The following is a 55,370-nucleotide window of genomic DNA, read 5'->3' as shown; positions in this document are numbered from 1 at the left end:
TTCGACGACGAGGGCGAGGTGATCGGCATGACCACGGCCGGGCAGTCATCCAGCAGCGGACGCAGCACCCAGTCGGTCACCGTCGCGAGCTTCGCGGTGCCGATCACCCGGGCGATGGAGATCGTCGACCAGATCGAGGCTGGCAACGAGTCGGGCACCGTGCGGATCGGCCCGAACGCCTACCTCGGCGTCTCGGTGCAGACCAGCCAGTCGGGCGAGCTCGTCGTGAGTTCGGTCGTCGAGGGCCAGGCGGCCGCGAACGCCGGACTCGCTGCCGGCGACGTGATCACCAGCCTCGGGGGCACCGACATCAGCTCGCATGCGGAACTGTCGGCGGCGCTGGCCACCCACGAGCCGGGCGACGAGGTCACCATCACCTGGGCCGACTCCCAGGGCAGCACCCACTCCGCCAAGGCGACGCTGGGCGAGAGCCCCGTCAACTGACGGCCTCAGGGGATCGCTCGGGCATGCGCTGGGGGATCTCTCAGCCGCAGGGACCACAATGTGGGGATGGACATTGCCTGGCTGCTGCAGAACGTACCGGGGTACGCCGTGTACCTGGTCATCGGACTGCTGGTCGGGGTCGAGAGCATCGGAGTCCCGGTGCCGGGCGAGACGGCGATCATCACTGCGACCATCGCCTCCCGTGTCTCCACCGCGGGCTTCGGACCTGTGGGCATCGGGTTGGCCGCCATCATTGGCGCCGTCATCGGTGATTCGATCGGCTACTGGGTCGGGCGCGAGAAGGGCGACGTACTGCTCACCTGGGTGATGCGCAGGTTCCCCAAGCACGTCACCCCGGCGCACCTCGCCTGGGCGAAGGCCCTGATGGGCCGCTACGGCATGGGCACCGTCTTCGGTGGACGCTTCGTCGCGCTCCTCCGGATGCTGGCGGGGCCCCTGGCCGGAGCGATGGGCATGCACTACCCGACCTTCCTGGCCGCCAATGTGCTGGGCGGGATCTGCTGGGCGGGCGGGACCGTCGCGGTGGTGTGGTACCTCGGCGCCGCGACCGAGCAGTGGCTCGCCCGCGCGGCGTGGGTGCTGCTGGCGGTGCTGGTCGGCGGCGGCCTGCTCGCCAGCCGCAAGATGAAGCAGGTGATGGAGGCGCAGGTCGCCGAATATGCCCGCACCCACCCGGAAAGAATCGACGCGATCGACCCCCACCAGGGGCACCGGGCCTGACATCGGGCCTAGTCTGGCGGGCATGAAGATCCTGCTGGTCGAGGACGACCGCTCGCTCGCCGAGGTGACCCGGCGAGGGCTGGCCGCCGAGGGACACGTCGTCGAACTTGCCCGTGACGGACGCGAGGGCGCGATCCGCGCGGTGCACGGCGACTACGACGTCGTCGTCTTGGACATCATGTTGCCGCTGCTCAACGGTTACGACGTGCTCAAGGCGATGCGCTCCGCGGAGGTCTGGACGCCGGTGCTGATGCTGACCGCCAAGGACGGCGAGTACGACCAGGCCGATGCCTTCGACCTGGGCGCGGACGACTACCTGACCAAGCCCTTCAGCTTCGTGGTCCTCAATGCCCGGCTGCGCGCCCTGGCACGACGCGGGTCGACACCGCGTCCGACCTTGCTCAGCGCGCAAGACCTGACCCTCGACCCGTCCAGCCATCGCGTCACTCGCTTCGGCGAGGAGGTGACGCTCACCCCGCGCGAGTTCAACCTGCTCACCTACCTGCTTGAGCAGAAGGGTGCCGTGGTGACCAAGGCGCAGATCCTGGACGCGGTGTGGGGTGCGCAGCACGAGGGTGACCAGAATGTGGTCGAGGTCTACGTCGGCTACCTGCGCAAGAAGATCGACGTGCCCTTCAAGGCCAACACCATCCAGACCGTGCGGGGCGTCGGGTACCGCGTCGCGGTCGACTGATCGGGGCTCGCGACAGTGTGGGAGAGGGGTAGGAGGCTGTGGGTCAGGCTGGGGATCCGACGCCAGCTGACGGTCTTCGCGGCCATCGCCGTCTCCCTGCCGTTGGCGTTGGGCGTCTTCGTCTTCGGCAACCTGCTGACGCGATCGCTGACGAATTCGCTGGTGGATTCCACGGGGCAGGTCGCCGAGCGCGTCTCCGACTACGTCGCCGACCACGGCATGATGATGATGCCCGGCGAACTTGACGTGGCGCAGGAGTACCGCGTCCAGGTCGTCGACGCGAATGGGGACGTGTTGTGGACCTCCGCGCCGCGCCACAACGAAGCCTTCTCCGACCTGCGCCCCGCATCGGGCCAGCAGATGCACGCCGGCGGGCTCATGTACTGGCTCCCTCGCGAGCCAGCCGAGCTCGACCTGGTGGTCGCCGAGGGCGTTGAGAACTCAGAGCTCGTGGTGCAGGTCGCGACCAGCCAGCGCGACCAGCAGTCGGCCGTCAACCTGACCGTCGCCCTGCTCGCCTCCGCGATCCCGCTGCTGACGCTGGCAACATCGGTGGTCGCGTGGTGGCTGGTCGGGCGCGCGCTTCGTCCGGTCGAGCGGATGACCGGACGGCTGGCCAGGATCAACTCCCCAATCGGCGAGGAGCGGGTGCCGGTGCCCTCAGCCGACGACTCACTGCGCACCCTCGGCGAGACGATGAACGACATGCTCGACCGGCTGCAGCTGGCGCAGCGCTCCCAGCGCTCCTTCGTCTCGGACGCCAGCCACGAACTCCGCTCCCCGGTCGCGACGCTGTCCGGCGCGATTGAGATCGCGTCCATGGCCGACGACCTGGAGACCTGGCGCGAGATGTCGGGGCTGATGGGGTCCGAGGTGAAGCGGCTGGACGAGTTGGTCCAAGGGCTGCTGGCGCTCTCCCGCGCGGACGACTCAGGTCTCACGCTCGACAAGCAGGACGTCGACCTGGACGACCTGGCCGAGACCGAGGTCGCCCGCCTGCGCAGTTCGGCGACCCGCGAGGTCAAGGCCGACGTGCACCCGGCGCGGCTGGTGGCCGACCCCTCGTTGCTTCGCCAGATCCTGGTGAACCTGGGTGACAACGCGATGCGGCACGCCGACTCGATGGTCCGGGTGTCGGTGCGTCAGGAGCCTGACGGTGGTGCCGTGCTGCGCGTGGACGACGACGGGGCTGGCATCGCCGAGGAGGACCGGTCGCGCGTCTTCGACCGCTTCGTCCGCTTGCAGGAGTCCCGCAACCGGGACGAGGGTGGATCGGGGCTGGGCCTGGCGATCGTGGCGCAGATCGTCCGGGCGCACCGGGGCCGGATCGAGGTCGTCGACTCCGACCTAGGTGGAGCTGGTTTCGTCGTCCGGTTGCCTGCTGGGGGCTAGGCCTGCGTCGGGATTGTCCCTCGGCCGATCAGTCGGGTGACGAGCTTGAACAGTTCGGTTGATCCGGCGCCGCGCACCGAGTGGGTGGCGGCGGCGCGTGCGTCCGAGGCTCCGGGGAGCACCGCGATGCTCGTCCCAGCGGCCATCAGCATCGGGACGTCGGTGTCGGAGTCACCGACGGCCAACACGTCCGAGAGCGGGATCTTCAACGCCTTGCCCAGCGCGACCAGGGCATTGCCCTTGCCGGAGTCGACGTGCCAGATGTCGTTGAGGCCCATGCCCGAATGGGTGAAGACCAGCCCCGGCACGGATTCCACGGCAGTGCGGACCTCCGGGATCGCCCGGTCGTCCCCCTCGGCCATGATCTTGCGCACCCGCAGGCCGAGCAGCTGGTCAGCGCGGATGTTGGCCAGGCGCTTGGTGGCCTTCGTCCAGGTGTCGTGCTCCTCGCGGTCCAACAGCTCCTTCTCACCGATGCCGAGCCAGCGTCCGTCCGAGCAGTAGACATTGATCGCGTTGCCGCCGGCGGCGACGAAGTTGGCCAGCGCGGCGGCCAGGCGTCCCTCGATTGCGAAGCCCACCTCGCGGACGGGCGTGTCGTCGGCGTGGAGCACCTCGGCGCCGTTGAAGCCGACCAGGTGCATCGGCACCCCGATCTGGTCACGGACCAGGCGCAGGGACTCGGTGGGGCGGGCGCTGGCTAGCGCCAACTGGGCACCGGTGCCGGCCAGGGCGGCGATGCGCTCGGCGGTCGCGTCAGCGAGGCGTTCGCCCGTGTGCAGGAGCGTGCCGTCGACGTCGAAGACGACCAGTTGGATACCCATGGCCGACACCATATCCAGCGCGGGCGGCGGTGCTGAGGTGTCCGGGATGGGGGAATCCGCGTCAGGCGTCCAGCGTGGTGACCAGCGACTTCAGCTCCTGGGTGCCGCAGGCCAGGGTGCCGCCCGCCAGCTTCTGGGCCTCGGCGCGGGTGATGCTGCCGGTGGGTTGCTGGAGGTGCGGGACCTTCCACGAGACCTTCTCGACATTGTCGATGCAGGCCATCGCCAGCACGGCGCGCTTGCGCAAGGCGGAGTGCGCGGTGGTGTCAGTGAGGCCCTGCGCGGAGGTGTTGAAGTTGATCTTGAGCTCATGGGGCTGCTTGTCGGTGACCAACTCGAAGGTCCGGGCGCCGACGACCTCGAGGTGCAGCGCGTCCAGGATCGATGCGTCGGCGGAGTTGTCGCCCAGGTAGCGGGTGTGGGCCCGCGCCAGCGCGTCGACGTCAATGGCCTCGGCCAGCGGGGTGCTGACGTCCCTGCTCAGGGCGCTGCTCTCTGCGACGCCGCAGCCCGTGGTGGCGAGGACGGCGGCGACGAGCAAGAGGCCGCAGGGGTGCAGGGTGCGCGTGGTCAGGGTGCGCGTGGTCATGGTTCCAGTGGTCATGACTCCATGCTCGCCAGCCGAGGTCTCATCGGGCATCCGTCGGCGGGTGCGAGCGCGCGGCGACAGCTACGACTTCGGTCTGAGACGGAGCATCCGGAGGTAGGGGCCTTCCGGGGTGCGGGCGTCCCGAAGGGGCCTGCCGCGGGGGTGCGCCAAACTGGTCCGGTGACCTTCGACCTGGATGCCATCGGACGCGGGCTGCCCGTCCTCGGCGCGGTGGACGAGTTGGTGGCGACACTGCGTGGGGATCGGGGGAATCCGGTTCCGCGAGCGGTACATTCCTTCACCCAATCTCTTGGCGTCGCCGTCGTCGAGGCTCCCCCCGGCACGGGCAAGACGACCCTGGTCCCGCCGTTGGTGGCCAATCTCACCCCCGGCAGGGTCCTGGTCTCCCAGCCGCGCCGGATCGCCGCCCGCGCCGCCGCCCGCAGGCTGGCCTCGCTGACCGGGACGCACGTCGGAGAACTGGCCGGGTACGTCGTCCGCGGGGACGTCGTGACCGGACCATCGACCAGGGTCGAGTTCTGCACTGCCGGGGTCTTGTTGCGACGGTTGCTGGCAGACCCGGAGCTGCCCGGGGTGGGCGCGGTGGTGCTGGACGAGGTGCACGAGCGCGCGCTGGAGACCGACCTCGCCTTCGGCATGCTGGCCGAGTTGCGGGAGCTGCGGCCCGATCTGGGCCTGGTGGTGATGTCGGCCACGCTGGACGCGGACCGTTGGGCAGGGCTGTTGGGTGGTGCGCCGGTGGTCCGGGTGTCGGCCGACCTGCACCCATTGGAGGTGCGGTGGGCTCCGGCACAGGGGGCCCGTCAGGACGCCCGCGGCGTCACCCCCGCCTTCCTGGACCACTTGGCCTCGGTCGCCGCTGGCTGTGTCGCCGAGGCCCCCGACGGTGGACGGGTACTGGCCTTTGCCCCAGGTGCCCGGGAGTGCGACCAGGTGGTGTCACGCCTTGTCAGCCGCGGCGTCGACGCGGCGGCGCTGCACGGCTCCCTGGCGCCGCGAGAGCAGGACGCGATCCTGTCCGGGGCGCATCGCGTGGTGGTGGCGACCTCGATCGCCGAGTCGTCACTGACGGTGCCGGGGGTGCGGGTGGTCGTCGATTCAGGCCTGTCGCGCGAGCCGCGGCGTGACCGGGCACGGGGGATGTCGGGGCTGGTGACGGTGGCGGAGCCGCGGTCGTCCGCGGAACAGCGCGCGGGACGTGCCGCGAGGTTGGGGCCGGGTGTCGTCGTCCGCTGTTTCCCGGAGGCCGACTGGCACCGGCTGCGCCCATTCACGATGCCGGAGGTGTTGACCGCCGACCTCACCCGCGCGGCATTGGACCTTGCCTGCTGGGGGTCTCCCGGTGGGATTGGTCTGCCGCTCCCGGACTCTTTGCCCACGGAGGCGTTGGGCGATGCGCTCGCGGTGCTGCATGGGCTGGGGGCCGTGGACGAGACGGGACGGGCGACCGCGCGTGGCCGGGCGTTGGCGCTGTTGCCGGTGGAACCGCGGTTGGGACGGGCGTTGGTGAAGTGCGCCCCGGTGGTGGGACGCCGGCGAGCGGCGGAGGTCGTCGCGCTGTTGTCCGGGGATGAGCGGATGGTGGGTGGCGACCTGCTCGCCGTCTGGCGTTCCACGAAGGGCTCGCCGGTGCTGCGGAGAGAGTCCGACCGGCTGGAGCGGATGATCCCCGGTGATCATGGTGATCCCCGGGCCGGTCGAGGGGTAGGCGACGAGGAGGCCGTCTCGCTGGTCGTCGGTTCTGCTTGGCCCGACCGGATCGCCCGACGTCGTCCCGGCACCGATGACTACCTGACCGTCTCCGGGACCGGCGTGACCCTGCCTTCGGACTCACGGCTGAAAGGCGCCGAGTGGCTGGCCGTGGCGGAGGTCGCCCGGGTCGGTGAGCGAGCTGTCGTCCGCTCCGGGGCGATCGCTTCGCAGGACCTGGCTCAGCGGTGCGCGTCCGAGCTATTGGTGCGTGAGACCATCGGACGCTTCACCGATGGACGCGTGACGGCCCGCGTGGTGACCCGGCTGGGGGCGCTTGAACTGACGTCGACCCCGGTCAGCGCAACCCCCGAGGTGGGTCGCGCGGCCCTGGCCGAAGCTCTGCGCACACAGGGATTGCGCGGGGTACTGGACTGGCGGGAGGGCGTCCAGACGCTGCGCTGCAGGCTGGCGGTGCTGCACCACGCCCTCGGGGACCCGTGGCCGGCGATGGACGACGAGTCCCTGCTGGACAGGGCCGACGAGTGGCTGGCGCCGGAGCTGGACCGGCTGGCGGAAGGGGGTTCGGCGTCCTCGCTGGACCTGACCTCCGCGCTGCGTCGGCTGTTGCCGTGGCCGGCAGCGGCACGGCTGGACGAGCTGGTGCCGGAGCGTATCGAGGTGCCCACGGGAGCGATGATCCGGTTGGACTACCCCGAAGACCCGGCCGACCGCGTCGTGCTCTCCGTCAAGCTGCAGGAGTGCTTCGGCATGGTCGACACCCCGCGGATCGTGGACGGACGGGTACCCGTCCTGATGCACCTGCTGTCGCCCGCCCAGCGTCCGTTGGCCGTGACCGACGACCTCGCATCCTTCTGGACGAATGCCTACCCGAGCGTCCGGGCCGAGAACCGTGGCCGCTACATCAAGCACCCTTGGCCCGAGGACCCGCTCACCGCGCCCCCGCGTCGGGGCACCACCAGATCAGGGCGATAGCGGTTGTGAGGGGTAGCCGCTCGGGCGAACCGCAGGCGCTGTTGCTGCAACACGGGCATGCGAGCGGCGGGACACGCGCTGGATCACGCGGACGCGCAACAGGCCTCGCCAAGGAAGGGGAGGCGAGGCCTGTTGGGGGGACTTGACGGGAATCGTTCGATCGGGCTCCTCTCCTAGGGTCGTTGCCGCTCGCGGGGTGACGCGATCAGGCGGCCTTGAGGAGCGTGAGCTTCACCCGGTCGGTGCCCACGTGGTGGATCGAGGCGGAAACGGGGCGGGTCTTGAGCGCCCAGGCGATCGTGGCGGACGAGAGGGTCGCGGCGGGGGTGTGCTGGGTGGTGTCCATGTCGTCTCCTTGGGTTTCCGGGCTGTTCGCCCTGACAAGGAAGACTTTGCTCGGACACCCTTGGCGTCACCTGTGAGCAGTTGAGGTGTTGCCCCAGAAGGTGCTCAGCGGTTCTCGACCACCCAGTCGACGCACTGGGTGAAGGCGGTCACGTCGTCCGGGTCGATGGCCGGGAACATCGCGACCCGCAGCTGGTTGCGGTGCAGCGCACGGTAGGCGAAGGCGTCCATGATCCCGTTCTCGCGCAGGGTGGCCAACACCTCGTCCGCGTTGATCAAGTCGTCCAGATCGATGGTTCCGACGACCTGGGAGCGGTACTTGGGGTCGGTGACGAAGGGGGTCGCCCACTCGCGCTGCTGCGCCCAGTCGTAGAGCCGCCGCGAGGAGTCCGCGGTGCGGGCGATCGCCCAGTCGAGGCCGCCGGACTGGTTGAGCCAGCGCACCTGCTCGTCGGCGAGGATCAGGCTCGCGACGGCCGGGGTGTTGTAGGTCTGCGCGTTGGCGGAGTTGTCGATCGCGGTGGTCAGGCTCAGGAAGTCGGGGATCCAGCGGTCGGTGGACGCGATCTTGCGCGCACGCTCGATCGCGGTTGGCGACAGGATGGCCACCCACAGCCCGCCCTCGGACGCGAAGCCCTTCTGCAGGCTGAAGTAGTAGACATCGCACTGGTTGAGGTCGACGGGCAGACCCGCTGCGCCGGAGGTGGCGTCGATGGCCATCAGCTGGGCCGATCCGGTGCCGGGGACGCGGTGGACGGGCAGCATCACGCCGGTGGACGTCTCGTTCTGCGGCCAGGCGTAGAGGTCGGCGCCGGCGGAGAACTGGGGATCCGCGCCCTGCCCGGGTTCGATCTGCTGGACCGTCGGCTCCTCCAGGAAGGGCGCCCGCGTGGTCTCCTTGGCGAACTTCTTGCTGAACTCACCGAGGACGAGGTGGTGGGCGCGGCGCTCCACGAGGCCGAAGGCGGCGACATCCCAGAAGGCCGTGGCGCCGCCGTTGCCGAGCACCACCTGGTAGCCCTCGGGCAGGTCGAAGAGTTGGGCAATGCCCTCCTGGAAGGATTTCACGAGGTTCTTCACCGGGGTCTGCCGGTGGGAAGAGCCGAGGAGTTCGGGGCCCTTCGCGGCCAGCGTGGCGAACTGCTCGGCGCGGATCTTCGACGGTCCGGAGCCGAAGTGCCCATCGCGGGGAAGCAGTTCAGCGGGGATCTTCACGGGTCAGGCCTCTCGTCGGGTGCCTGACCATTCTCCCAGCAAGTTGTTGACCACCGGTTCCCGTCCGCCCCGATGCCCGGCGTCAGCGCAAGAGCAAGGCCAGCGCCACCCAGAAAGTCGCCGCAGCCGCCTCGATCATGGACCCAAAGGTGTCGCCGGTGAGTCCGCCGAGCCGCTTCACCAGATGCCCGCGCCAGAACGCGGCCACTCCCCAGGCGAGGAGCGCGGCGACCGGCCAGGCGACGAGGTTCCACGTGAAACCGGTCACGAGCCCGCCGATCCCACCGGTCGCGGCGAGCACCAGGCCGGACCACAACAGGCCATCCGCGCGGGTGGTGACCCCGGTGAACAGGGCGCCGAAACCACTCGTCCGCGCTCCCGGCAATCCCGCCCGCGTGGCGTGGACCACCACCGTGCGCGCGACCATCGGGCCGAGAACCAACGCCGCCACCAGACGCCACCCGCCAAGATGGGTCGAGGTCAGCGCACCAAGATCAACCAGCAGCGTGAGGACGAGCGTCGCCACCCCCATCGGCCCGATGTCGGAGCGCCGCATCACCTCCAGCGCCTGCTGGGCTGGTTTGCGCGACCCGAGCCCGTCCGCAGTGTCGGCCAGACCGTCCAGGTGCAGTGCCCCCGTGGCTGCGGCGAGCACGGCGAGACCCATGATTCCGGCCAGCCAGTCACCGGCGCCGCACAGTTGCACGACAATCGCTGCGGCGCCCGCAAGCAGCCCCAGCACCAGCCCGACGATGGGCATGCCGGTCACATTCGAGCGGGAGGTGGTGCGGTCGACATCCATCGCCGGGGGGACGGGGAGCAGGGTGAACATCCCGAGGGTGGCGACGATGCGGGGGAGGACGAGCAGGGGTGGCGAGGCGGCGTGGGGATCGGAGAGGGCGGGCGGGGGGAGCGTCGGGTCAGGCTCCGGGATCGAGCCCATCACTTGACCGTCATCGGGATTCCTGCGACGCACAGCAGCACGCTCTCGCAGGCGGCGGCCACCCGCATGTTCAGGATGCCCAGCTGGTCGCGGAAGAAGCGCCCCGACCAGTGCTCGGGAACCACCGACATGCCCACCTCATTGCTGACCAGCACCACCTCTCGGGTGGTCGATTCGACGGCGGCCACCAACTCGTCAACGCGCGCCTGCAGGGCTTCTGGGCCACCGGGTTCGTCGGACCAGATGCCGACCTCGTCCATCGTCCGGGTCAACCACAGCGCCAGGCAGTCGACCAGCGCCAGCGCCGGTTCGTTGCGTCCCAGCACCCCCGCGATGTCCCCGGTCTCGAGCGTGCGCCAACTGGACGGACGACGTTGCTGGTGCAGCGCGATCCGCTCGGCCCACTCATCGTCCCCGGGACGAGCAGGCGCGGTGGCGACGTAGTCGACGCGCTCGGACGCGCCGGCGAGTGCTTCCGCGTGGGTCGACTTGCCGGAGCGTGCGCCGCCCAGGACGAGCGTCCTCATGCGGATGCCTCGATGGGTTCGGGGGTCGTGTCCGGGGGCCCGGGGTTCGTGGTCGGGGGCTCGGAGATCGTGGTCGGGGGCCCGGAGATCGTGGTCGGGGGCTCAGGGGAGTCGGTGACGCCAGCGTCGGCGAAGGTGGCCATCTCGTGCAGGATCCTGGCCGCCATCACCACCTGCGGGAGCGCAGCCGCGCCGCCGGAACCCTCCCCGAGCCTCAGCCCGAGGTCCACCAGCGGACGCAGCCCCAATTTCTGGTGCGCCGCCTGGATCGCCGGCTCGGCACCCGCGTGACCACCGACCAGGTAGCCCTGCACCGCCGGGCACAGCGCCACCGCCACCAGGGCTGCCGAACAAGCGATCACACCGTCCAGCACCAGCGGCAGCCGGAGCTCCGCCGCGCCCAGGATCAGCCCAACCATCGCCGCGTGCTCGAAGCCTCCGACTGCTGCCAGCGCTCCCAGTGGATCGTCCGCGGACGCCTGGTTGAGCGCGATCCCGGCGTCGATCACCGCTGCCTTGCGGGCCAGCATCACGTCGTCCGCGCCAGCCCCGCGCCCGGTCACCTCGACGGCGGGACGCCCGGTGAACACCGCCACCAGGGCAGCTGCGGGCGTGGTGTTGCCAATACCGACCTCACCGGGGACGAGCACTCGATAGCCCTCGTCAGCGGCCTGTCGGGCGAGCTCACGTCCGGTCTCGATGGCCGTCAGTGCCTGCTCGCGGGTCATCGCCGGCCCCACCGTGAAGTCGGCGGTGCCGGGGGCGATCCGACGGTCGTCGACACCCGGAACGGGCGTGAGCATCCCGAGGTCGACGATGCGCACCTGGGCACCGGCGGCCCGCGCCAGCACGTTCACGCCAGCCCCGCCGGCAGCGATGTTGGCGGCCATCTGGACGGTGATCTCCTGCGGCCACGGCGACACCTTCTGTGCCTGCACGCCATGGTCAGCAGCGAACACCACGACCAGCCCAGGCTCCGGAACCGGCGGTGGGCATTCACCGGAGATGGCAGACAACTGGTTGCCCAAGACCTCCAATTCGCCGAGCGCACCGGGGGGCTTGGTCAGCGTCAACTGTCGCTGCTCCGCCTGCTGGCGGGCGTCTTCGTCGACGGGCGCGATCGTGCCCAGATCGAGGGCATCCAGTTCGATGGTCATGCATTCGTCCTTCCTGATGGAGCAAGTGTCGCGAGGGCCTGGGACAGTTCCCGTGCCACCCGGGGGTCGCGGACGGCCAGCCGCAGGTGGTGCTCGCCGAGGCCGGGGAAGCTCTCCCCGCGTCGCACCGAGAATCCCAGCTGGGAGAGGGGTTCACGCTGCGACCCGAGCCCGATGGCCGAGGTGTCGATGAGCACGAAGGGTGCGGACGAGTCCGCACAGACCCGGACGCCAGCGGCGCTCAGCAGGGTGATCATCTGCTCCCGGTCGCGGACGACCTGCTCGGCGACCTCGTGGGCCCAGGCCACCGCCTGCGGGGATGAGCAGGCGACCATCGCGTCCGCTGCGGGCGCCGACACCGACCACGGCGTCTGTACGGCGGCCAACTGGGCCACCAGCGCAGGGTCGCCGACGACGTAGCCTGCCCGCAGACCGGCCAAGGAGAAGGTCTTGGTCAACGACCGGGTCACGAGAACCCCAGCCATGTCGCTCTTGATCATGGTCTCAGGTTCGCCCGGCACGGCGTCCAGGAAGGCCTCGTCGACCAGCAGCACCCGTTCCGGACGGACCAACTCCTGCAGCACCTCGGCGGGGTGGAGCACGCCGGTCGGGTTGGTGGGGTTGCCGACGACGACCAGGTCCGCGTCATCGGGGACGAGCGAGGGGTCCAGCTCGAAGGGCTCGGACAGCACCACCCGCTCGACCGGCACCCCCGCGACCCGCAGGGCCTGTTCCGGCTCGGTGAACTGGGGGTGCACGACGCACGCACGTCGAACCCCCAAACCGCGTGCCACCCCCAACCCGCGTGCCATCAGCGTGAACGCCTCCGCCGCCCCGGCGCAGGGCAACACGAGCGTCTCGTCCACGCCGTGCCGACGGGCGATCGCCGCCCGCGCCTGCGAGGGGTCCGGGTAGGCGGCCCACCGCTCGGGGCGCGACAGCACCTCCACCAGCCACTGCGGTGGGCGCACGTCACGGACATTCACCGCGAAGTCCACCAGCCCGGCCACCAGGTCTCGGTCGCCATGGTGTGTGAGGTCTGGTTCGGCGGGCTCTGTTTGTGGGCTCACCACTCGATTCCCGCCTGGCCCTTCTCGCCCTTGTCGAAGGGGTGCTTGAGCTTGGTCATCTCGGTGGCGACGTCCGCGGCGTCGATCATGGTCTGCGGCATCCGTCGTCCGGTCATCACGACGTGCTGGGTGCCGGGACGCTCGGCCAGCGTCGCCAACACCTCGTCGGCGTCGAGCCAGCCATTGGCCAGAACGTAGCTGAACTCGTCCAGGATGTAGAGGTCATGCGTCTGCGCAGCCATCTGCTCGCACACCTTCTCCCAGCCAGCGCGCGCCATTGCGGCGTGGTCGGTGGTGTCGGTGGACCGCAGCCAGGTCCACCCCGCGCCCATCGCATGCCACTCCACCGGGCCGCCGACGCCGGTCTCCCGGTGCACCTGGTCGAGCGCCTCATAGGCATTCTTCTCACCGGTACGCCAGCTCTTGGACTTCACGAACTGGTACACCCCGATCGACCAGCCCTGGTTCCAACCGCGCAGCGCCAGCCCGAAGGCCGCGGTCGACTTCCCCTTGCCATCACCGGTGTGGACGATGAGTCGCGGCTGCAACCTGGCCTGGCGGGTGGTCATCCCGGCGGGTTTTACCAGCGGTGTTCCCTGCATCAATTCTCCTTGGTCGCGGTGATTGGGGTCGCGGTGATTGGGGTCACGGTGATTGGGGTTGCGGTGGTTGGGGTTGCGGCGGTCGGGGGCTCGGACGAACGGGCGAGTTCCAGCAGGCCGTCGACGTCGACCTGCTCCTCCATCGCGTCCGCCAAGGTGTTGATCATGGTCTCGCGGAGGGACGCATACCCCGGCGCCCCCACGGTGGGCGTCCACGGGTGGCCTGCCTGCCGCGCCACCTCGGTGAGCCAGGCCCGGCGGAAGCCATCGTGCTCGAGTGTGCCGTGCCAGATCGTCCCCCAGGTCGCCCCCGACCGGACGCCATCCAGGAAGGCCTCGTCCGCATCGCCCTCGATCGTCACGATGCCGTGGTGGATCTCGTAGCCGGACGTGGTTTCTGCCCGCCACGTGCCACGTGGACGGGCCAGCACCTTCTCGACGCCGAAGTCAGTGCGAGTTGGGAGCAGGCCCAGGCCCTCGACCGTCCCCACCTCGCCCTCGACCTCGTCGGCGACCTCGCGCCCCAGCATCTGGTAGCCGCCGCAGATGCCCAGCACGGGGCGCCCGCAGCGGTGCCGCTCGGCCAGCACGTCCGCGATCCCGCGCTCCCGCAACCACGCCAGGTCTGCTGCCGTGGAACGGGTTCCGGGGACGACGACCAGGTCGGCCTGCGCGCAGACGGACGCGTCGGCGGTCACCTCGACCCGCACGCCCGGCTCGGCGGCCAGGGCGTCGACGTCGGTGGCATTGCTGACCCTTGGCAGCCGGACGACGGCCACTCGCAGCGGGTTGGCGGTGGCGCCGACCGCACTCCAGCCGCCAATCGCCAGCGCGTCCTCCGAGTCCAGCCACACCCCCTGCAACCAGTTCAGGACGCCGTAGCTGCGCAGCCCATTGCGGCGGCTCAGGTCGGCCAGTCCCGGCTCCAGTACCTCCGGGTCGCCGCGGAACTTGTTGATCACGTATCCCTTGAGCAGCGCGCGGTCGGCATCGTCCAGCAGCGCCCAGGTGCCGTGGATCGACGCGAGCACCCCGCCTCGGTCGATGTCGCCGACCAGCAACACCGGGAGCCCGAACTTCCTGGCCAGGCCCATGTTCACATAGTCGCCAGAGCGCAGGTTGATCTCGGCGGGCGATCCAGCGCCCTCGCAGACGATCACGTCGTGCGCAGCCGACAACTCTTCGTAGGCGGTGAAGGCGGCCTCCGCCAGGTGTGCCCTTCCGGTGGCGTACTGGCCTGCCTCCAGCACCCCACCCGGGCGGCCGCGGACCACCACGAATGCCCTCCGGTCGGTGCCTGGCTTGATCAACACCGGGTTCATCGCGGTGCTCGGTTCGAGCCCGGCGGCCGTCGCCTGCAGGAATTGGGCCCGCCCGATCTCACCGTCGGCAACGACCATGGAGTTGTTGCTCATGTTCTGCGCCTTGAACGGCGCGACGTCGATGCCGCGACGAGCCAGCACCCGGCACAGACCGGTCACCACCAGCGACTTTCCGGCGTCCGAGGACGTCCCGGCGATCAGGATCCCTGCCATTCAGCGCCTCCCATGAATCACTGGGGAGCCTTGGCCACCACCAGTCGAACCACTCTTGCCCACCACCGAGCCGACCCCGGCAAAAAGCACCGTGGCCGCCAGTTGCGCCGCCCGGTTGAGCCGTGCTGCGCGGCGCAGGTCGTCCGCGCCGGGACGGGGGCCGTCCCCCAACAGTCCCCGCACCTCCACGCGTCCGCCGGGGTAGACATTGCGCCCACCCAGCTGCACCCCCAGGGCGCCCGCCCAGGCGGCCTCGCACCAGCCGCCATTGGGGGACGGATGGTTGGACGCATCCCGCCGCACGACCCGCCAGGTCGTGCGCACCGATCCACCGACGACCGGTGCGAGCAGTGCGCCGAGCACGGCCGTGAGTCGTGCCGGCACCCAGCAGGCCAGGTCGTCCAGCCGGGCCGCAAGGCAGCCAAAGTTCTCGTAACGCTCGTTGTGGTGGCCGACCATCGCGTCGAGCGTGTTGATGCCGCGGTGCGCCAGCACGCCAGGAACTCCTGCCACCGCCCCCCAGAACAGGCTCGCGACCACGGCGTCCGCGGTGTTCTCGGCCAACGACTCGATGCCCGCGCGGCACAGCTCATCGGGGCCCAGGTCGTCCGCCAGCCGCCCGCACAGCCAACCCAGCCGACCGCGGGCGGCGGGCAGGTCGGTCTCGGTCAGGTCGGCCAGCAGCACGCCGGTGTCGGCGAGGTTGCGCCCCCCGACGCAGGCCCAGGTCGCCAGTGCCATCGTTCCCGCGGCGACCACCGGCCGTCCCCGCCCAGCGCGTTCGGCCGCGGCCCCCAGCGCCAGCACCGGCGCCAGGCAGGCCACGACGTGCACCACCCCGGCGACCCGGGAATCTCGGTAGGTGCGCGACTCCACGGCCGAGGCCCAGCTCCCGAACCACGCCACGGGGTGGTGCTGCTGGGGGTCGCCCAGCACCGCGTCCACCGCCGACCCGACTGCGAGGCCCCACCCCCGCGGCCCCCATAGGCTCAGGGCATGCACATGGTCATGGTCCGTCACGGACAGTCGGTCTGGAACCTCGAGGGGCGGCTTCAGGGCCAGACCATGGACATCCCGTTGACGTACCTGGGACGGGAGCAGGCCCAGCAGGCCGCCGAACAGGTTGCGGCGCTGGTCGCGCGTCCGCTGCTGGTCTCCAGCGACCAGGTCCGCGCCCTGCAGACGGCCCACATCATCGCCGAGCGGATCGGCGTCGAACCGGTCACCACCGAACTCGCCCGCGAGCACCACTTCGGTGAACTCGAGGGGCGCACCCGCGCCGAACTGCATGCCCAGCCGGTGCCCGAGGGGCAGCACATCAACGAGATCGCGTGGGGCGGTGGTGAGTCGGTGCAGGAGCTGTATGCCCGCTGCGCGCGCCTGCTGGACCACCTGCGCACGCTGGCCGATTCCTCCGGTTCGGAGGAACTCGTTCTCGTCAGCCACGGGGACGCCTTGCGCGTGCTGCTGGCCGTGATCGACGACGTCGGTCACCGCGAGGTCGAGTGGCGCCCCATCACCAACGGTGAGGTCATCACGCGCAACCTGTGAGCGCACTGGCTCCCTTTCGCGACGGTGGCGAAGGGACGGAGAGACCGTCCGCCCTTGCGCCGAGGGCGGGTCTGGCGCGCGGCAGCCAGGCGACCGGACTCGTCCACTCCCTGGTGGGAGGGGCTTCACCGTTGCGGGACAGCGCCGGGTTCTGACCGGCTTCGCTGGGTGCTGCGCACTGGCGTGGGTGCCAGCACAGGCCACCCTAGTGGGTGGCGCCCGCTGAGTCGTGCCTGAGAGCCGTTCGAGGGCTGAATCACCGCGAACCTAGTGTGTGCCTGTCCCCGAGGGGCGGGGACGGACGAAGGGACAGCAATGCTCAACTGGTGGGAATCGGTGCTGCTCGGCATCGTCGAAGGCGTCACGGAGTTCCTGCCGGTCTCGAGCACGGGTCACCTGACCATCGTCGAGAAGCTGATGAACAAGCCGATCGATGATCCGAGCCTGACGGCGTTCACGGCCATCATCCAGATGGGCGCCATCCTGGCAGCGGTCATGTACTTCTGGAAGGACATCGTCCGCATCGTCGTGGGGTGGTTCGCCGGAGTGCGGGACGCCAGCAAGCGCGGGGCCGACTACAACATGGGCTGGGCCGTCATCGTCGGCACCCTGATCACGGGCGTGATCGGCTTCCTCGGCAAGGACCTCATCACCGGTGCCTTCCGCAGCCTGTGGGTGGTCGTCGGTGGCCTGATCCTGTGGTCGATCGCGATGTACCTGGGCGACCGCCACTCCGCCAACACCCCCGACGCCGAGAAGGGCGGGCTGGAGCAGATCACCTGGAAGGACGGCGCGATCCTCGGCCTCGTGCAGTGCCTCGCGCTCGTCCCCGGCGTCTCCCGCTCCGGCGCCACGATCGTCGGCGGCCTGTTCAAGGGCCTCGACCGCCTGGCCGCCACCAAGCTGAGCTTCTACCTGGGCATCCCCGCGCTGCTGGCCGCCGGTGCCTTCGAGATGGTCACCGTCGCCCCCGAGATCTCCGCGGGTGTCGGCTGGAGCATGACCCTGCTCGCCACCGTCGTGAGCTTCATCGTCGCCTACGCCTCGATCGCGTGGCTGCTGAAGTTCGTGGCCAGCAACAACTTCACGTCCTTCGTGGTCTACCGTCTGGCCCTGGCCGCCGTGATCGTGATGCTGCTCGTCGGCAAGGTCATCACCGCCGTCTGATTCGCCCCCAACCAATCAGCACCGCCCCTCGCGTCATCGCGGTGGGCGGTGCCGTCGTCTGCCCAAGCGGACGGACGCTCAGCGCTTCTTCTCATGGGGGGCGATGGGCTTGCCGGCATCGCGCCAGGCCCCGAAGCCACCGTCCAAGTGGGCGACGTCCTCGCGCCCCATGTCGACGAGCGCAGCTGCTGACAAGGCCGAACGCCAGCCACCGCCGCAGAACAGCACCAGCCGACGGCCGTCGTCCAGACGCGGCTGGTAGTAGGGCGACTCGGGGTCGACCCAGAACTCGAGCATCCCGCGCGGGGCGTGGATGGCGCCGGGGATCGTCCCGTCGCGCTCCAGCTCCCGGACGTCACGGATGTCGACGATGCAGGTGTTCTCATCCTCGATGAGGGCCTCCACCTGGTCGGCGTCCAGCGAGGTGACCTTCTCGTTCGCGGTGGCGACCAGCGCGCTCACCGGACGGGCCAGTGGCTGCCCAGGCTGGCGACTCATGCGGGCAGCCCGAACCGGACGGCGTTGCGGGCGCGCGCCTTGTCTGCCTCGACGGCGCGGTCCTTGGGGGGCGCCGTGGTGACCAAGGAGGACAGCAGCTTCTCGGTGGCGCGGGTGACCTGTTCGACGGCCTCGTCGAAGGCGACCTGGTTGGCAATCGAGGGCTTGGTGAAGCCCGAGACCTTGCGGACGTACTGCAGCGCGGCAGCGCCCGCCTCGTCGGTGGTGGCCGGCGGTTCGAAGTTGAACAGCGGCCTGATGTTGCGGCACATGTGGTGCTCCTCTCGTGGGCTTGTTCCACTGGGGGTGCCAGCCTCGCACGCGGCCGGTCCAGCGCAACAGTGCCGGTGGGCCTGGCCAATCAGCCACCGCCGCGACGAGTTCGTGCTCTCCACCAAGTGCGGGCGCGGCATCGAGGGCCTCGCGGATTGGACCGGACGCGATCGAGGCCCGCTGGCAGGAGCGTGGCCAGGGCTTCGACGGCCTCGACGGCCAGGTGTGACGGTCAGTGACGGGCCCCTGCACCGGTTTCCGGGAGCAAGCGAGCGCCTCCCTCCCATCCGGAGTGAGGCGCTCGATTGGCTTCCGATGGCGTGAGGACTCTCCCCGTGCAGTTCCCCCGAACTTGGTCACCCAAGCCATCGACCGACTTCAAGCTAACCCTCTATCAAGTGTCGAGAAAATGCGCGGGCAAACATTACCGCCCGGAAAGTTGTTGCTGACGAATGGGGAGGGCCGTCTAGGGTGGGACTCCCAACCCGGAGCGATCATCGTGCAGAACACCCCGTCCACCCGGCCCGAGACCGACCCCCGTCCCGACCCCATGGACCGTCGCGCCTGGCACCGCACCGCCACCCGCCCAGTCGCTGTCTGGTTGGTCGGCCTGGTCGTCCTCGCCTTCGTGCACCGCTGGGTACCCCAGTCGCGCTGGCTGCTCGTCCACATGTTCACCCTCGGGATGGTGACCAACTCGATTCTCGTGTGGGGACAACACTTCACCGATGCCCTGTTGCGAAATGGCGCCGACGAGGCCGGACGACGGCTCCAGGTGCGGCGGATCATGGTGCTCAACCTCGGCATCGCGCTGACGGCCACGGGCATGGTCGGCGAGTGGCACTGGATCACGGTCGCGGGCGCCACGGTCGTTGGGTCGACACTGGCCTGGTATGCGGTCTCCCTGCTGTTCCAGGTGCGTTCGGCGCTCCCGGCCCGGTTCACGCCGACAGTCCGTTTCTACGCCGTGGCGGCGATGCTGCTCCCGCTGGGCGCCGTGTTTGGTGGCTTCATGTCGTTCAGCCAACCCGAGCCCTGGCAGGGACGTCTGCTGCTGGCCCACCTGTTCAGCAATGTCGGCGGTTTCGTCGGTCTGACGGCCGTGGGGACGCTGGTCACGCTGTGGCCCACCGTGCTGCGGACGAAGATGGAGCCCGAGCAGGACGTCGCGGGACGCCGGGCCCTGTGGACGATGCTGGTCTCGGTGCTGGTGGGCGTCGTCGCCGCCCTGGCCGGGTTGCGCTGGCTGGCCGGTCTGGCCGTGATCGGCTACCTCGCCGGGCTCGCGATCATCTACGTCCCGCTGGTGCGGTGCGCGGTGCGAAAGAGCCCGCGCGACTTCCCCGCCTACTCGATCGGCGCCGCGCTGGTCTGGCTGCCGGCCGGTCTGGTGTGGCTGGCGTGGAAGCTGTTCAGCACCCCCCGTGACCTGGTCGCCGCGGACGTGCAGGGCGGGACCATCGCCCTGGTCGCCGGCTTCGGCGCGCAATTGCTGTTCGGCGCGATGAGCTACCTGATGCCGACCGTGATGGGTGGTGGTCCCTCGGTCGTCCGAGCTGCCTGCGCGGAGATGAACCGCTTCGGCGCCCTGCGGGTCGCGGCCCTGAATGCCGCGCTGGTCACCTATCTCGCCACCGACAACTCGTGGACGCGTGCCCTGACCTCCCTGATCGCGTTCGCGTCCCTGGCCGCCTTCGTGCCATTGGTGGTGCGAATGGTGAAGGCGTCGGTCGCCGCGCGGAAGGCCAAGGCTGCGGCCGCTGCCGCACCCACCACGGACGCGGTGGCGGCGCCGGCAACTTCTGCGACACCCGGGGCAGCGCACCCCGCCCCGAAGACCCAGCCTGCCCCGAAAACCCAGCCCGCCCCGAAAACCCACCCCGCCCCGAAGACCCAGCCTGCCCCGGGGCGACGCGACCTGCTGGAGGCGGCGGTCGGCATCGGTGCGGTCTGGGGTGCTGCCAAGCTCGGCCAGCGCATGACAACGGGCGGGACGACGTCCACGACGTCCACGACGTCAACGAAGGTCACCCCGACCGGAGACACGACCACCGTCGACGTGCACGCTGCCGGGATGCGCTTCGACCCGGAGACGGTCGACGTCCCCCTCGGCGACCGGCTGGTCATCAACCTCGTCAACGACGACCCGACGATGGTCCACGACCTCTACCTCGACAGCGGCGCCACCTCCGGACGCGTGGCTCCCGGCGCCAGCGCCAGCGTCGACGCGGGCGTCATCGCTGGTCCGGTCGAGGGGTGGTGCACGATCGTCGGCCACCGCGCCGCGGGGATGGTCTTCCATGTCACGGCCGATGGCACGTCGGCCAGCGGCAGCGGATCGTCCGGCGCCACCAGCCGGGTGGTCGTCGACCTGACCCAGGCCCCCGGCGACGACTTCCAGACCCGGGACGCCGTGCTCCCGGAGATCGCGACGGCCACCACGAAGGCGCTGACGCTGACGGTCCAGGAGGCGGTGCAGGAGGTCGCCCCCGGCTGGACCCAGGTGGCGATGACCTACAACGGACGCGTGATGGGTCCGGTGATCGGGGCGCACATCGGCGACACGATCGACTGCCACCTGGCCAACGAGGGGACGATGGGCCACTCGATCGACTTCCACGCCGGCACCGTCTCACCGGACGAGAACATGCGCACCATCAAGCCGGGCGAGAGCCTGGACTACCGATTCCGCGTCAATCGGGCCGGCATCTGGCTCTACCACTGCTCCACGATGCCGATGAGCTCCCACATCGCGGCCGGCATGTACGGCGCGGTGGTGGTTCCGCCCAAGGGCATCGCTCGGGCCGCACGGGAGTACGTCCTCGTCCAGCAGGAGCTCTACCTCGGCCACCACGGCGAGGAGCTCGACGCGTCCAAGATCGCGGACGAACGACCTGACCTGGCGGCCTGGAATGGGCACGCGAACCAGTACGTCTTCGCGCCGCTCACCGCGAAGGTGGGTGAGCGGGTGCGCATCTGGGTGCTGTGCGCGGGGCCCTCGCGTGGGGTGTCGTTCCACGTCGTGGGGACGCAGTTCGACACCGTCTTCAAGGAGGGTGCCTACCTGTTGCGCCCGGGCAATGCCGAGGGCGGGGGCGCGCAGGCGCTCGACCTCTCCGCGGCTCAGGGCGGGTTCGTGGAGATGGTCTTCGAGGAGGCTGGCACCTACACCTTCGTCAACCACTCCTTCGTGGAGATGGAGCGAGGCGCCCGCGGCCTGATCAAGGTCACCTGAGCCCGGAACGAATCAGTGGGTGAATACGGGCGCTGTCAGCGATACCCGCATTCACCCACCGACCCCGATCAACATCAGTCGCGGCCGTCACCGTTCAGGGCGACCAGCAGCAGGCTGCCGATGATGGCGGCATTGGCGAAGAAGCTGTTCTGCTGCTCGAACTTCTGGTGCGGGTCTTCGATCGCCCAGAAGGGGTGGCCGACGATGGTCGTCGGAACCAGTGAGGCGACCAGTCCGGTGGCGACGGTGCGGGGCTTGATGCCCAACGCGAGTGCTGCGCCTCCGGCGACCATGGCGGCGCCGTTGAAGGTGACCAGATCCTTGGCCGCGATGGGCAGGCTGATGCCGTACTGCTGCTCGGCGGCCTCCACGGCGGGGGCGATCGCGGCCGGCGCCTTGAGCTGGTTGAGCCCGCCGCCGATGAAGACGGACGCGAGCAGGCCGCGGGCGGCGATGCGGATGGGGTTGATCATGGGGTGACTCCTTGAAGTGTTCTGTGCCACCGAACGGTTTCTGGAGGCACTGACGCCCCAAGCCTAGGCACCTCGGCCAAGTGTTCCCATGCCCAACGACCTTGGGTGGGGGCCGCGTACCGGCTGCGGTCAGCCTTCGGCGCACCCCTGGGTGGACACCGAGCTGGTCAACTGCGCGGCCCTGTCCAGCATCGAGTCCGTCGCGTCGTCGGTGAGGGCGTAGCCAGTCGTCCCGTCGGCCATGGACTTTGCGAAGACGGTGCCGGCGACTCGTCCAGACCTCGTCAGCAGCGGACCGCCGGAGTTGCCGTGCTCGAGGGTGGTGCGCAGGGAGTAGACCTCGCGGTGCACGCCCGAGCCGCCATAGATGTCGTCGCCGTTCGCGTCCACGACACCCCGGACGCGCGAGGCGGCCAGCGTGTACGCGCCGCCGAGCGGGTAGCCCGCGACGACGGTGCTGGTGCCGCGCTCCACGGCGGCGGCGCGTTTGAGCGCCGGGGCGTCAAGGTTGTCGACTGCGAGGATCGCCAGGTCGAGGTCGGGATCGAAGGCGACCACCCGGGCCTCGTGCCGGACCATCGACGTACCCACCTGCACGCTCACCGAGCTCGAGCCGGCGACGACGTGCGCATTGGTGACCACCCGCTCGCCCGCGACCACCCAACCGCTGCCGACGAAGCTGGCATTGCACCTGGGAGCGTTGGTGGTGACCTTCACCACGGAGTTCTTGACGGCCTGGATGGCAGACGAGTTGGCGACGCTCGCGTCCGGTGCTTCGACGGGGAGCGAGGGCTCGGGGGTGAGGCCGCTGAACACGCGCGGGAAGACGTCGTCGATGGCGGCGGTGAAGCGTCCGGGCAGTGAGCGGGCCTGCGCGGGGACGAGCTGGTCGGTCTTCGCGAGCACCGCGGAATCGTTGATCACCCGCCCCCATGAGACCGGGACGACTGGGCGGACGGCAGATCCGATGAACCACATCACCAAGGCGGTGACCAGGGTGGTTGCGGCGGCGCCGAGCGTTGCGTCCAACCGGCGGGTGCGGCTGCCGGGGCGGGACGGCCTGATGCGCGCGCCGGCCCGCAGCGCCAGGTTGCTGCCGATCTGGGAGCCGATCCAGCCAGCGGCGAGGATTGCGAAGGTGCGAACGAGGCTGGACGCTTCGGGGAAGTGGGCCAGCACGCGCGGTGCGATCCACACTCCGGCGAGCATGCCGCAGACGGTGCCGACCAGTCCGAAGGCGCCGAGCACGAGTCCGGTCCGGGCACCGCGGATCGCCTGGCTGGCGAGGATGACGAGCAGGGCGAGGTCGAGCAGGGCCGACGGGGTTGCACTCACTGGTGGCTCCCTTCGAGTGGGGTCACCCACAGTGCCTCGGGTTTCTGTGGGTCTCCCCGTGAATCAGGTATGTGTCAGCCGACCTGGGCTTCGACGCGCTGCTCCCCGGTGTCGATCACGATGACGTCCCCGGTCTGCAGCTGACGGCCACGGCGGGTGTCCACCTCACCGTTCACGCTGACGAGGCCCTCGGCGATGAGCTCGCGCGCCATCCCGCCGGTGTCGGCGATGTTCGCGAGCTTCAGGAACTGGCCGAGCCGGATGTCCCCGCCCACCTCGATGATCTCCATGAGGCGATCGTCCCACATGCTCCAAGCGCTCCCCGAGCGTGGGACATCCCCAGAGCTGGCCGGAGGGACCCTCGACAGCCTCGGGGAGCGTGCGCAGATCAGCGTCGAGTGGCCAGTCCCACGACGATCCCCCCGACGACGACACCCGAGAAGAAGGCCGGGGCCAAATACCGGAGGCGCCAGGTCAGCGTGTGGAAGCCCTCCCACGCGAACCAGGCCAGCAGCGCAGCGAGCAGCAGCGCCGCCAGCACGCCCAGCGTCGAGCCCTTCATCAGGCGTTCTCGAGGACGACCGCGCTGAAGCCCTCGGCGATCGACTGCATGGCCGGGGCCAGCGCCGGGTCCGCCTCGCGCATCCGGTCGAGCACCGCCGTCGACTTGCCGCCGTGCTTGCCGGCCCACCAGTGCTGGATCAGTTCCGGGCTGGCCTCCGGGTGGAACTGGACGCCAACCGCCGAGCCCAGTCGGAAGGCGGCATTGCGGTAGGTCGGCGACCAGGCCAGCTCGACGGCTCCCTCGGGCAGCCGCGTCACGACGTCGTTGTGGGACATGGGGACGGGCGCCCCGCTCGCCGCGCAGGCGCCGAGCACCGGGTCTTCCGCGGCCTCGGGCGCCCATTCGAGCACGACCGGACCATCCTCGGGGCCTGCCTCGTGCGCCACGACCACCTCGCCGCCCAGCGCCTCCGCCAGCAGCTGGTGGCCCAGGCAGATGCCGAGCACGGGGATGTCGATGTCAGCGGCGTCGGCGATCAGGTCCTTGGTCTGGGCGACCCAGCGCGCGTCCGAGTTCACGTCCATCCGGCCGCCGAGCACGACCAGCCCGTCGCCGATCGTCTCCAGGTTGGGAACGTCCTTGTCCCAAAGCGTCACCAGCGTGATCCGGACGCCGGCGCGGAGCCAATCGTCGAAGCGGTCGAGCGGAACCTCGGGGTCGGGCTGGAGCACGGTGATGCGGGGTTTCTTGGCCACGCGGGGAGCCTACAGTCCCAACCAGCCCACCCAGCGAGCTGACCCAGCCAGCCCGCCCAGCCCGAGGCAGCGATCAGCCCCGCGCCTTGGTGGTCGCGGCCTCGAGCTGGTCGAAGACGGCCTTGATGGCGTCAAGGTGACGATCAGCCGGCTGGAAGCCCTGCGCGCTGAAATCGGTGAACAGGCTGAACGGCACCTGCGCCCGCACGTCGTGCATCGAGAAGTTCGCGATCGCCGCGCGCCAGTGCTCGACCGCGCGCACGCCGCTGTCGGCGCCGTAGCTGACGAAGGCGACGGGCTTGCCCTGCCACTCCGAGCCCAGCGAGTCGAAGGCATTCTTGAAGGCACCGGGGATCGAGTGGTTGTACTCGGGGGTGACGAAGATGAAGCCGTCAAGGGCGTCGATCGCCTGGCTCCACTTGGTGACGGCCTCGGAGTCGTACTTCTTGTTCGCGGCTCCGGGAACTGTGGCGCTGGTGAGCAGCGGGACGTCGAACGACTTCAGGTCGACGATCTCGTACTCGAAGCCGTCGCGCTGGCTGGCCTGCTCGGCCACCCATTCCCCCACGGCCAGGCCATTGCGGCCCTCGCGGATGGATCCGACGACGATTCCGATCTTCATGTGTCCTCCAGGTATGTGGGTCTAGCCCCCGGACGGCACGGCGCCGTCGGGTTGCTCAACCCGTCCCGCGCGCCCGATATTCCTCCCGAGCGTCCGCCTCGGTGCCCCACAACGCGACCAGATCTGCCCGTGCCCGCGAGACCCGCGACCGGATCGTCCCGACGGGCACCTCGCACACGTCCGCGGCCTCGGCATAGCTGAAGCCCAACAGCTGGGTCAGCACGAAGGCCTCGCGGCGCTCGTCGTCCATTCGCGTCATCAACTGCCGGGCCTCCACCAGCGCGAAGTCGTCGGCGGCCAGCGGACGCTCGAAGAAGGAGTCGGGACGCACGACCTGCGGGCGGGCCACCTCACGGCGCACCTGGTCTGCGACGACGCGGCGGGCGATGGTGAGCAGCCAGGTGCGGGCCGACGAACGTCCCTCGAACCGTGGCAGCGCATCGATCGCGCGCAGGTAGGTTTCCTGGCTGAGGTCGTCTGCGTCGGCATTGGTGAGGTGGCTGATGAAGCGCCGGACGTCACCTTCGGTGGCCCGGACGAAATCCCCGAGGGCCACGCGATCGCCCAGACCGGCCGCCAGCGCGGCGCGGGTCACGGCATCGTGGTCGCCCGGGGTGTTCACGTGGCAAGGCTATCGGGTTAGTCTGCGGGGCATGGTCGCTTGCAATCCGCACTGGCAGGACGCGTTGTCGTCCGCGCTGGACGGGGAGCTCGCGCCCACCGAGCGGGCCGAACTGGACGCGCACCTGGCTGCATGCGCGGCCTGCGCCGACTGGTTCGAGCAAGCCTCCCGGGTGCAGCGCGCCGCCTTCCAATTGCCGCAACCGGACAACTCCCGCCGCCTGATCGCCGTGATCGAGGCCAAGATCTGCGCCTGCCACGACGGCGGTTCCTGCGAGTGCACCGAGTGCGCCTGCGAGGACTGCACCTGCCACCACGTGGCCTGACCCTCCCACCCGAAACACCTGGAGATCCTTGTGCCCGCTCGTTACCTGGTCAGCAATCCCTGCGAGGACGCCTGTGGCACCAAGCAGACCGCCCGCACGGTTGAAGGCGCACCGGTCTACCTGTGCCCCGGGTGCGACTCGGAATGGATCGAGCTGGGCGAGCGCACCGACATCGATGAGCCACCGGAGCCGACCCCGAACCCCTGATGCGCCGAAATCCCGATGAACTGACCCCACCGACCCGGCAGCGACTTCAGCCGATGCCGATCTCCTTGGCAGGGGTGATCGTGTAGTCGGCCATGTCGTCGTGGGTGAACAGCCAGGTCAGCTTGGGTTCGGCGTGGGTCTCCAAGAAGGCGCGCTGGGGTGAGAAGCCGTGCTCGCGACGCAGCCTGACCTCCTCGGGCCAGGTCTGGCGCCACTGGTCCAGGTGGCGTGGCTTGATCGTGCGGCGCTGCAGCAGCTGGCTCATGCGCGCGGGGACCTCCCTCCGAAGCGTCCCTCGACCCAGCCGAGCACCAGTTCGAGCGTGCTGGTCGCGTCGGTGTCGTGCAGCAGTTCGTGCAACCCGCCGGCCACCTCCACCCGGACGACGTCGTCGCGATTGATCCGCTCCACCAGTTCCCGCGACCAGCGCGGGTTGGTCCAGCGGTCGAGCTCGCCGTGGACGACCAGCGTGGGCACCCGCCAGTCGTCGGCCGCGCGCCACACCACGTCCGAGATGTCCAGCACCGACGAACCCACCATCAACGAGATGCCGCGCTCACCCATCATCGGGTCGATCGCCGAGCGTTCCAGCACGTCCGCCCGGCTGGTGAGCCCGGACCTCGGGGCCTTCCGGGTCGGGGCCGGGGCGCCAGGCCAACGGTGCGCCGCGGCGCGCAGCCCCCGCCGGACCCTCGCCGACGTCGGGCCTGCCAGCGCGGGGGACATCACGACGGCGCCGATGATCCCGGACTGTTTCGCGGCCACCGAGGCCGCGGTCAACAGCCCGCCCAGGGAATGGCCCAGCAGCAGCAGCGGCAGTCCGTCGGCCACGGCCTCGCGTCGGACGGACAGGTGGGACTCCAGGGCCGCCACCAGGTCGACGACGCCACGATCACCGGACGAGGCCCCGTGCCCCAGCAGGTCCAGCGCCCACACCTCGAAACCACGGCTGGTCAGCTCAGGGACCAGCTGCGAGTACTCGACGACATAACGCTCGGCGTACTCGAACAGGCCGTGCTGCAGCAGGACGCGTCCGCGCGGGTGGGCCTCCGGCTGCCAGACGTGCAGAACCGACCCGTCCGGTCGTCGGCTCTGCTGGTGCCGTTCGACTGCCGCCTGCTGCTCCATGACGCCTCCTCGAGTGCTTCTGGCGGCAGGCTATCCAGCCCCGCCGAATGATTGCTGGATCTCGGGTCGAATTGTCCCCTTCAACCTCACCCAATGTCATCGAGCGGGCGGGTTAGGCTCGACGGCATGAGCCTGGTCAGCACCACCTGCGCCGCCGACGGCGACATCCGTACCTTCGAGCTGCGCAGCGGACACCTCACGCCGGCCGCCACGATCCCCGTGGGCAAGGGGGTGAGCGCGCTGGCTCTGGTGCCCGAGAGCGAGCGAGCCTTCGCCTCCACCAAGCAGCCCGGCATCGCCCACCTGCTGCGGGACGGGTCCGGCTGGCAGGTCACCGGCTTCACCCCGACGCCGTCCAACATGACCTACCTACACCCCACCCCCGACGGACGCTTCCTGCTCGGCGCCCAGTACTCGGACGGCTACGGCGAGGTTTGGCCGCTCACTGCGGACGGGCTGGGTGAGGCAACCGCGCACGTCGAGTTCCGCAACCTGCACTGCGTCATCACTGTCGGGCGGCACGCCTACTTCGTCAGCCTCGGCGAGGACCTGATCGCCTGCTACGAGCTGGGGGACGACGGTTCGCTGACCCCCTGCGAGCAGCCGACCCTGGCCGCCCCCGAAGGTTCGGGCCCACGGCACCTGATCGCCTCCGAGGACGGGCTGCACCTGTACTGCGTCACCGAGTTCTCCGGCGAGGTGCTGCACCTGCTGCGCGACCCCGAGTCCGGGAACCTCACCCTCGTACAGGTCGCCACCGCCCACGCCACCGACCGCGGCCTCAAGCACTCCCGCTTCGGAGCCGACCCGGTCGAGGAGCACCTGGTCTGGGGCGCCGACCTGCACTTCTGCGGCAACTTCCTGGTCGTCTCGGAACGCTGCGAGTCGACCCTGTCGGTGCTGCCGCTCAACCCCGACCGCAGCCTCGCCGACCAGGTCTGCATCGTCGACACCGAGAAGCAGCCGCGCGGCTTCAACGTCACCGGCGACCTGGTGTTCTGCGTCGGTGAGAAGAGCGAGCAGGTCTCGCTGTTCCGGCTGGACGAGCAGGGCCAGCTCACCCTCCTGCAGCAGGTGCCCAACGGCAAGGGCGCCAACTGGGTGCGCATCGGCTGAGCCGATGGAGGTCAGCTTCGCCGGGACGGTCATCGAGTGGCGGGGTCCGGCGCCCTACCACTTCGTCCGGTTGCCGGAGGACGTCGCGGACGTGCTGGCCGACGTCGCCAAGGCGGTCACCTACGGCTGGGGGATGGTCCCGGTGGACCTCACCATCGGGGACACCACCAGCTACACGGCCTTGTGGCCCAAGGACGGCAGCTACCTGCTCCCGCTGAAGGACGCGCTGCGCCGCGCCGAGGGCATCGAGCTCAGTGACGAGATCGAGGTGCACCTTTCCGTCCGGGGGTTGTGAACTTAGAATTCCGAGCCGACCCCGGCGGTCTCCGAAGTGATGTTCGTCACGGTGATGGACGAATGTCCTAGTCGGCGGGTCGGTGTCTGCCGGTGGCCGGGTTGGGGGTCTGTGCAGGGGCTGTGGGTTCTGCCACTCTGTGAGCGTTTCGTTCCTTCTCCCCCGAGGGTGTGGCCATGGTCTCGTCGGTTGCTGGTCGTGTTGGTGTGCGGTGTGTGGTTGGGGCGGTGTCGTTGGCGTTGGCGTGGGCGGGGTTGCCGCAGCGTGACGCGTGGGCGGAGGACCCGGCACCGGCCTCTACTCCGGCGGCGAAGGGTTTGTCGCGGGGCGCGGATGGTCTGGTGGCGTTGGATGGGGTGGTGACGCGTCCGGATTGGGTGTCGGCGTCGGTGACGGCGCGGGGGTCGGGTGGTCCGGTGGAGGTGTTGTCGGAGCGGTCGGTGTCGCGTCGGGTGTTCGTGTTCCCGGATGGACGTGTGGAGGAGGAGGCCGCGGCGGGTCCGGTGCAGTTCGAGTCCCCGGCGACGAGCACGTCGGCGGCGCAGTGGCGCCGGGTGGACACCTCGCTGGTGGCGGATGGGTCGCGGGTGCGGCCGGCGGCTGTGCCGGGGGAGGTGTCGTTGTCGGGTGGTGGTTCGGAACCTGTGGTGTCGATGACCGGCGCTGATGGTGTGGGCGCCGAGGTTGGTCTGGATGGTGTGGTGTTGCCCGAGCCGGTCCTGGACGGGTCGACGGCGACCTATCGGGATGTGGTGCCGGGCGTGGATGTGCGGGTGGAGGCCCGCCCGGCGGGGTTCGAGTTGGTGTGGTCGGTGACCTCGGCCCGGGGCGCTGAGGCGCTGGTGTCCCGCTATGGCAGCAAGGGTGAGGTGGTGTTGCCGACCACGTTGATGGTGACCGGCGCAGACGCGACCGCGACTGATGGTGGGGTGGCGTTGGTGGATGGGTCGAAGAAGACCCGTTCGAAGCTGCACGCCCCGCTGGTGTGGGACGCGGCGGGTGCGAAGGTGCAGGGCCACGGGACGCCGAAGGCGGCGAAGTTCCGGTTGGGTACCCGGTCCCAGGTCCCGGGTGTGGGCAAGGGGAAGAATAAGTCGCGGGGGTCGTTGCAGGTGGTGACGGACGCGGCGTGGTTGACCGACCCGGCGCGGGTGTTCCCGGTGACGATCGACCCGACCTATGCGCAGGTGACCGGTAGCGCGGTTTTCGACACGTTCGTAGGCATATACATGGGCGCCTATGCTAGGCAGCGTCGCTGGAGGGAAGCAGGCAGCACATTTGCATGGGGTGTCCTGCCCGGACGTGTTGGCGGTCGTGTGATGGAGCGCGTCTACAGATATGGCGGCGGGCATTATGCGCGACGAGGTGGAAAGTACGCCGCTACCTGGAGACATCGTCGACGAGCAGGGTCGTACATTCCACGATCGGTCCGGTGGGGAATGAACGTCCATATCGGCATGTATACAGGCGCCGCCTACGTTTCGACTCATCGGTATTCTGCGTGGTGAGCCGGCAAACTATCGCGCGGCCAACGCGGTACTTCCGAGTGGCATCGCCCCTGTCGTTTGGAATGTATTCCTTGGTTGCGATACTGGCCGCGACAGACATGAGCGGGAAGTCGGCAGTCGCCGTCGCTTCCCTAGGGGTCTTCTTTGCTTGCACCGGCCTCCGATACCTGTCGCTCGGAGCTGTGAAGTTCGATGGGGTGACGAGGCAGATAGAGGTACCCCGACCCCTTGGAAAGGTATCGTTCGGTGCGGATGACGTCATTGGCGTTGGACTGGGTAAGGGTGGGCTTCTATTTGGTGAGTGGAGCGGGGGCGCTACGTGCCTCTTCTTCTTGGTCAATTCTGATGGGCGCGCGCGGCGGTATGCCTACTTGCCCGCTGCAGCCTTCTCCAGATCTGAGGAACTGAATAGACAATTGTGGAACGTCTGTCGACTGCTGCAGGTTAAAGAAGTCCAGTGACACTCTTGACTACTTGGGCACGGTCAACTTGGACCTGAGTTGGACCTCTTGAGGTGATTTCGGTGTTCATGACTTCGCTGGCCCAAGAGTCCCAACTCCCCGATCTATGAGAGCCGGAAGATGGAGCATGTTAGCTGAAATTGCGGAACGTCACCGCCTTACGAAACTCCTGTTGTTCGCGGCATGGTCGCTGCTCGTTGCGTCATGCGCCCCCTCACGCCCCTACTCTCCCGGGTTCGTCGCCCTGAGGGGGTGGCGTTTGGATCGCTGGCTCCGTATGCCGTGAAGATGCCTTTAGGAGGATGGAAGTAAGATCGATTGACTCGGGCGGCACGCCGACGGATTCCATACTGGCGCAGTATGACTATCTGACGGGCGTGAATCCCGCAGAACTCCCAGGACGATCGACGGCCGGTGTCCGTGTCAAATTCGCCCCAGGCATTCAAGCAGGATTCTCCGTTGCAGGACGCTTGGTTACTGGCGTGGCCGAAAACGGCAGCGAAATTTGGGTTGAGGTACCGTCTCATATGGAGGACGGGCAGGCAGTGCTTGTAGAGGAGGTTGTCCAGTATGATTCCTTGGCGAAGCTAGACCTCGGCGAATATGGGTGTTCTTCTCGATGATCTAGGCCTCCCGGGGCCCCGGGCGAGGGCCTGACCGATTATTGGCGTTGGGCTGAGCAAGGGTGGCCTTCTATTTGGTGAGTGGAGCGGAGGTGCCACGTGCCTCTTCTTCTTGGTCAATTCTGATGGACGCGCGCGGCCGTACGCCTACTTCCCTGCCGCGACGACATTCCCGCGTCAGAACTCCCAGCGGACCCCGTGCACTCCGGGTTGCGGGTCAACCACCAGGGACGTGACCTGGTTGCCGTCCACCGGCAGCGGCTCGTCCACCAGCATATCCGTGTCATGGTTGGCGCGCAGTTGGCGCCTGGCCCGGGCGGGTGGACGTCCGGTGAACTCGACCTGGATCGACAGAATCTGCGCCTGGTCGGCCAACAGCCGCTCGAAGCAGCGGTCCAGCGGGTCGGAGGAGACCCAGTCGATCTCGAAGTCGAAACAGACCAGCTCCCCGGCCTGGACTGGCCGCGGGAAGACCCACTCGCCGACGGCCAGCCCCGCGTCCTGATCGATGAAGGAGTTGCCGATCTCGCAGCCGGTCAGGGCCTGTGGACGAGGCGCGACGTGCGCGGCGGGCTGCTGGAAGATGTATGGCGTCGTCGTCACGTCGTCCCCGGTGCAGCGCATCAGCTGCCGCATCCGGGAGACGATCCGCTGGCCCTCGTCCTGCACCAGGTGCCGTTCGTGGACGACGATGCTGGTCAGCTGGGAGTCGGTGGACGAACCCCAACCCGCGAAGATCTGCTCGACCCGGTCGTAGGAGTCCAGCACCTGGCGCAACCGCCACGACCGGTCGGTGCGCGCAGGCAGCAGGGAGACGAGGTAGCCGGGGGGCAGCTCGAAGATCCGGTCGAGTTCGGCCAGCGCCGCCATCGACGCCATCCGGGTGGGCAGTGAGCGTCCGGTCTGCCAGTAGCTCAGGGTGGCGATCGACACGGGACAACCCGCCGCGACGAGCCGGGCGTGGACGCCGTCCAGGGTCAGGCCGCGCGCTTGCAGGGCATCGGAGAAGACGAGCGCGAAGGCCTCGCGCGCCAGCTGTTCCCGGCTGGTGTTCTCACGGGTCGCCATGGATGGACGAAGGTGACTTCGGGGCGGCGGCGTTCAGCCGCGGCGCTTGGCGACCTGTTGCTTCGCGGCGTCCAAGCCCTTGCCGGCGCTGGCGGCGACCCCCTTGCCGAGGGTGCGCAGCTGGCTGCCGCGGTGCTGCAGGCCCATCTTCGTGGTCGACTTGATGGCCTCCTTCACGACATCGCTGCCCATCTTGGAGTCACCGATCTCCCGCTCCACGAAGTCGATCGGAACCTCGACGATGGTGAAGCCCTTGCGGTAGGCATTCCAGGTCAGGTCGCGCTGGATCCCGTAGCCGTGCCGGTCGATGTTCTCGGAGACGAGCTGACGCAGCGCGTCCGCGCGGAAGGCGTTGAAGCCGCCGGTGACGTCCTTGATCGGCATGCCGAGCATCAGCTGGATGTAGACCGAGCCGCCGCGCGAGAGGAACTCGCGGTGCTTGGGCCAGTTCACGATCGAACCGCCTTTCACCCAGCGGGAGCCCTTGACCATGTCGGCGCCGTCGGCCAGCGCGTCCAGCAGTCGATGAAGCTGCTCGGGCTGGTGGGAGCCGTCCGCGTCGAACTCCACTAGGACGTCGTAGCCCTGGTCGAGACCCCACTTGAAGGAATCAAGGTAGGCGGCACCCAGCCCCTCCTTGCCCTTGCGGTGGTTGACGTGGATGTGGTCGTCCGCGGCGGCGAGCTCGTCGGCCTTGGCGCCGGTGCCGTCGGGGGAGTTGTCGTCCGCGATGAGGATGTGGGCCTGGGGGACCGCCTTGCGCAACCGCGACGTGATCGGGCCGATGTTCTCCAGCTCGTTGTAGGTCGGGATGATCACCAGGATCCGGCCGAGACCGGCGTAGGTGTCCGCGTTCTGTGTCACGTCGTCGTTCCTCTCACGTCAAGGACTCAAGGTTACTGGGGCCGCGTGTCGCGGCGATAGGCTGGTGGGCGATCCCACCCGACACGCACCATTCCCCTAGTCATCACAGTCCACCGTCTCAACAAGGAGCACATCGTGCCCGGCACCCAGCGCCACCTGACCCTTCGATTCCTGGCGGCGCCGATGGACGGCAACACCGAGGGACGTGTTGAGGGCGGCCTCGTGCTGGAGTGGATCGACAAGGCCGGATACGCCGCTGCGGTGGCGTGGAGTGGCCAGTACTGCGTCACCGCCTATGTCGGCAATGTCCGCTTCAGCCGCCCCGTGCTGGTCGGCGACATGGTCGAGGTGCAGGCGCGCATCGTCCACACCGGACGGACCTCGATGCACATCGTCTGCACCGTTTCCAGCGGGTCGCCGCGATCGGAGGAGCGGGCCGTCACGTGCCAGTGCCTGATGGTCTTCGTCGCGACGGACGAGAACGGGCACCCGAGCGAGGTGCCCGCCTTCGAGCCGACCGACGACTGGGAGCGCGAGCAGCAGCAGATCGCCGTGCGCCGGATCAACGGACGACGGGAGATCGAGGCCGACATGGCCGATCAGGTCTACACGGAGGCGACGGCCTCGCTGCGCCGGACGCTGCGGTTCCTGGCCAAGCCGACGGATGTGAACTGGGGCGGCAAGGTGCACGGCGGCTCCGTGATGCAGTGGATCGACGAGGCCGCGAACCTGGTCGCGGAGCAGTGGCACCAAGGTCCCGCCATCGCCGTCTTCGCTGGTGGCGTGCGGTTCTACCGTCCGATCCAGATCGGGCACCTGGTGGAGGTCGAGGCGCGCTTGATCCACACCGGCCACTCGTCCATGCACGTCTCGGTGCATGTCCGGTCCGGGGATCCCCGCAGCGGCGGCGAGATGCACACCACCACCCACTGCCTGATGGTGCTGGTGGCGCTGGACCCGACGGGCTCGCGCAAGGTCGCCGTCCGCTCATGGAACCCGACCCTGCCCGAGGACCTGGCACTGCAGTCCCACGCCAAGCGCCTGATCGACATTCGCGAGCAGATCGCCCGCACTGCCCCGCGAGAGGTTCCCCGCACCGCCGAGGGCTGAGGTCTCCGAGGGTGGAAGCCCCCGCTCAGCCCGGGATGCCCCGCCTGCGGTACCCAACGAGCCCGACGACGACCAGCGCCATTGCGAGCATCAACTCCACCAGGAAGGCCGTCCAGCCCATCGGGTCGCGCGGCAGGTGGGGCAGGTAACCCCACGGCTGCATCTTGGTCAGCCAGACCGGCAGGTCGAACAGGACGCTGAACCAGGTGGCGAACAGGGTCCAGCCGAGCAGCCCCCACACCAGCCCGGTGAGCCGTGGCGCCCAACCGATCAGCAGCATCGCGAACCCGAGCACCAGCCACAGCCCGGGCAACAGCCCCAAGGCGCTGCGGGTGTACGTCCCAACCAGCGACCAGTTGCCGTCCCGCTGGGCCTGCGCAAAGGGCAGCAGGGCACCGGTCAACACGAACGCGACCGTCGTGAAGGCGAACGCGATCCCCAAGTGGCTTGCCGCGTAGCGCGTCCGTCCGATGGCGGTGGCCAGCATCTGTTCGGCGTGCCCGCGGACCTCCTCGGACTTGAGCCGGTTCAGCACGGTGGCCGCGAAGATCGCGGTGACGGTGCCGATGATGCCGAGCATCGCGACGTAGAAGGCGACGAAGATGTCGTCACTGCCGCCCATCTTCTCGACCATCTCGCCGAGTTCGGGGTTGGCGGCGAAGGACTCCTCCATCTGGGAGACGATCCGTCCGCAGCCCAGGGCGCTCAGGGAAATCGCGACCACCCAGCCGATCACGCCGCCGCGTTGCAACCGCCAAGCGAGCCCGAATGGTCCTGACAAGGAGCGTGATGCCGCGGCGGGTCCCGGACGGGGCTGGACCAGCCCGGCGCCGTGGTCGCGGGCGGACTCCAACCGGAAGGCCAGCGCCACCAGCGCCACGAACAGCCCCAGCGGCAACAGGGCGACCCGCCATCGCTCGTCCGAGAAGGGCCGGATCAGCATGCCCCACTCCATCGGGACCAGCCAACGTAGCCATCCCGGCACGGACTCCCCGCCGCCGTCGATCATCATCCGGACGACGAACATGCCGCCCCACAGGGCGCCGAGGGTCCAGTAGCGAGTGGTGCGGGCGCTCCCGAAGACCTGCGCAACCACCGCGCCGATGCCGGTGAAGGCGAGGCCCTCGACGGTGAGCGCCAGCCCGGAGGCCACCGACCCGGTGGCCGGAAGACCCGACGCGACGAGCAGCGCTGCGGTGACGATGCCGAGGGTGGCCGAACCCAGCGCGCCGAGCAGGATGCCGGCGGCGAGCGGGGCATGTCGTCCGATCGCCCCGGAGCGGACCATCTCCAGGCGTCCTTCCTCCTCCTCGGCACGGGTGGCGCGGATGATCCCGAAGCCCGCCATCATTCCGGCGAACATCGAGCAGAAGCCGCCCACGCGCCAGAAGACGAAACCACCCTTGGTGTAGATGTCGAAGGCCGGGCCGAGCAGGGCCAGCATGGACGGGTTGTTGCGCAGTGGTTCGAGGGTGTCGCGGGGGTCGGTGCCGGCCGGGATGATCGTCTCGTACTGCGCGGCGGTCATCGGCATCAGAATGGCCAGGCCGATGATCCAGGACAGCCAGAACCATCGGTTGCGGCGCACCGCGAGCCGCAGCGAGCTGCCCAGCCCGGTCACGGTGCTGGTGCTCCTGTGGCCGGTGGACGACATCACTTCGTCCCGTCGTAGTGGGAGAGGAAGAGCTCTTCCAGCGAGGGTGGGGTGGAGGTCAGCGAGCGCACTCCGCAGCTGGTCAGCGCCGACAGCAGCCCGTTCAGGGCATCGGCGTCGACGTGCGCGGACAGCGTGTTCCCGGTGATCGCCAAATCGTGGACGCCGGGCAGTTGGTGCAGGTCCTCGGCGGGAAGACGGTCGAGATCGGCGGTGATGTCCAGTCGGTGGAGGTGGCGCAGGTCGCTCAGCGTCCCGGTCTCGATGATTCGTCCGGCGCGGATCAGGCTGACGTGGTCACACAGCTTCTCAACCTCCGACAGGATGTGTGAGCTGAGCAGCACGGTGCGTCCGCGGGCCTTGTCGGCGAGGATCTCGTCGGTGAAGATCCGCTCCATCAGGGGGTCCAGGCCGCTGGTGGGTTCGTCCAGCAACAACAGTTCGACGTCGGACGCGAGCGCCGCGACCAGGGCGACCTTCTGCCGGTTGCCCTTGGAGTAGGTGCGGCCCTTCTTGCGCGGGTCGAGGTCGAACTTGTCGATCAGTTCGGCGCGGCGGGTGGGGTTGAGGCCACCGCGGGAGCGTCCGAGCACGTCGATCGCCTCGCCGCCGGTCAGGTTCGGCCACAGGTTCACGTCGCCTGGAACATAGGCCAACCTGCGGTGCAGGCTGGGCGCGTCGGCCCAGGGGTCGCCACCGAGCAGGGACGCGGTGCCGGAGTCGGCCCGCAACAGGCCCAGCAACACCCGGATGGTGGTGGACTTGCCCGAGCCATTGGGCCCGAGGAAGCCGTGCACCTGACCGGTGGCGACCTGCATCGTCAACCCGTTCAGCGCGCGGGTGGGTCCGAAAGTCTTGACGAGGCCTTGGACCTCGATCGCGTTCTGGGTCATTTCCGTTCTTCCTGCGTGATGGTGCTGGTGGTGGTTTGCTCATCGGCCTGCCCGAGTGAGGCCAGCAGGGCGTCGCGGTACTCGGCGGTGAAGGCGCCGTGGGTGAGCAGGTCGGTGGTGGCGGCGCTGTAGCGGTGGACGACCCGGGGGTCTGTCAGCGCGGTGCCGCCGAGGTGGCGGCTGAACTGGGAACCGAGCAGCATCACTCCACAGGAGGAGGCGACCAGGTAGGCGACCGCGGCCTCCCGGTCGTCGGGTAGGCGCATGACGCCCGTCTCGACGGCCTGGTCGACCATCTCGGTGGAGGTCTCCATCAGGCGGTCGAAGATCCGGTCGGCGGTGGGGCCGCCGGCGCGAAGGCCCGAGACGAGGTAGGCCATCAGCGTCCGGTACTCGGGGTGCTGCTCGATGTAGGTGTCCATGGTGGGCATCGAGCCAAGGGAGAGGAAGGCGGTCTTTTGCGAGAGGGCCTCCATCGCCCAGTTGTCGCAGGCCTCGCGCAGCTTGTCCTTGGACCCGAAGTGGTGCATCACGAGTGGCGCCGAAACCCCTGCCCGCTCGGCGATCTGGCGGATCGTTGTGTGCGGGAAGCCCTGCTCGCCGAAGAGCTCGACGGCAGCGGCACGGATGCGGGCCTCGGTGGTCAGGTCGGCGGGGTTTGAACTCACGTTCAATAGTCTGAACGCCTGTTCAGTCACCGTCAAGGGTGGCGTGGTGTGAATGCCAAGGTCTGTCTGGGCTCACAGGCCCGGGGGCTCGATCGCTGGCTCAGGGTCGGGAACGTCGGCACGGGCGAACAGACGGTTTCCCGCCCCGAGGGCCAGCAGCACGCCGGCGACGGTGATGGCGGCGCCCAGAATGCCCATTGGGGTAGGGACCTCGCCGTTGTAGAACCAGGCGGTGATCGCTCCAACTACCGGGACGAACATCGACCAGGGCGAGACGGTGGCCGCCGAATGCCTGCTCAGCAGCAGGTTCCACAGGCCGTAGCCGACCATGGAGGCGCCATAGGTCACGAAGGCCACGCCCAGCGCCGAGCGCAGGCTCAGGTGCGCCAAGCCGTGGAATCCGGCCATCGGGCCCTCCAGCACCATCGAGCCGAGCAGCAACGGGATAGGTGGCACCAGCGCCGACCAGATCACCAGGGAGAACCCGCTGCGGGGTGGGTGGCGCCGGGTGACGATATTGCCGGCGGCCCACCCGAGCGCGGCCAGCACCGCCAGCGCGAAGGGCAGCACGGGTGCGTGCGCGAGGTACTGCCAGCCGACCACGCCCATCCCGAGGATCCCGACCAGGATGCCGAAGACCTGCACCGTCGACGGGTGCTCGCCGAGTATGAAGGCGGCCAAGCCCACCGTGAACAGGCTCTGCACCTGCAGCACCAGGGAGGCGAGACCGGCGGGTAGTCCGAGGTTCATGGCCGTGTACAGCAACCCGAACTGCACGGCTCCCATGCACAGTCCGGACGCGACGACGGGCTTCCACCCGGCCGCCGGGGGCTTGACGAAGAAGACCGCGGGCAGGGCGACGAGCGTGAACCGGACCGCCGCCATGAACAGCGGGGGCAGCGATTCCATCGCAAGGCTGGCGCAGACGAAGTTCACGCCCCAGATGCAGATCACCAGCGCGGCCAGGCCGACGTCCTTGCGTGGCATGGGTCTCCTCACCTCGGTGTCTTCGCGGGGGGGAGCCCGCGCCGACCACCTTCGCAGAAGTCGACGGCAAGGCCACATGCGTCCCATGGCATCGTCGACATCAGCACACCGTGGGAACCGCCCACCAATGGCACCGAGGCCGAGCACCTGGCCGGGGCCCTGGACCGGCTGCGCCACAAAGGCGGTAGCCGGTGGTGACGCAGGGCGAAACTCAGGCGGCGGGAACCGAACGCTGCTCGGTTTCGCTGCTGTCAGCTTCCTGCGCGGCCAACGGGCACGTCGCCAGCACCGGCAGGCCAGCTGAGGAGGCCGTGAGATTGGTCGACGGTTTGGGATGACGGACCAGCACCCGCACGGGTCGCACCAGCAAGAACCAGCACAGCCCGGCTCCCCAGATCGCCAGCGCACTCGCCACGGCGAACCACACGGCCCGCGCATCCTCGCCGCCAAGCAGCGCGGCCACCGAGGACGACGTCGTCCAGCAGGCAGTCAGGGCGCAGCACAGCACCCCAAGTCCGCCCGGGACGGTGTGTGCCATCGGAACGCCTTTCAGCTGGTGAGGGAGTACCAACAGGCTAGGTGCCACCAGCGCCCCCACCCGTGCGAACAGGGGCAGCCAACAGCCGTCCTTCAGGCTCATCTAGTATTGCGAACTTAGGCGCGGCTACGCATTATGTCCCAGGTATCGGTCGGAAAGGCCACTGGTGCAGGGATCCAGCCCCCACCGCGCGAACACCCCCCTCTGGCGCTAGGAAATCGGGCATCTTCGCTCCTACTCTGTGCTGGTGGCCGCCCCGCTCACTCTCGTCTACTACGCCCACCACCATGGCAGTGGGCACCTGCGCCATGCCCGGCGGCTGGCGTCGCTGGGAGTGGCGCAGGTGGTCGTCGTCGGTGGCCGGGGCGCGGACGTCGAGCTGCCGCCGGACGTCGTCCCGGGTGACGATCACGTGCAACCGTCGAGTTCTCCCTTCCACTGGACCCCCACCACGGCTCAGGTCAGGCGTCGGTTCAGTGCGCTGCAGCAGGTGCTGGACGACGTCGACCCCGACCTGGTGATGGTTGACGTGTCGGTGGAGGCGGCCACCTTCTGCCACCTCGCCGGGTACCCCGTCCTGCACCGCCGGATGCCGGGCGATCGCACCGACCCACCGCACGAGCTGGCGTATTCGCTGTCGGAGCGGCTGTTCGCGTACTACCCGCGCGAGCTCGAGCAACCGGAGTTCGCGTGGGCCGACAAGACCCGCTGGCTGGGCATGCCGGACGACCACCCGCACCTGCCCGACGTGGCGCCGGAACCCGGCGTGGTGACCGTCGTCTCCGGGGCCGGCGGACGAGGGGTTGACCTCGCCCACCTGATGCGAGCCGCCCGACAGACCCCGCACCGGCAGTGGCACGTCCTGGGGCCAACGGGGGACATCGCTGCCCTGGCCGGAGTCGACAACCTGCATCTGCACGGCTGGGTGCCCAACCCGCTCGAGTGGTTGCAACGGGCCGAGGTGGTGGTCTGCGGGGCCGGCCACAACACGATCGCGGCCACCGCGGCCGCCCGTCGGCCCGTCGTCCTTGCGCCGGAGATGCGTCCCCACGACGAACAACTCGTGTTCGCCCGCCAGCTGCACGAGCGCTTGGGCGTCCCGCTGGTGGAGGGCTGGGACGACGCCGACTGGCCGGGTCTGTTGGCCAGCAGCCTCGACGGACGCGTGCTCCCCGATGCCCTGCTGGTGTCCCGGAAGGTCTTCGGACGCCGGGTGCGCGAGCTGTTGGAGGAGGTGGCCAGCCCGCGTCAACCCCTAGAAACGGGCATCGGGAACCAGCGAGTCGGCCAGCTCTTGGGCGGTGGGCTCGCGCAGCAGCTCAAGGTCGTCGTCGCCCCAGGCGACCAGCCCGCGTGAGGCCAGCGCCGCCAGCCAGCCCTCCATCGGCCAAGTGCCCCAGCGCTCACGGAATCGGCGGGCGTTGATGACGATGCTGGACGTGTGTTGCAGCGGTGGCCGGTGCACGGCGTGGGCCTGGTGGAAGACCGGCGCGGATGACAGCCACAGTCCCATGCCCGCGCGCCGGCAGGCGAACGCGAAGTCGGTGTCTTCCCCGCCGTAGCCGCTGTAACCCTCGTCGAATCCGCCCACGGACGCGAAATCGTCCGCCCGCATCGCGAAGCCGAGCGACCAGAACATGTGCCAGGCATCGGTTCGGCCCACCGGCAACCCGGCCCGGGAGTGGTGGGGCAAGGCGACCGACTCGGGGCTCGTGTTCGGCGTCCAGCTCGGGGGCAGGTAGCGCGGCTCGGCCATCACCACCCGCCCCGGTTGGCATTCGTCCGCGAGCCGGGCGATCGTCCCCGGCCCGGGCAGGCAGTCGACGTCCAGGAAGACCAGCACCTCGCCGCGACCGGCGCGGGCGGCGTGGTTGCGGGCCTGCGCCAAAGCCAACCCGTCGGCGGTCAGGTGTTCGGCCCGGACGCGGGGCGGTGCAGCAGCCCAGGGGGCGTCGGGCTGATTGATGAATGTGACCACCGCCTCGTCCCAGCCGGGAACCCGCTGCAGGGCGCGTTGCTGGTGGAGCAGGTGGTCGTCGCGTCGATGGGTGATGACAAGCACCGAAACCGAAGTCATCGTCCCCTCCCTAGGGGCGGTATTGGGGTGGTATCGCGGGGTGGTGGGGCGGTTGGCAGGTAATTCGCTGCCATGCTGCGCACGTGAGGATTGCCGTACTGGGACACATGCATCACCCGATCGCGGAGCCATACCGTGGCGGGCTCGAGGCCCACACGGCGATCGTGTGCGCGCAGCTCGCGTCCCGCGGTCATGACGTCACGCTCTTCTGCAAGGAGGGCAGCACGGTCATGCACCCTCGGGTGCGGGTGGCGGAGATGATGCCTGCATCCTTCGTCTGGAGCCCGGGCAGTTCGCAGGGGGACGACCAAAGGCTCGACCAGGCGACGCTGCGCTCGTGCGAGCAGGCCGCGGGTCACGACGTGGTGTTGAACAACAGCCTGTCCCCGGTGCCGTACTGGGCGCTCCCGGACGCTGCGATGCTGACCGTGCTGCACACGCCGGCGACGCTGGAGCGTGTCCATCGGGTGGTGCAGGTGTCCGATTGGCGTCCCGGAGCCCGGCACCGTTGGGTCAGCGTCTCCGAGTTCAACGCGGCAGGCTGGCGTGAGTGGCTCGACCCGGTGCCGGTGGGCGTCGTGCACAACGGCATCGACCTGTCCAGGTGGACGGCCACCGAGGCGGCTTCGCCGGCCGCGGTGTGGGCCGCGCGCATCACGCCCGAGAAGGGTTTGCACGTCGCCATCGACGCGGCGCGTGCGGCTGGGGTGGGCCTGCGGATCGCTGGTCCGATCAGCGACCAGGGCTACTTCGACGAACAGATCGCGCCCCGGTTGGCGATCGGCGGGGCGGGCGCCTGGCGCATCGAGTACGTCCACCACCTTGACCACGGGCAGCTGCCAGCGCTGCTGGGCGACTCGAGCGTCTTCCTGGCGACACCCCTGTGGGACGAGCCCTTCGGTCTGGCCCCGCTGGAGGCGATGGGGTGCGGGACGCCGGTCGCTGCTCTGCGGGCGGGTGCCATGCCCGAACTGCTGGGGGCCACCGGAGGGGAGCTGGCCGAGGGTCCCGAGGACCTGCCCCGTGCCATCTTGCGCGCGGCGGGAATGTCGCGGGCCCAGGTAAGGCGTCGGGCTGAGGGATTCTCCGTGGACGTGATGGTCGACCGCTACGAGGAGATGCTGCTGGGTCTGTGGCGTCACGAGAGCAATCCGCGGTAGATCCGCTCGTGCTCGGCCGCGACCCAGCGACGTTCCGTCAGGCGGTAGGCGGGGTCAAGCCTTGGGTAGGTCCGCGCGAGGTCGCGGGCATGGTCGGCGACGGCGCGCACTGCCCGAGCCAGGGACTGGGCGTCCAGGCCGTCCCTGCTGTTGGCGTAGGAGAAGACCGGACGCTGTTGGGCGTAGAAGCCGCAGCTGGGGGCGATGACAGCGGTGCCGAGGTCAACGCAGGCCTCCAGCCAGCCGCTGTGGGTGCCCCAACGGTAGGGCAACACGGATGCGTCGAGGCTGGCGAGGTAGGTCCACAGCTCGTCCTCGTCGAAGTAGGGGTGCACCTGCAGGTCGATGACGCCCTGGCTGGCGCGGTTCTCGAGCCAGGCGCCAAGGCCCTCGACGGACTGGTGGCCGCCGCCCGTCATCACCTCGGGGTGGGTGTTCACCTGCACGATGGCCGGTTCGTCGAGCTGGTTGACGCCCTCGACCAGTGCCTCCACGACCTCGCGGGTGGCCATGTTGGGGCGCAGGCTCTTGAGGTGGACGCCGAACCGCAGGGGTCCATCGATTCGTCGCGGCGGGGGAGCCATCAGGGTGTCCAGGCCCAGCACGTGCGGGTGGGGCAGCACGGCGGCATCGCGGTTCCATCGGCGCCGGACCTCTGCTGCGGCGCCAGATGTCAGCGTGACAAGGGCATCGGCGGCGGGGACTAGGACGTCGAGCGCGGCTTCGTGGGCGCTCGGGTCGGTGTGGTGGGGGTTCCCGAGATCGTGGACGGTGTAGACCAGCGGCTTGTTGTTGCGCCGTAGGTCGTCGACGACGCGTTGCAGGTCGTCGGGGGAGAGGGCGTCGAAGCCGAAGTGGACGTGCATGAGGTCGAAGTCGTCCGCGTGTTCGTCGATCCAGCCGGGCTCCAGCATCGCCGGCGGCCACCAGCCTGACTGTTCGGTCCCGTCCCCGCGGCGGGGTCGCGGGTCATCCAGGCGTACGACGCGTCCCTCGTCCGCGGGCAGGGGGCCGATGTGGCGGATGTACACCTGGCTGAAGGGGACGCTGGCGACGCGGATGGGGTCCATCAGACAAGTGTCGCTGCACGGAGGCGGTGGCCGCCACGCCCCGAGGTGTGACCTGCGGCGATGCCCACGGCAACGCGCGTGGACGAATGTCCAACAAGAATTGTGATGGAAAACCCTTCACCTGAACAGTTCCCCAGTGTTTCCATATGGTCAGTTCAGATACCCACCCCCTTCTGGACCGCGCCGCCCGCAACGACCGCGCGTGGCGTGACCCTCCCGGTGCGCTCAAGCGCACCTGACCAGCGCTGCTGGATTCCCCGTCCAGCAGCGCTGGTTTCCATCTGCCTTCCAGGCTCCGAACCACCCCAAGACGGAGGGACCATGAAGTCGGGTCTAGTCTGTACAGGTGACCAAGAGTGCGCCGTCGGGGCCGTCTGACCCTGCCGTCCCCGAGGTTGACCTCGCCACCCGCCGCGCTGGGGAGTCATTGGAGACGAAGGTGGCTGAGGCCCGGGCGGCGGGCCAACGTCCGACCTTCTGGCGCAAGCTGCTGCTGGGGAACGACGCCATCTCGTCCTGGGAGAAGGGCTTGATCGGAGAGCAGCACGTCGGCGATTCCCTGGAGAAGTTGCTCGGCGAGGATTCGCCGTGGACCGTCGTGCACTCCCTGCCGATCGGAGCGCGAGGGGCGGACATCGACCACGTGGTCGTCGGCCCGGGTGGCGTCTTCACGCTCAACACGAAGCGACACCGCGGCGCGAAGGTCTGGGTCAAGGGGGACACCGTTCTGGTCAACGGGCAGCGGCAGCCCTACGTCCGCAACAGCCGACACGAGGCAAACCGGGTGGGCAAGGTGCTGACCCAGGTGTGCGGATTCGACGTCAAGGTACGCGGTGTCGTCGTTCTCGACGACGTTGCCCAGTGGGATGTGAAGGAACAGCCGGACGACGTCCGCGTGGTCAGCCGCCGGATGCTGCGGCTGTGGTTGCGCACCCGCAAGCGAGTCTTCACCGATGAGCAGACGGCCGAGGTGGGCGCGGCAGTTCGACGCGGGTCGACCTGGGGCATCACATGATCCGGGGGCGGTCCCGCTCCGGTGGTGAGCTCTCAGGGACGCAGGGTCTTGACCACCGCGTCCCATGCCGGACGGTGGACGAGGTCCTGGTCGGCCATGCCCTGGAAGTCGAAACCCTCGGTCTGCTTGCGGACCCACTCGGTACGGTCGCTGACGCTCCACACGGTGAAGCCGATGCATGAGCGGTTCACCGCGCACAGCACCGCCAGCTGACGGTAGGTGTCGGCCTGCTGGGTCACCTGCTCCTCGGTCGGGGCGTCGCCCTTCTTCTCCAGCCGGACGTCGACCTCCGTGAGGGCCACCTTCAGCCCCAGGTCGGCGTGGCGCTGCATGTTCTCCGCCGCGCCTGATCCCAGGCTGTCAACCTTTTCGTGTCCCTGGAACCCGACCGCGTTGATCGGTACCTTGCGCTCGACCAGGCGCTTCACCAGCTCGTACTGGCCGGTGCCCTTCGCGTCCGGCACGAGGGTCGAGTAGTCGTTCAGGAACAGGACGGCGTCGGGGTCGGCCGCGTGGGCCCAGATGAAGGCGTCGTCGATGATCGACTCCCCGCAAGCCTTGAGGAAGGGGTCCTCCTCGCGCAGGTTTCCGTTCTCGTCCAGGGGCTCGTTCACGACGTCCCACTCCGGCACCTGCCCCTTGAAGTGCGTGACAACGGTGGTGATGTGGGTCTTGAGGATGTCCTTGGCCGCGTCGCAGGTGGTGGCCTGTTCCTTGACCCAGTCGGGCACCGGGTACCACATCAGGGCGTGGCCGCGGACGCGCATGTCGTTCTGCTTGGCGATGGCCATCATCTCGTCCGCGGACGAGAAGTCGAACTGGCCCCGCTCCGGCTGGAGGATGCCCCACTTCATCTGGTTGTCCGGCGTCAGGGAAGTGAAGGTGCCCTTGACAAGGCCGATCATCTCCGGGTCGCGCAGCTGTTCCTTGGTCATCGCTGCCCCAAGGATGACGCGCTTCGAGACATCCGGGGGGATGGAGACGCTCGGGGACGAGGTCGACTGTGCCCCTGCACAACTGGCCAGCAGGGCCAGGGCAGCGAGGGCCGGCAAGCAGGTGAGGCGGGAATTCATGGCACCCAGCCTGCCAGCCCCCGCATAACGCCGATCAATTCGCAGGGGTGCCCCCCTTGAGCACCGGCACGGGGCCGTTGAGGTTGCTGGCGATGGTTTGAGTGAGGCTCGAAACAGGTGTTCAAGACCGCCGCCACCGAGGAAGTCCCACCCGCGGTCACGGTCATGTACCCCTTCCACGTGATCCGCCTCGCCGGGGCACCAAGCAGTTCCGCTGGCCTGGGTGAAGTAGTCTCCATCGCTCGGCGCGCCTCGGACTGGGTGGATTTCCTGCCAACTACGGCAGTTTCGCCACCCAGTCCGAGCTGGGTTGGTCAAAGTTCCCGGAACAGCGCCCGGGCGGCCAGGTAACGGATGGCAGCGGGTGACACCGCCGGGCCGTTGTGTCGGTGCGCCGTGCTCCCACACCCCAGGGCAAGATCGAGCGGGTGCAACCGAGCTGACCACTGCTTCACCGGCTGGCCGTCGACCGTCCAGCCGATCTCGGTGAGCATGTCGGCCACCACGTCGGGTTGCATGCTCCCGGTGGCCGCGAGAGCAGGAGAACGGCCAGCGTCCAGGCATGCTTGGTGAACTCATCCCGACCTCCCAGCAAGGAGGCTGACGCGCACCTGACCAACTCATCCCGATCCGTGCGCGCCTTCTTGCCTGCGCGGGTGAGCACCAGGCGTCCCTTGTGCTTGCGCAGCAGTCCCGCGTCGATCGCCAATCGTCGGTGCAGCGCGAGTTCCTGGCTGTTGGACTCGCGGTTCCCCTGGCCGTACCAGTTGTCGATGCGGCTGTTTGCGGTGATCTCCAGGCACACCTCCGGCGCCATGAAACCAGCCTGGGTGAGCCGGATCCCGTCCGGATGTGCCAGTTCGATCATGAGCAGCCACGGCTGCAGCAACCACTCAAGTTCCTGGTCCGTGGGCGGTGGTACGGGGTTGGGGGACAGCCCTGCTTGGTCCCAGGCTTGGATGATCCAGTCCCCGAAGTCCTGCAGCCGGTGGTCAGGGAGCAGGGTCGCGATCTCGTCGAGGGACGCCACCGTGACCGGCAGCAGGCCCAGCGCCGAGAGCCGGTCGACCTGTTCCGAGGGGGAGAGGTCCACGAGCTGGATCATCTGGTTCGTGGCCTCGACGGTGAACAGGTCGGGCTGGATGGTGCGTGGCAGCCACTGCGAGTAATGCTGCAGGTCGCCGGTGAGCTTCGTGGGGTCCGGGTTCCGGCGCAACGCTTCCGAGAGTTCGTTCCAGGTGCCGATACCGCCGACGTCCTCCGGTGGGCAGAGTCGTCGTCCAGCCACGCAGGTCATCACCGGGTGATCCGTGTTCGCCACACGGCTCGACTCCAGGACGATCCGGTGTTCCCAGCCATCGCCGAAGTCGTATTCATAGCTGAGCACGTCGCCCTTGGCGCGCAACACCTGGTCAAGGCGCGCTGACTCCTCGGGCGTGCCTTCCTCGCCCTCATCCCGGTCGAACTCGGTGACGAACCAGGGGTCGCGGCCGCGCGCAGTGGGGTGAGGCGTGAAGCGGTGCAAGTGGGAGTCGGTCCATCCCATGGCGGCCTGCAGCAGGTGGTGGAGATGGTCCAGGGTGACGTCGCCCCGAACATCGAGCCGTCGCCAGATCGGCGGCTTGGCCCCCACGAGGTCGATGCGAACGCGCAGCACCTCCGCCGTGTTGGGAGGTGCCGGCAGGGCAATCTCCGTGTTCTCGGCGATCGCGAAGGGAGAGGGGACCGCAGCCCTCATCTCCTGGTTGAAGGCGGCGAAGAGGTCCTGGGGCGCCATGCCATCGTCCAACAACTGCTGGACGATCTGTTGGAACCGCTGCTCGTCAGACTCGGGCATGACCCCAGTCAAACACCTCGGATCCTCGGATTGGGGAAACCACCTACCGACTACGGGAGCCGATCGACCCAGTCGTGGGGATAGGGTCCGAGAATGCTGCAGGCATTGGGAGTCGTGCCCTTCGTCGCCCTGCTCGCGTGCATCGCGGTGCTGCCGCTGGTGCCGCGGGCCGCCGACTGGTGGGGCAAACCGCTGCACCAGCTCGGGGTCTCACTCCTGCTCGGGCTCCCAACTGCGGCCGTGCTGCTGGCAACCGGTGATGCAGCACACGTGGCCAGCACCCTGCACGAGTACGTCGGGTTCATCGCCCTGCTCAGCGCCCTGTTCGTGATCTGCGGCGGCATCCATCTCTCCGGTGACCTGCGCGCCACCCCGCGGAACAACACCGCCTTCCTCGCGCTGGGCGGCGTCCTCGCGTCCGTGATCGGGACCACCGGCGCGTCCATGCTGTTGATCCGTCCGCTGCTGTCGACGAACTCCGAACGGGCCCGGCGCGCCCACACCGTCGTCTTCGCGATCTTCGTGATGGCCAACTGCGGCGGTCTGCTCACCCCCCTCGGCGACCCGCCGCTCTTCCTGGGACTGTTGCGCGGGGTTCCCTTCCTGTGGACGCTCAACCTGTTCGGCCCGTGGCTGTTCGTCAACGGCGTCCTGCTGGTCGCCTACTACCTGATGGACCGGCGGCTGTGGCGCGACGAGGACGCCGCCCACCGGGAATGGGACGAGACCTCGGTCGAGCCCCTGAAGCTGCGCGGACGGCGGCAGTTCCTGCTCCTGGTGGGCGTCGTGCTGACCGTCGCGCTGGTGTCGTCCCCCTTCCGGGAGATCGCGCTGGTCACGCTCGGGGTGATCTCCTGGCTGTGGGGCGAGAAGCAGGTGCGTCACGACGCTGGTTTCGAATGGGACCCGATCCTCGAGGTCGCAGCGATCTTCCTGGGCATCTTCCTCACCATGCCCGCCGCGCTCAAGGTGCTGCACCACGTCGCTCCGTCCCTGCCCCTGAACGAGATCACCTTCTTCGGCTTCACCGGCGGGCTGAGCGCCTTCCTCGACAACGCCCCCACCTACGCCACCTTCTTCGACCTCGCGTCCGCCATGCCGGGTGAGCCGCGCGTCGCCGGCGTCCCGGAGGTGTATCTGGTCGCGATCAGCCTCGGTGCGGTGTGCTGTGGCGCGCTGAGCTACATCGGCAATGGTCCAAACTTCATGATCCGCTCCGTGGCTGAGGCGCAGGGCACCCCGATGCCGAGCTTCGGCGGCTACCTCGTCACGGCGCTGCGCCTGCTCGGGCCGGTGCTGGTCAGCATGGTGCTGATCTTCCTGGTCGGTGCCACCTGGTCCATCGCTGTGGGGGTCGCGGTCGTCGCGGTGCTGTTGGCGCTGGTGTGGCGCCCGATCGGGGTTAGCAGTGCGAGCTGATGAAGGCCTCGACCTCGGCACGGGGATGATAGGACGACTGCGCCCCCAGCGACTGCACCGACACCGCGCTGGTGGCTGTGGCGAATCGAACCGCCTCCTCCAGCGAGCGTCCGCGGGACAGCTCACAGGCCAGGGCGCCGACGAAGGCGTCCCCGGCTCCGGTGGTGTCCACGGCGTTCACCACGTACGCCGGGACCCTCGCCGTGACTCCCGCCCCTGCCAGGACGCAGCCCGCCGCGCCAAGTGTCACCACCACCGACCGTGCGCCCCTTCCCACCAGGCGCTCGGCCAACTCGACCGGGTCGGCGCTCGCCCCAGGCGCGCCCTCACGCCCGGCGACGATGACCGCCTCCGTCTCGTTCACCACCAAGGGGTCGGCCACAGCCAACAGCCCGGGCTCGATCTCGAAGGCAGGCGCGGCATTCAACACCACCCGCACCCCCTTCTCGGCCGCCTTTGTCGCGACATGCTCGACGGTCGCCGGCAGGCACTCAAAGTTGAAGACCAGTACCGCGGCTGCGCCCCAGATGTCGGTGAATCGATCGGCAAAATCGCTGGTCAGCTCCGTATTCGCACCCGGTGACACGACGATCGAGTTCTCCCCCTCGGGTGTGACCTGGATCATCGCCGTCCCCGTCGGGCGCTCCACTCGCGCAACCTGCGAGACGTCCACGCCGGCAGCGCCCATCGATTCCAGCAGCAGGTCACCGTTGCCGTCCTGCCCGACTGCGCCGAGGAAGACCACCGAACCGCCGCTACGCGCCGCGGCCACCGCCTGGTTCGCACCCTTGCCGCCCGGCAACACCGCCAGGTCGCCGCCGAGCACGGTCTCACCCGGCCCGGGCCGGCGGTCCAGCTGCACCACCAGGTCGGTGTTCGCGCTCCCCAGCACCACGATCGAGCTCGCTGCCATCACGTCCCCTTCGGTTGGCCCCATCAACGAGCCAACACAAGCACGCCCGCAGCCCGACCACCCCCAAAAGAGCCCTGACCCCGCCAAAAGAGCCCTGACCCCGCCAAAAGAGCCCTGTCAGCGCAAACCGGTCCCGCAGCAGGACCGAACCGCTCCAAAGAGGTGCCTTTTGGCGGCCACGAGGGGTATGTCCTGCGCTCGACGCCCCTGCGGATCCCCGTCCAGATGGCGGATGGCCCTGTCACCACGTAGGTTCATTGGGTTCATCAATCCCAGGAGGCGCACTGCATGGCCGAGCAAGATCGATCTGAAAACAAGAGGAAGCGGCGTACCGGGGCATCCCGCAGCTCCCGCAACCACAGCTCCATCAACACCCACCGCGGTGGCCGCGGGCTGCTGAGCTCAGCAGCCGGGCTGGCCCGCGTCACCGGCGACGGTCGCGTCGTCGACACCGCCCACCCCGCCCTCGAGCCGCCGCCCGAGGCGATGGAGAGCGACCGCCCCGGTTCGCTCGACAAGGTGGTCTTCTTCATCTCCGCCGCCCTCATGCTGGCCTTCGTTGGCTGGGGCATCGGAGCGCCGACCAGCCTCGGCGCTGCGTCCTCGTCGGGCCTCGACTGGGTCGTCACCAACGCCGGCTGGTTGTTCTCGCTGGCCGCCACGGGCTTCGTGTTCTACGTCTTGTGGCTGGCGATCAGCCCGTACGGACGCATCCCGCTGGGCCGCGACGGTGAGGAACCCGAGTTCAGCACCGTCAGCTGGATCGCCATGATGTTCAGCGCCGGCATGGGCATCGGCCTGATGTTCTACGGCGCGGCCGAGCCGCTGGCCCATTTCGTCACCCCGCCGCCCGGAACCGGTGAGGCAGGCAACGTCAACGCCGTCCAGACGGCCATGGCGACCACCTTGTTCCACTGGGGCCTGCACCCTTGGGCGATCTATGCCGTCGTCGGCGTCGCCATCGCCTACGGCGTCTTCCGCAAGGGCCGTCCGCTGACGATCAGCGCCGTCTTCGAGCCCATCCTCGGCAAGCGCCAGACCTACGGCCCCGCCGGCAAGGTCATCGACATCTTCGCGATCTTTGCGACCCTGTTCGGTTCGGCCACCTCGCTGGGCCTCGGTGCCCTGCAGATCGCGCACGGCGTCGAGATCGTCGGCTGGGCGGGTCATACGGGCAACATCTTCCTGATCCTGCTGATCACGGGCCTGACCATCTGCTTCGTGCTGTCCGCGGTCTCGGGCGTCGGCAAGGGCATCCAGTACCTGTCCAACCTGAACATGGTGCTGGCCCTCGCGCTGGCGCTGTTCGTCTTCGTGCTGGGCCCGACGGTCTTCATCCTGAACCTGATCCCGACCACGCTGGGCACCTACCTGCAGACCCTGATGTCGATGTCGGCCCGTACCGGTGCCTCGGGCGCCGAGGGAGCCAATGACTGGCTGGCCGGCTGGACCATCTTCTACTGGGCCTGGTGGGTCAGCTGGACCCCCTTCGTGGGCATGTTCATCGCCCGCATCTCCAAGGGACGCACCATTCGCCAGTTCGTCTCCGGCGTGCTGCTCATCCCGACGCTCGTCAGCCTGATCTGGTTCTCGATCTTCGGCGGGGCCGCGATCAACGCCGAGAAGGCGGGGGCCGCGCTGAGCAAGGTCGAGAGCGCCGAGGGCACCCTCTTCTCCCTGCTCGACACCATGCCACTGGCCTCGGTCACGTCGGTGCTGGTGATGGTCCTGGTGGGCATCTTCTTCGTCTCCGGAGCCGATGCGGCGTCGATCGTGATGGGGACGTTGAGCGAGAACGGCACCATCGAGCCGACCCGCAAGACGGTCGTCTTCTGGGGCGTCGCAACCGGTGCCGTCGCCGCGATCATGCTGACCGCCGGGGGCGCGGACGCGCTCAGTGGTCTCCAGGCGATCACGATCATCGCTGGCCTGCCGTTCATGGTGATCATGGTGGCGATGGTCGTCGCGCTGACCCGCGACCTGGCGACCGACCCGATGATCGTCCGGGGGCGCTACGCGCAGGCAGCCGTCGAGCAGGCCGTCGTGCACGGCGTGATGACCCACGGCGACGACTTCCACCTCGCCGTCGAGTCCGCCGAGCCCGGTGAGGGCGTCGGTGCGCTGGTCGACACGTCCACCATCCCGGTCGTCACGGACGAGCACCTCGCCGAGCTGGATGCCGAACGGGAGGCCAACGCCGACTAACCTTGCCTCAGGCAGGTTCCGGCAGCCCCAGCAGGGGCCGCAACTGGTCCAGGGCCGCGATCTCGAAGTCTCCCTCGTCATCAACCGGCGCGTCGGGACTCTCGAGGGTCGCGGCCCTGATTCCTGCCGCATGCGCTGCCAGCGCGTCGATCGGACGGTCGCCGACGGCCAGGCACTCGTCCGGGTCGAGTCCGTGCCGGCGCAGCAGTTCGAGGTACATGTCGGGGGCTGGCTTGCGATCAAAGCCGTCCGCTGTGGAGATGAGGTCGTCGACGACCAGTCCCAGCCCGTCCAACAGCGACTGGGCACTGGCGCGGTCGCGGTGGGTGACCAGCAGGTTCAGCCCACCAGCGGCACGGACATCGGCCAGCAACTCCCGAGCTCCCGGCATCACCGGTGCCGGTTCGCGCTCCCAGCGCGCCTTGAGTTCGTCATGTGCCTGTTCGAAGGCGGACGCGTCGATGCCGAACCGGCTCGACAAAGTGGCGATGGCCTCGCCGGTGGAACGGCGCGTCAGCCGGGCCACCTCCAGTGGCGCCACCTCGCGCCCGTGCTCCGTGACCACCCGGACGAAGGATTCGTCGAGCTGCGGATAGGTGTCGACGAGGGTTCCGCCCATGTCCCAGAACAGGTGCTCGTACATGGTGGGCGCCTGGATCATCCGCGGGTGCGGACGTGCGCCGGGGTCGGCACCCCGGGCGCCTCGATGCCGGCCATCACGCCGCACGCGAGGTCGAGACCGGACGCACCGCGCCAGCCGCCAGCGCGTCGGGCCTGGGCCCGGGCAGCGGCCGGGGTGTGCAGCGACAGGACGATCATGTGGATCCGCTCGCTGAACTCACCGTCGATGGCCCACGCGAGGTCGTGGCGCCCCGAGGCGGTCGTCCGATCGAGGCGTTCACGCACCAGCAGCGACAGTTCGTCCGACAGCTGCCGTCGGGCGCTCAGGCCGGCCAGCACGCCGACGACGACCTGGTCACCGACCGGTTTGGTGCCCTCGCCGATGCCGATCAGCTGGTCCAGCACCTCGCGGGTCCCTTGCCTGGAGACCACGGCGGCCGCCAGTTCCAGCGCCAGTCGCCAGGAGTCGAGGGTCTTGGAGATGCCGACCTGGCCTGGCTCTGTGAACACGGCCCGCCAGTGGCCCAGTGCTGCGGGGTCGATCCGAACGACCGGCGGCATCTTCAGGGAGATCCGGGTGGCGGTGGTCAGCTCGGCGACCTTGGCGGGATCGTGCTGCAGGTCGCGGAAATGGGTGGGGGAGACGCAGTACCCGCCCGGCACCAGTCCGCGGGAGGTGTTCGTGACGACCTGGAGCTTGTTGGGGTCTTCGGACTGCCACGCGATCGCCTGGGGGTGCACGTGCACGAGCGCAGCAACATCAGGCATGCGCCAGCTTGTTGCTTCCCTCACGTCATCCCCATCGAAGTTGTTGCATCCATTCTGCCTTGTCCTGGCCAATGTGCGAACCACGAGGGCGGATCCTTCGACATCTGCATGGGTGGCTCGCCTTAGGGTGCACCCACAGGGGCGGGGGTTGGGGTTTGTCAGTGATACCTGATTGTCTGGAGCCAACGCACACCAGGTGCGCCCGAGGAAGGAGAGAACCGTGGACATCGTGTTGTTGTCGGGCCTGTGGCTCGACGGTTCGGCGTGGGACTCAGTGCTGCCCGGTCTTCGGGAGGCGGGCCACGAACCCGTCGCCGTGACCCTTCCCGGTCAGGGCGCCAGCCCCGAGGATGCGACCCTGGACGACCAGCTGAGCGCGGTCGTGCAGGCGGTGGACGCGGCATCGGGGCCCGTGCTCGTGGTCGGCCACTCGGCGGCTTCGACGCTGGCCTGGCTGGCGGCTGATCGTCGACCGGGCAAGGTCGCCAAGGTCGCGCTGGTGGGCGGCATGCCGACCACGGGCGGCGAGGCATATGCCCCCTTCTTCGAGCCCGTGGACGGACACATGCCCTTCCCCGGTTGGGCAACCTTCGCCGGGCCCGACTCCGACGACCTCAGCGAGCAGCAGAAGACGGCGATGGAGGCCGGCGCGCACCCGGTGCCGCACTCCGTGACGCACGCGACGGTGCACTACACCGACCCGGCCCGCAAGAAGGTGCCGGTGGTGCTGGTCTGCCCCGAGTACTCGGTCGAGGACGCGAAGGCGTGGTTCGACGCCGGTGACATTGCCGAACTACAAGGTGTCGACCACCTGGAGTACCTCGACATCGACTCGGGCCATTGGCCGATGTTGAGCTGCCCCGACGAACTGGCTGCGCTCCTGGCCTCCCTGGCGGACTGACCCCGTTCTGGCCGCTGGCCACTAGGTTCGCTGCGTGGAAAAGACTCGCGCCGTCATCTTCGACATGGACGACACCCTGCTGCTCACCCGCGAGGTGAAGTGGAACCACCATCGTCATGTCGCCCGCACCAGCTACGGCATCGAGCTGGACGACGAGACCCTGCGCACGCACTGGGGCAAGCCGTTCGACGAGATGATCGGTCACTACTACCGGCACTCGGCGACCCCGGACGAGATGCGCGCCGCGAATGCGTCCAGCGCGGCGCAATTCCCCAAACAACCCGTCCCCGGGGCCGTGGAGCTTGTCACCCGCTTGCTGGACGAAGGGGCGCAGGTCGGGGTGGTCACGAGCACCCGGACGGAGATGGCGCTGGCCGACCTGACGCGCTGCGGGTTCCCGGTTGAGCGGCTCTTCCTCGTCCAGGGGGCCGACCAGTCACCCGTCCACAAGCCTGACCCGGCGGTGTTCGACAATGCCCGCGCGCTGCTCGCCGACCTCGGCGTGGCCGACGTCACCTACGTCGGGGACGCGTTGATGGACGAGCAGGCGGCCACCGCCGCGGGGCTGGCGTTCGTCGCGATCACCACCGGGCTCTTCGGGGAGGAGGAGTTCCCGTCCGGCACCCGCACCGTGGCCACCATCGACGAACTGGACGCCGAACTGGGCTGAGCGCTGGTGAGGGGCTCAGGACTCCAGCTGCGCCTTGAGGCCGGCGTAGATCTCGTCATTGCTCTCCTCGGCGGAGGCGCGCGTGGCTGGGCCGAGGTCGGCGGAGGTGACCGTGAGTTCGGTGGCATCGCCGATGCTGCGCAGGTCGTAGCTGAGGGTGCCGGGCTCCTCTGCGTCGACCTCGGCGTCCCAGTGGCAGCCGAAGCCCAGGTGCAAACGGTTCGGTGCTTCGCTCTCCAGGACCTCCCCGTCGATCATCAAGAAGCCATCCTCGGTCCGCATCTCGTAGCGGGACCCGGGCTGCCAGTCGGACGTGGCGATGGTGTCGTAGAGCCAGCCTCGCGGCGTGCCCGAGCTGGTCAGCTCGGCCCACACG

59 protein-coding genes (1 of these 59 running past the window's edge) are annotated in these 55,370 nt (G+C 69.0%); 21 read left to right on the top strand and 38 right to left on the bottom strand.

The features are described 5' to 3' along the window. The 4 genes from ABD089_RS06750 to ABD089_RS06735 all read left to right on the top strand — a co-directional run. Positions 1–444: the 3' end of a S1C family serine protease gene (locus tag ABD089_RS06750; protein WP_343885510.1), read on the top strand. The gene continues 1,410 nt to the left of window position 1, outside the view; the window shows 444 of its 1,854 coding nt (coding positions 1,411–1,854); the start codon falls outside the window, past its left edge; it ends in the stop codon at positions 442–444. Positions 445–510: 66 nt separating this feature from the next. Next, positions 511–1,185, top strand: coding sequence for a DedA family protein (locus tag ABD089_RS06745; RefSeq protein ID WP_343885508.1), 675 nt, complete (start codon positions 511–513; stop codon positions 1,183–1,185). Between the two features lie 22 nt (positions 1,186–1,207). Then, positions 1,208–1,879, top strand: a complete 672-nt coding sequence (locus ABD089_RS06740) for a response regulator transcription factor (RefSeq protein WP_343885506.1) — start codon at positions 1,208–1,210, stop codon at positions 1,877–1,879. Positions 1,880–1,894: 15 nt separating this feature from the next. Next, the gene (locus tag ABD089_RS06735; RefSeq protein ID WP_343885504.1) at positions 1,895–3,271 is read left to right on the top strand and encodes a sensor histidine kinase; all 1,377 of its coding nucleotides are present in this window, start codon (positions 1,895–1,897) and stop codon (positions 3,269–3,271) included. On the opposite strand, the gene ABD089_RS06730 is transcribed toward ABD089_RS06735, so the two are convergent. Both ABD089_RS06730 and ABD089_RS06725 read right to left on the bottom strand, forming a co-directional pair. After that, entirely contained in the window at positions 3,268–4,095 is an 828-nt protein-coding gene (locus ABD089_RS06730; RefSeq protein WP_343885502.1) for an HAD-IIB family hydrolase, read from the bottom strand. The genes ABD089_RS06735 and ABD089_RS06730 overlap by 4 nt on opposite strands. A 61-nt stretch (positions 4,096–4,156) precedes the next feature. Beyond that, positions 4,157–4,699, bottom strand: coding sequence for a DUF4825 domain-containing protein (locus tag ABD089_RS06725; RefSeq protein ID WP_343885500.1), 543 nt, complete (start codon positions 4,697–4,699; stop codon positions 4,157–4,159). 165 nt (positions 4,700–4,864) lie between these two features. Here ABD089_RS06725 and hrpB point away from each other — a divergent pair, with 165 nt between their 5' ends. Continuing rightward, the gene (gene hrpB, locus ABD089_RS06720; protein ID WP_343885498.1) at positions 4,865–7,390 is read left to right on the top strand and encodes an ATP-dependent helicase HrpB; all 2,526 of its coding nucleotides are present in this window, start codon (positions 4,865–4,867) and stop codon (positions 7,388–7,390) included. Between the two features lie 205 nt (positions 7,391–7,595). Here the strand turns inward: hrpB and ABD089_RS06715 are convergent, their stop codons facing one another. The 9 genes from ABD089_RS06715 to cbiB all read right to left on the bottom strand — a co-directional run bounded on the left by ABD089_RS06715 (position 7,596) and on the right by cbiB (position 15,786). Continuing rightward, positions 7,596–7,736, bottom strand: a complete 141-nt coding sequence (locus tag ABD089_RS06715; protein WP_343885497.1) for a hypothetical protein — start codon at positions 7,734–7,736, stop codon at positions 7,596–7,598. A gap of 104 nt (positions 7,737–7,840) precedes the next feature. Beyond that, entirely contained in the window at positions 7,841–8,950 is a 1,110-nt protein-coding gene (serC, locus tag ABD089_RS06710; protein WP_343885496.1) for a phosphoserine transaminase, read from the bottom strand. Positions 8,951–9,032: 82 nt separating this feature from the next. Next, on the bottom strand, positions 9,033–9,893 hold the full coding sequence (locus ABD089_RS06705; RefSeq protein WP_343885495.1) for an adenosylcobinamide-GDP ribazoletransferase: 861 nt from the start codon (positions 9,891–9,893) through the stop codon (positions 9,033–9,035). Beyond that, entirely contained in the window at positions 9,893–10,420 is a 528-nt protein-coding gene (gene cobU / locus ABD089_RS06700; protein WP_343885493.1) for a bifunctional adenosylcobinamide kinase/adenosylcobinamide-phosphate guanylyltransferase, read from the bottom strand. Before cobU ends, ABD089_RS06705 begins: the two co-directional genes overlap by 1 nt. Next, entirely contained in the window at positions 10,417–11,577 is a 1,161-nt protein-coding gene (gene cobT / locus ABD089_RS06695) for a nicotinate-nucleotide--dimethylbenzimidazole phosphoribosyltransferase (protein ID WP_343885492.1), read from the bottom strand. Before cobT ends, cobU begins: the two co-directional genes overlap by 4 nt. Beyond that, on the bottom strand, positions 11,574–12,647 hold the full coding sequence (gene cobC, locus ABD089_RS06690; RefSeq protein WP_343885491.1) for an Rv2231c family histidinol phosphate aminotransferase CobC: 1,074 nt from the start codon (positions 12,645–12,647) through the stop codon (positions 11,574–11,576). Before cobC ends, cobT begins: the two co-directional genes overlap by 4 nt. After that, positions 12,644–13,249 carry a cob(I)yrinic acid a,c-diamide adenosyltransferase gene (gene cobO / locus ABD089_RS06685; protein ID WP_343885490.1) on the bottom strand — a complete coding sequence of 202 codons (606 nt, stop codon included), beginning with the start codon at positions 13,247–13,249 and terminating at the stop codon, positions 12,644–12,646. Before cobO ends, cobC begins: the two co-directional genes overlap by 4 nt. Beyond that, on the bottom strand, positions 13,249–14,784 hold the full coding sequence (locus ABD089_RS06680) for a cobyric acid synthase (protein ID WP_343885488.1): 1,536 nt from the start codon (positions 14,782–14,784) through the stop codon (positions 13,249–13,251). Before ABD089_RS06680 ends, cobO begins: the two co-directional genes overlap by 1 nt. Beyond that, the gene (gene cbiB / locus ABD089_RS06675; RefSeq protein WP_425560024.1) at positions 14,785–15,786 is read right to left on the bottom strand and encodes an adenosylcobinamide-phosphate synthase CbiB; all 1,002 of its coding nucleotides are present in this window, start codon (positions 15,784–15,786) and stop codon (positions 14,785–14,787) included. It lies immediately after the preceding gene. Between cbiB and ABD089_RS06670 the strand changes: the two genes are divergently transcribed. Together ABD089_RS06670 and ABD089_RS06665 are read left to right on the top strand one after the other, a co-directional pair. Beyond that, on the top strand, positions 15,781–16,335 hold the full coding sequence (locus tag ABD089_RS06670) for a histidine phosphatase family protein (RefSeq protein WP_343885486.1): 555 nt from the start codon (positions 15,781–15,783) through the stop codon (positions 16,333–16,335). The genes cbiB and ABD089_RS06670 overlap by 6 nt on opposite strands. A gap of 315 nt (positions 16,336–16,650) precedes the next feature. Continuing rightward, positions 16,651–17,502, top strand: coding sequence for an undecaprenyl-diphosphate phosphatase (locus ABD089_RS06665; protein WP_343885484.1), 852 nt, complete (start codon positions 16,651–16,653; stop codon positions 17,500–17,502). A gap of 78 nt (positions 17,503–17,580) precedes the next feature. Here the strand turns inward: ABD089_RS06665 and ABD089_RS06660 are convergent, their stop codons facing one another. Further along, complete coding sequence (locus ABD089_RS06660) at positions 17,581–18,000, bottom strand: rhodanese-like domain-containing protein (RefSeq protein ID WP_343885483.1); 420 nt, start codon at positions 17,998–18,000, stop codon at positions 17,581–17,583. After that, positions 17,997–18,272 (bottom strand): DUF2277 domain-containing protein, encoded by a 276-nt coding sequence (locus ABD089_RS06655; protein WP_343885482.1) that lies wholly within the window; start codon positions 18,270–18,272, stop codon positions 17,997–17,999. Before ABD089_RS06655 ends, ABD089_RS06660 begins: the two co-directional genes overlap by 4 nt. A 551-nt stretch (positions 18,273–18,823) precedes the next feature. On the opposite strand from ABD089_RS06655, the gene ABD089_RS06650 reads away from it, so the two are divergent. Further along, positions 18,824–21,508: a multicopper oxidase domain-containing protein gene (locus ABD089_RS06650; protein WP_343885517.1), complete on the top strand. Its 2,685-nt coding sequence runs from the start codon at positions 18,824–18,826 to the stop codon at positions 21,506–21,508. A gap of 74 nt (positions 21,509–21,582) precedes the next feature. On the opposite strand, the gene ABD089_RS06645 is transcribed toward ABD089_RS06650, so the two are convergent. The 7 genes from ABD089_RS06645 to ABD089_RS06615 all read right to left on the bottom strand — a co-directional run bounded on the left by ABD089_RS06645 (position 21,583) and on the right by ABD089_RS06615 (position 25,820). Continuing rightward, positions 21,583–21,981: a DoxX family membrane protein gene (locus tag ABD089_RS06645; RefSeq protein ID WP_343885481.1), complete on the bottom strand. Its 399-nt coding sequence runs from the start codon at positions 21,979–21,981 to the stop codon at positions 21,583–21,585. Positions 21,982–22,110: 129 nt separating this feature from the next. Further along, positions 22,111–23,316 carry a MarP family serine protease gene (locus ABD089_RS06640; protein WP_343885479.1) on the bottom strand — a complete coding sequence of 402 codons (1,206 nt, stop codon included), beginning with the start codon at positions 23,314–23,316 and terminating at the stop codon, positions 22,111–22,113. Between the two features lie 74 nt (positions 23,317–23,390). Continuing rightward, on the bottom strand, positions 23,391–23,606 hold the full coding sequence (locus ABD089_RS06635; protein WP_343885478.1) for an RNA-binding S4 domain-containing protein: 216 nt from the start codon (positions 23,604–23,606) through the stop codon (positions 23,391–23,393). Between the two features lie 98 nt (positions 23,607–23,704). Then, the gene (locus ABD089_RS06630) at positions 23,705–23,878 is read right to left on the bottom strand and encodes a hypothetical protein (protein WP_343885477.1); all 174 of its coding nucleotides are present in this window, start codon (positions 23,876–23,878) and stop codon (positions 23,705–23,707) included. After that, complete coding sequence (locus ABD089_RS06625) at positions 23,878–24,576, bottom strand: type 1 glutamine amidotransferase (protein WP_343885476.1); 699 nt, start codon at positions 24,574–24,576, stop codon at positions 23,878–23,880. Before ABD089_RS06625 ends, ABD089_RS06630 begins: the two co-directional genes overlap by 1 nt. Before the next feature lie 73 nt (positions 24,577–24,649). Further along, the gene (locus ABD089_RS06620; RefSeq protein ID WP_343885475.1) at positions 24,650–25,198 is read right to left on the bottom strand and encodes an NADPH-dependent FMN reductase; all 549 of its coding nucleotides are present in this window, start codon (positions 25,196–25,198) and stop codon (positions 24,650–24,652) included. Between the two features lie 55 nt (positions 25,199–25,253). Further along, positions 25,254–25,820, bottom strand: a complete 567-nt coding sequence (locus ABD089_RS06615) for a sigma-70 family RNA polymerase sigma factor (protein WP_343885474.1) — start codon at positions 25,818–25,820, stop codon at positions 25,254–25,256. Between the two features lie 31 nt (positions 25,821–25,851). On the opposite strand from ABD089_RS06615, the gene ABD089_RS06610 reads away from it, so the two are divergent. Together ABD089_RS06610 and ABD089_RS06605 are read left to right on the top strand one after the other, a co-directional pair. Next, positions 25,852–26,145, top strand: coding sequence for a zf-HC2 domain-containing protein (locus ABD089_RS06610; protein ID WP_343885472.1), 294 nt, complete (start codon positions 25,852–25,854; stop codon positions 26,143–26,145). A gap of 30 nt (positions 26,146–26,175) precedes the next feature. Further along, positions 26,176–26,352 carry a hypothetical protein gene (locus tag ABD089_RS06605; RefSeq protein ID WP_343885470.1) on the top strand — a complete coding sequence of 59 codons (177 nt, stop codon included), beginning with the start codon at positions 26,176–26,178 and terminating at the stop codon, positions 26,350–26,352. A 46-nt stretch (positions 26,353–26,398) separates the two neighbouring features. Here ABD089_RS06605 and ABD089_RS06600 read toward each other — a convergent pair whose 3' ends face one another. Next, on the bottom strand, positions 26,399–26,617 hold the full coding sequence (locus ABD089_RS06600) for a hypothetical protein (RefSeq protein WP_343885468.1): 219 nt from the start codon (positions 26,615–26,617) through the stop codon (positions 26,399–26,401). Continuing rightward, entirely contained in the window at positions 26,614–27,480 is an 867-nt protein-coding gene (locus ABD089_RS06595) for an alpha/beta fold hydrolase (RefSeq protein WP_343885467.1), read from the bottom strand. The genes ABD089_RS06600 and ABD089_RS06595 overlap by 4 nt, the downstream gene beginning before the upstream one ends. Before the next feature lie 126 nt (positions 27,481–27,606). On the opposite strand from ABD089_RS06595, the gene ABD089_RS06590 reads away from it, so the two are divergent. The 3 genes from ABD089_RS06590 (at position 27,607) to ABD089_RS06580 (ending at position 30,399) form a co-directional block, all read left to right on the top strand. Continuing rightward, complete coding sequence (locus tag ABD089_RS06590; protein WP_343885466.1) at positions 27,607–28,596, top strand: lactonase family protein; 990 nt, start codon at positions 27,607–27,609, stop codon at positions 28,594–28,596. A gap of 4 nt (positions 28,597–28,600) precedes the next feature. Continuing rightward, the gene (locus ABD089_RS06585; protein ID WP_343885465.1) at positions 28,601–28,891 is read left to right on the top strand and encodes a DUF1905 domain-containing protein; all 291 of its coding nucleotides are present in this window, start codon (positions 28,601–28,603) and stop codon (positions 28,889–28,891) included. A 359-nt stretch (positions 28,892–29,250) separates the two neighbouring features. Next, positions 29,251–30,399, top strand: coding sequence for a hypothetical protein (locus tag ABD089_RS06580; protein WP_343885464.1), 1,149 nt, complete (start codon positions 29,251–29,253; stop codon positions 30,397–30,399). A 1,261-nt stretch (positions 30,400–31,660) separates the two neighbouring features. On the opposite strand, the gene ABD089_RS06575 is transcribed toward ABD089_RS06580, so the two are convergent. Continuing rightward, positions 31,661–32,551: a hypothetical protein gene (locus tag ABD089_RS06575; RefSeq protein WP_343885463.1), complete on the bottom strand. Its 891-nt coding sequence runs from the start codon at positions 32,549–32,551 to the stop codon at positions 31,661–31,663. Positions 32,552–32,584: 33 nt separating this feature from the next. After that, positions 32,585–33,415, bottom strand: coding sequence for a polyprenol monophosphomannose synthase (locus ABD089_RS06570; protein ID WP_343885462.1), 831 nt, complete (start codon positions 33,413–33,415; stop codon positions 32,585–32,587). 135 nt (positions 33,416–33,550) lie between these two features. On the opposite strand from ABD089_RS06570, the gene ABD089_RS06565 reads away from it, so the two are divergent. Next, the gene (locus ABD089_RS06565) at positions 33,551–34,525 is read left to right on the top strand and encodes an acyl-CoA thioesterase (RefSeq protein WP_343885461.1); all 975 of its coding nucleotides are present in this window, start codon (positions 33,551–33,553) and stop codon (positions 34,523–34,525) included. Between the two features lie 25 nt (positions 34,526–34,550). On the opposite strand, the gene ABD089_RS06560 is transcribed toward ABD089_RS06565, so the two are convergent. The 5 genes from ABD089_RS06560 to ABD089_RS06540 form a co-directional block, all read right to left on the bottom strand. After that, positions 34,551–36,179, bottom strand: a complete 1,629-nt coding sequence (locus tag ABD089_RS06560) for an ABC transporter permease (RefSeq protein ID WP_343885459.1) — start codon at positions 36,177–36,179, stop codon at positions 34,551–34,553. Then, positions 36,179–37,072: an ABC transporter ATP-binding protein gene (locus ABD089_RS06555; RefSeq protein WP_343885457.1), complete on the bottom strand. Its 894-nt coding sequence runs from the start codon at positions 37,070–37,072 to the stop codon at positions 36,179–36,181. Before ABD089_RS06555 ends, ABD089_RS06560 begins: the two co-directional genes overlap by 1 nt. Continuing rightward, a complete protein-coding gene (locus ABD089_RS06550) occupies positions 37,069–37,740 on the bottom strand; it encodes a TetR/AcrR family transcriptional regulator (protein WP_343885455.1) in 672 nt (223 codons plus the stop codon). Before ABD089_RS06550 ends, ABD089_RS06555 begins: the two co-directional genes overlap by 4 nt. A 72-nt stretch (positions 37,741–37,812) precedes the next feature. Then, entirely contained in the window at positions 37,813–38,727 is a 915-nt protein-coding gene (locus ABD089_RS06545; protein ID WP_343885454.1) for an EamA family transporter, read from the bottom strand. Between the two features lie 211 nt (positions 38,728–38,938). Then, positions 38,939–39,265 carry a hypothetical protein gene (locus tag ABD089_RS06540; RefSeq protein ID WP_343885453.1) on the bottom strand — a complete coding sequence of 109 codons (327 nt, stop codon included), beginning with the start codon at positions 39,263–39,265 and terminating at the stop codon, positions 38,939–38,941. A gap of 247 nt (positions 39,266–39,512) precedes the next feature. Here ABD089_RS06540 and ABD089_RS06535 point away from each other — a divergent pair, with 247 nt between their 5' ends. Next, positions 39,513–40,622, top strand: a complete 1,110-nt coding sequence (locus tag ABD089_RS06535) for a glycosyltransferase (RefSeq protein ID WP_343885452.1) — start codon at positions 39,513–39,515, stop codon at positions 40,620–40,622. On the opposite strand, the gene ABD089_RS06530 is transcribed toward ABD089_RS06535, so the two are convergent. Continuing rightward, positions 40,521–41,342 (bottom strand): glycosyltransferase family 2 protein, encoded by an 822-nt coding sequence (locus ABD089_RS06530; RefSeq protein ID WP_343885451.1) that lies wholly within the window; start codon positions 41,340–41,342, stop codon positions 40,521–40,523. The genes ABD089_RS06535 and ABD089_RS06530 overlap by 102 nt on opposite strands. A gap of 83 nt (positions 41,343–41,425) precedes the next feature. On the opposite strand from ABD089_RS06530, the gene ABD089_RS06525 reads away from it, so the two are divergent. After that, on the top strand, positions 41,426–42,502 hold the full coding sequence (locus tag ABD089_RS06525) for a glycosyltransferase (protein WP_343885450.1): 1,077 nt from the start codon (positions 41,426–41,428) through the stop codon (positions 42,500–42,502). On the opposite strand, the gene ABD089_RS06520 is transcribed toward ABD089_RS06525, so the two are convergent. After that, positions 42,481–43,572 carry a glycosyltransferase family protein gene (locus ABD089_RS06520; protein WP_343885448.1) on the bottom strand — a complete coding sequence of 364 codons (1,092 nt, stop codon included), beginning with the start codon at positions 43,570–43,572 and terminating at the stop codon, positions 42,481–42,483. The genes ABD089_RS06525 and ABD089_RS06520 overlap by 22 nt on opposite strands. A gap of 346 nt (positions 43,573–43,918) precedes the next feature. Between ABD089_RS06520 and ABD089_RS06515 the strand changes: the two genes are divergently transcribed. Next, the gene (locus ABD089_RS06515) at positions 43,919–44,587 is read left to right on the top strand and encodes a nuclease-related domain-containing protein (RefSeq protein ID WP_343885447.1); all 669 of its coding nucleotides are present in this window, start codon (positions 43,919–43,921) and stop codon (positions 44,585–44,587) included. Between the two features lie 32 nt (positions 44,588–44,619). Here ABD089_RS06515 and ABD089_RS06510 read toward each other — a convergent pair whose 3' ends face one another. From ABD089_RS06510 to ABD089_RS06495, 3 genes are all read right to left on the bottom strand, one after another. Continuing rightward, a complete protein-coding gene (locus ABD089_RS06510) occupies positions 44,620–45,660 on the bottom strand; it encodes an endo-1,4-beta-xylanase (protein WP_343885446.1) in 1,041 nt (346 codons plus the stop codon). Between the two features lie 314 nt (positions 45,661–45,974). Beyond that, the gene (locus tag ABD089_RS06500) at positions 45,975–46,154 is read right to left on the bottom strand and encodes a hypothetical protein (protein WP_343885520.1); all 180 of its coding nucleotides are present in this window, start codon (positions 46,152–46,154) and stop codon (positions 45,975–45,977) included. Beyond that, positions 46,112–47,497: a plasmid pRiA4b ORF-3 family protein gene (locus tag ABD089_RS06495; protein WP_343885445.1), complete on the bottom strand. Its 1,386-nt coding sequence runs from the start codon at positions 47,495–47,497 to the stop codon at positions 46,112–46,114. Before ABD089_RS06495 ends, ABD089_RS06500 begins: the two co-directional genes overlap by 43 nt. 93 nt (positions 47,498–47,590) lie before the next feature. Here ABD089_RS06495 and ABD089_RS06490 point away from each other — a divergent pair, with 93 nt between their 5' ends. After that, on the top strand, positions 47,591–48,916 hold the full coding sequence (locus ABD089_RS06490; RefSeq protein ID WP_343885444.1) for a sodium:proton antiporter: 1,326 nt from the start codon (positions 47,591–47,593) through the stop codon (positions 48,914–48,916). Here ABD089_RS06490 and ABD089_RS06485 read toward each other — a convergent pair. Further along, positions 48,900–49,829, bottom strand: coding sequence for a ribokinase (locus tag ABD089_RS06485; RefSeq protein ID WP_343885442.1), 930 nt, complete (start codon positions 49,827–49,829; stop codon positions 48,900–48,902). The two genes, ABD089_RS06490 and ABD089_RS06485, sit on opposite strands and share 17 nt — an antisense overlap. Positions 49,830–50,117: 288 nt before the next feature. Here ABD089_RS06485 and ABD089_RS06480 point away from each other — a divergent pair, with 288 nt between their 5' ends. Continuing rightward, complete coding sequence (locus ABD089_RS06480) at positions 50,118–52,034, top strand: BCCT family transporter (protein ID WP_343885441.1); 1,917 nt, start codon at positions 50,118–50,120, stop codon at positions 52,032–52,034. Positions 52,035–52,041: 7 nt separating this feature from the next. Here ABD089_RS06480 and ABD089_RS06475 read toward each other — a convergent pair whose 3' ends face one another. Together ABD089_RS06475 and ABD089_RS06470 are read right to left on the bottom strand one after the other, a co-directional pair. After that, on the bottom strand, positions 52,042–52,677 hold the full coding sequence (locus ABD089_RS06475; protein WP_343885440.1) for an HAD-IA family hydrolase: 636 nt from the start codon (positions 52,675–52,677) through the stop codon (positions 52,042–52,044). Positions 52,678–52,691: 14 nt separating this feature from the next. Then, complete coding sequence (locus ABD089_RS06470; RefSeq protein WP_343885438.1) at positions 52,692–53,423, bottom strand: oxamate carbamoyltransferase subunit AllH family protein; 732 nt, start codon at positions 53,421–53,423, stop codon at positions 52,692–52,694. 220 nt (positions 53,424–53,643) lie between these two features. Between ABD089_RS06470 and ABD089_RS06465 the strand changes: the two genes are divergently transcribed. Together ABD089_RS06465 and ABD089_RS06460 are read left to right on the top strand one after the other, a co-directional pair. Further along, on the top strand, positions 53,644–54,324 hold the full coding sequence (locus ABD089_RS06465) for an alpha/beta fold hydrolase (RefSeq protein ID WP_343885437.1): 681 nt from the start codon (positions 53,644–53,646) through the stop codon (positions 54,322–54,324). Between the two features lie 34 nt (positions 54,325–54,358). Beyond that, a complete protein-coding gene (locus tag ABD089_RS06460) occupies positions 54,359–54,994 on the top strand; it encodes an HAD family hydrolase (protein ID WP_343885435.1) in 636 nt (211 codons plus the stop codon). A gap of 15 nt (positions 54,995–55,009) precedes the next feature. Here ABD089_RS06460 and ABD089_RS06455 read toward each other — a convergent pair. Then, positions 55,010–55,370, bottom strand: a 361-nt coding sequence (locus ABD089_RS06455; protein WP_343885434.1) for an SRPBCC domain-containing protein, incomplete at its 5' end; no start/stop codon positions are given.

It is taken from the genome of Luteococcus sanguinis (genome assembly GCF_039527675.1).
GTDB classification, from domain to species: Bacteria; Actinomycetota; Actinomycetes; order Propionibacteriales; family Propionibacteriaceae; genus Luteococcus; species Luteococcus sanguinis.
This window is presented reverse-complemented; position numbering and strand designations above follow the sequence as displayed.

Bases quoted from the DNA above. Each gene is read 5' to 3' on its own strand.
- ABD089_RS06745 (WP_343885508.1), top strand. From the start codon at position 511: ATGGACATTGCCTGGCTGCTGCAGAACGTACCGGGGTACGCCGTGTAC.
- ABD089_RS06740 (WP_343885506.1), top strand. From the start codon at position 1,208: ATGAAGATCCTGCTGGTCGAGGACGACCGCTCGCTCGCCGAGGTGACC.
- ABD089_RS06730 (WP_343885502.1), bottom strand. From the start codon at position 4,095: ATGGGTATCCAACTGGTCGTCTTCGACGTCGACGGCACGCTCCTGCAC.
- ABD089_RS06725 (WP_343885500.1), bottom strand. From the start codon at position 4,699: ATGACCACTGGAACCATGACCACGCGCACCCTGACCACGCGCACCCTG.
- ABD089_RS06715 (WP_343885497.1), bottom strand. From the start codon at position 7,736: ATGGACACCACCCAGCACACCCCCGCCGCGACCCTCTCGTCCGCCACG.
- ABD089_RS06705 (WP_343885495.1), bottom strand. From the start codon at position 9,893: ATGGGCTCGATCCCGGAGCCTGACCCGACGCTCCCCCCGCCCGCCCTC.
- cobU (WP_343885493.1), bottom strand. From the start codon at position 10,420: ATGAGGACGCTCGTCCTGGGCGGCGCACGCTCCGGCAAGTCGACCCAC.
- cobT (WP_343885492.1), bottom strand. From the start codon at position 11,577: ATGACCATCGAACTGGATGCCCTCGATCTGGGCACGATCGCGCCCGTC.
- cobO (WP_343885490.1), bottom strand. From the start codon at position 13,249: ATGCAGGGAACACCGCTGGTAAAACCCGCCGGGATGACCACCCGCCAG.
- ABD089_RS06680 (WP_343885488.1), bottom strand. From the start codon at position 14,784: ATGGCAGGGATCCTGATCGCCGGGACGTCCTCGGACGCCGGAAAGTCG.
- ABD089_RS06670 (WP_343885486.1), top strand. From the start codon at position 15,781: ATGCACATGGTCATGGTCCGTCACGGACAGTCGGTCTGGAACCTCGAG.
- ABD089_RS06665 (WP_343885484.1), top strand. From the start codon at position 16,651: ATGCTCAACTGGTGGGAATCGGTGCTGCTCGGCATCGTCGAAGGCGTC.
- ABD089_RS06660 (WP_343885483.1), bottom strand. From the start codon at position 18,000: ATGAGTCGCCAGCCTGGGCAGCCACTGGCCCGTCCGGTGAGCGCGCTG.
- ABD089_RS06655 (WP_343885482.1), bottom strand. From the start codon at position 18,272: ATGTGCCGCAACATCAGGCCGCTGTTCAACTTCGAACCGCCGGCCACC.
- ABD089_RS06650 (WP_343885517.1), top strand. From the start codon at position 18,824: ATGGACCGTCGCGCCTGGCACCGCACCGCCACCCGCCCAGTCGCTGTC.
- ABD089_RS06645 (WP_343885481.1), bottom strand. From the start codon at position 21,981: ATGATCAACCCCATCCGCATCGCCGCCCGCGGCCTGCTCGCGTCCGTC.
- ABD089_RS06635 (WP_343885478.1), bottom strand. From the start codon at position 23,606: ATGGAGATCATCGAGGTGGGCGGGGACATCCGGCTCGGCCAGTTCCTG.
- ABD089_RS06630 (WP_343885477.1), bottom strand. From the start codon at position 23,878: ATGAAGGGCTCGACGCTGGGCGTGCTGGCGGCGCTGCTGCTCGCTGCG.
- ABD089_RS06620 (WP_343885475.1), bottom strand. From the start codon at position 25,198: ATGAAGATCGGAATCGTCGTCGGATCCATCCGCGAGGGCCGCAATGGC.
- ABD089_RS06610 (WP_343885472.1), top strand. From the start codon at position 25,852: ATGGTCGCTTGCAATCCGCACTGGCAGGACGCGTTGTCGTCCGCGCTG.
- ABD089_RS06600 (WP_343885468.1), bottom strand. From the start codon at position 26,617: ATGAGCCAGCTGCTGCAGCGCCGCACGATCAAGCCACGCCACCTGGAC.
- ABD089_RS06595 (WP_343885467.1), bottom strand. From the start codon at position 27,480: ATGGAGCAGCAGGCGGCAGTCGAACGGCACCAGCAGAGCCGACGACCG.
- ABD089_RS06590 (WP_343885466.1), top strand. From the start codon at position 27,607: ATGAGCCTGGTCAGCACCACCTGCGCCGCCGACGGCGACATCCGTACC.
- ABD089_RS06585 (WP_343885465.1), top strand. From the start codon at position 28,601: ATGGAGGTCAGCTTCGCCGGGACGGTCATCGAGTGGCGGGGTCCGGCG.
- ABD089_RS06575 (WP_343885463.1), bottom strand. From the start codon at position 32,551: ATGGCGACCCGTGAGAACACCAGCCGGGAACAGCTGGCGCGCGAGGCC.
- ABD089_RS06560 (WP_343885459.1), bottom strand. From the start codon at position 36,179: ATGTCGTCCACCGGCCACAGGAGCACCAGCACCGTGACCGGGCTGGGC.
- ABD089_RS06555 (WP_343885457.1), bottom strand. From the start codon at position 37,072: ATGACCCAGAACGCGATCGAGGTCCAAGGCCTCGTCAAGACTTTCGGA.
- ABD089_RS06545 (WP_343885454.1), bottom strand. From the start codon at position 38,727: ATGCCACGCAAGGACGTCGGCCTGGCCGCGCTGGTGATCTGCATCTGG.
- ABD089_RS06540 (WP_343885453.1), bottom strand. From the start codon at position 39,265: ATGGCACACACCGTCCCGGGCGGACTTGGGGTGCTGTGCTGCGCCCTG.
- ABD089_RS06530 (WP_343885451.1), bottom strand. From the start codon at position 41,342: ATGACTTCGGTTTCGGTGCTTGTCATCACCCATCGACGCGACGACCAC.
- ABD089_RS06520 (WP_343885448.1), bottom strand. From the start codon at position 43,572: ATGGACCCCATCCGCGTCGCCAGCGTCCCCTTCAGCCAGGTGTACATC.
- ABD089_RS06510 (WP_343885446.1), bottom strand. From the start codon at position 45,660: ATGAATTCCCGCCTCACCTGCTTGCCGGCCCTCGCTGCCCTGGCCCTG.
- ABD089_RS06500 (WP_343885520.1), bottom strand. From the start codon at position 46,154: ATGCTCACCGAGATCGGCTGGACGGTCGACGGCCAGCCGGTGAAGCAG.
- ABD089_RS06495 (WP_343885445.1), bottom strand. From the start codon at position 47,497: ATGCCCGAGTCTGACGAGCAGCGGTTCCAACAGATCGTCCAGCAGTTG.
- ABD089_RS06490 (WP_343885444.1), top strand. From the start codon at position 47,591: ATGCTGCAGGCATTGGGAGTCGTGCCCTTCGTCGCCCTGCTCGCGTGC.
- ABD089_RS06485 (WP_343885442.1), bottom strand. From the start codon at position 49,829: ATGGCAGCGAGCTCGATCGTGGTGCTGGGGAGCGCGAACACCGACCTG.
- ABD089_RS06480 (WP_343885441.1), top strand. From the start codon at position 50,118: ATGGCCGAGCAAGATCGATCTGAAAACAAGAGGAAGCGGCGTACCGGG.
- ABD089_RS06475 (WP_343885440.1), bottom strand. From the start codon at position 52,677: ATGTACGAGCACCTGTTCTGGGACATGGGCGGAACCCTCGTCGACACC.
- ABD089_RS06470 (WP_343885438.1), bottom strand. From the start codon at position 53,423: ATGCCTGATGTTGCTGCGCTCGTGCACGTGCACCCCCAGGCGATCGCG.